Annotated in this window: 55 protein-coding genes and 1 tRNA gene (2 of these 56 running past the window's edge); 38 read left to right on the forward strand and 18 right to left on the reverse strand. The window is 68.2% G+C overall.

Going from position 1 to position 55,905, the window contains the following annotated elements; all coding sequences use genetic code 11:
- From PKE75_RS09285 to PKE75_RS09330, 10 genes are all read left to right on the forward strand, one after another.
- Positions 1–1,148, forward strand: partial view of a class II 3-deoxy-7-phosphoheptulonate synthase gene (locus PKE75_RS09285; RefSeq protein ID WP_271168427.1) — the 3' portion only. The gene continues 238 nt to the left of window position 1, outside the view; the window shows 1,148 of its 1,386 coding nt (coding positions 239–1,386); its start codon lies off the left edge, out of view; the stop codon is at positions 1,146–1,148.
- A 123-nt stretch (positions 1,149–1,271) separates the two neighbouring features.
- Positions 1,272–1,862 carry a hypothetical protein gene (locus tag PKE75_RS09290; protein WP_271168428.1) on the forward strand — a complete coding sequence of 197 codons (591 nt, stop codon included), beginning with the start codon at positions 1,272–1,274 and terminating at the stop codon, positions 1,860–1,862.
- A gap of 175 nt (positions 1,863–2,037) precedes the next feature.
- Complete coding sequence (locus tag PKE75_RS09295) at positions 2,038–3,378, forward strand: glutamate--tRNA ligase (RefSeq protein WP_271168429.1); 1,341 nt, start codon at positions 2,038–2,040, stop codon at positions 3,376–3,378.
- A gap of 134 nt (positions 3,379–3,512) precedes the next feature.
- Positions 3,513–5,336 (forward strand): glutamine--fructose-6-phosphate transaminase (isomerizing), encoded by a 1,824-nt coding sequence (glmS, locus tag PKE75_RS09300; protein ID WP_271168430.1) that lies wholly within the window; start codon positions 3,513–3,515, stop codon positions 5,334–5,336.
- Between the two features lie 375 nt (positions 5,337–5,711).
- The gene (locus PKE75_RS09305) at positions 5,712–6,191 is read left to right on the forward strand and encodes an Hsp20 family protein (RefSeq protein WP_271168431.1); all 480 of its coding nucleotides are present in this window, start codon (positions 5,712–5,714) and stop codon (positions 6,189–6,191) included.
- A gap of 41 nt (positions 6,192–6,232) precedes the next feature.
- Entirely contained in the window at positions 6,233–6,661 is a 429-nt protein-coding gene (locus PKE75_RS09310; RefSeq protein ID WP_271168432.1) for a hypothetical protein, read from the forward strand.
- Positions 6,662–6,947: 286 nt separating this feature from the next.
- Positions 6,948–7,304 (forward strand): hypothetical protein, encoded by a 357-nt coding sequence (locus PKE75_RS09315; protein ID WP_271168433.1) that lies wholly within the window; start codon positions 6,948–6,950, stop codon positions 7,302–7,304.
- A gap of 214 nt (positions 7,305–7,518) precedes the next feature.
- Complete coding sequence (locus PKE75_RS09320; RefSeq protein ID WP_271168434.1) at positions 7,519–7,908, forward strand: hypothetical protein; 390 nt, start codon at positions 7,519–7,521, stop codon at positions 7,906–7,908.
- A 112-nt stretch (positions 7,909–8,020) separates the two neighbouring features.
- Positions 8,021–10,198 (forward strand): TonB-dependent receptor, encoded by a 2,178-nt coding sequence (locus PKE75_RS09325; RefSeq protein WP_271168435.1) that lies wholly within the window; start codon positions 8,021–8,023, stop codon positions 10,196–10,198.
- A 14-nt stretch (positions 10,199–10,212) separates the two neighbouring features.
- Entirely contained in the window at positions 10,213–11,589 is a 1,377-nt protein-coding gene (locus PKE75_RS09330; RefSeq protein ID WP_271168436.1) for a PepSY-associated TM helix domain-containing protein, read from the forward strand.
- 22 nt (positions 11,590–11,611) lie between these two features.
- Here the strand turns inward: PKE75_RS09330 and PKE75_RS09335 are convergent, their stop codons facing one another.
- Entirely contained in the window at positions 11,612–11,974 is a 363-nt protein-coding gene (locus PKE75_RS09335) for a YbaN family protein (protein WP_271168437.1), read from the reverse strand.
- Between the two features lie 168 nt (positions 11,975–12,142).
- Between PKE75_RS09335 and PKE75_RS09340 the strand changes: the two genes are divergently transcribed.
- Both PKE75_RS09340 and PKE75_RS09345 read left to right on the forward strand, forming a co-directional pair.
- Entirely contained in the window at positions 12,143–12,886 is a 744-nt protein-coding gene (locus PKE75_RS09340) for a DUF502 domain-containing protein (RefSeq protein WP_271168438.1), read from the forward strand.
- A 102-nt stretch (positions 12,887–12,988) separates the two neighbouring features.
- Positions 12,989–13,171 (forward strand): hypothetical protein, encoded by a 183-nt coding sequence (locus tag PKE75_RS09345; protein WP_271168439.1) that lies wholly within the window; start codon positions 12,989–12,991, stop codon positions 13,169–13,171.
- Here PKE75_RS09345 and recG read toward each other — a convergent pair.
- On the reverse strand, positions 13,168–15,270 hold the full coding sequence (gene recG, locus PKE75_RS09350; protein WP_271168440.1) for an ATP-dependent DNA helicase RecG: 2,103 nt from the start codon (positions 15,268–15,270) through the stop codon (positions 13,168–13,170). The two genes, PKE75_RS09345 and recG, sit on opposite strands and share 4 nt — an antisense overlap.
- A 103-nt stretch (positions 15,271–15,373) precedes the next feature.
- Between recG and PKE75_RS09355 the strand changes: the two genes are divergently transcribed.
- The 3 genes from PKE75_RS09355 (at position 15,374) to PKE75_RS09365 (ending at position 19,808) form a co-directional block, all read left to right on the forward strand.
- Positions 15,374–15,676, forward strand: a complete 303-nt coding sequence (locus PKE75_RS09355) for an FAD assembly factor SdhE (RefSeq protein ID WP_271168441.1) — start codon at positions 15,374–15,376, stop codon at positions 15,674–15,676.
- Positions 15,677–15,793: 117 nt separating this feature from the next.
- A complete protein-coding gene (gene mfd, locus PKE75_RS09360) occupies positions 15,794–19,306 on the forward strand; it encodes a transcription-repair coupling factor (RefSeq protein WP_271168442.1) in 3,513 nt (1,170 codons plus the stop codon).
- A 4-nt stretch (positions 19,307–19,310) separates the two neighbouring features.
- Positions 19,311–19,808, forward strand: a complete 498-nt coding sequence (locus tag PKE75_RS09365) for a DUF6790 family protein (protein WP_271168443.1) — start codon at positions 19,311–19,313, stop codon at positions 19,806–19,808.
- Positions 19,809–19,815: 7 nt separating this feature from the next.
- Here PKE75_RS09365 and PKE75_RS09370 read toward each other — a convergent pair whose 3' ends face one another.
- The 3 genes from PKE75_RS09370 to PKE75_RS09380 form a co-directional block, all read right to left on the reverse strand.
- A complete protein-coding gene (locus PKE75_RS09370) occupies positions 19,816–20,478 on the reverse strand; it encodes a DsbA family oxidoreductase (RefSeq protein WP_271168444.1) in 663 nt (220 codons plus the stop codon).
- Between the two features lie 77 nt (positions 20,479–20,555).
- The gene (locus tag PKE75_RS09375; RefSeq protein WP_271168445.1) at positions 20,556–22,073 is read right to left on the reverse strand and encodes an AMP-binding protein; all 1,518 of its coding nucleotides are present in this window, start codon (positions 22,071–22,073) and stop codon (positions 20,556–20,558) included.
- A gap of 13 nt (positions 22,074–22,086) precedes the next feature.
- A complete protein-coding gene (locus PKE75_RS09380; protein ID WP_271168446.1) occupies positions 22,087–23,937 on the reverse strand; it encodes an extracellular solute-binding protein in 1,851 nt (616 codons plus the stop codon).
- Between the two features lie 278 nt (positions 23,938–24,215).
- On the opposite strand from PKE75_RS09380, the gene PKE75_RS09385 reads away from it, so the two are divergent.
- On the forward strand, positions 24,216–24,938 hold the full coding sequence (locus PKE75_RS09385; RefSeq protein ID WP_271168447.1) for an invasion associated locus B family protein: 723 nt from the start codon (positions 24,216–24,218) through the stop codon (positions 24,936–24,938).
- A 120-nt stretch (positions 24,939–25,058) separates the two neighbouring features.
- On the opposite strand, the gene hspQ is transcribed toward PKE75_RS09385, so the two are convergent.
- A complete protein-coding gene (gene hspQ, locus PKE75_RS09390; RefSeq protein WP_271168448.1) occupies positions 25,059–25,397 on the reverse strand; it encodes a heat shock protein HspQ in 339 nt (112 codons plus the stop codon).
- Between the two features lie 91 nt (positions 25,398–25,488).
- Positions 25,489–26,529 carry an HpcH/HpaI aldolase/citrate lyase family protein gene (locus PKE75_RS09395; RefSeq protein WP_271168449.1) on the reverse strand — a complete coding sequence of 347 codons (1,041 nt, stop codon included), beginning with the start codon at positions 26,527–26,529 and terminating at the stop codon, positions 25,489–25,491.
- A 164-nt stretch (positions 26,530–26,693) separates the two neighbouring features.
- Here PKE75_RS09395 and PKE75_RS09400 point away from each other — a divergent pair, with 164 nt between their 5' ends.
- Complete coding sequence (locus PKE75_RS09400) at positions 26,694–27,641, forward strand: AEC family transporter (protein ID WP_271168450.1); 948 nt, start codon at positions 26,694–26,696, stop codon at positions 27,639–27,641.
- 10 nt (positions 27,642–27,651) lie between these two features.
- Here the strand turns inward: PKE75_RS09400 and PKE75_RS09405 are convergent, their stop codons facing one another.
- On the reverse strand, positions 27,652–28,827 hold the full coding sequence (locus PKE75_RS09405) for a UbiH/UbiF family hydroxylase (RefSeq protein ID WP_271168451.1): 1,176 nt from the start codon (positions 28,825–28,827) through the stop codon (positions 27,652–27,654).
- A 182-nt stretch (positions 28,828–29,009) separates the two neighbouring features.
- Between PKE75_RS09405 and PKE75_RS09410 the strand changes: the two genes are divergently transcribed.
- The 7 genes from PKE75_RS09410 (at position 29,010) to PKE75_RS09440 (ending at position 36,909) form a co-directional block, all read left to right on the forward strand.
- The gene (locus PKE75_RS09410; protein ID WP_271168452.1) at positions 29,010–29,783 is read left to right on the forward strand and encodes a TerC family protein; all 774 of its coding nucleotides are present in this window, start codon (positions 29,010–29,012) and stop codon (positions 29,781–29,783) included.
- Positions 29,784–29,860: 77 nt separating this feature from the next.
- Positions 29,861–30,829, forward strand: coding sequence for a hypothetical protein (locus PKE75_RS09415; protein WP_271168453.1), 969 nt, complete (start codon positions 29,861–29,863; stop codon positions 30,827–30,829).
- A gap of 13 nt (positions 30,830–30,842) precedes the next feature.
- Entirely contained in the window at positions 30,843–31,817 is a 975-nt protein-coding gene (locus PKE75_RS09420) for a quinone oxidoreductase family protein (protein WP_271168454.1), read from the forward strand.
- 228 nt (positions 31,818–32,045) lie between these two features.
- Entirely contained in the window at positions 32,046–32,507 is a 462-nt protein-coding gene (locus PKE75_RS09425; protein ID WP_271168455.1) for a type II toxin-antitoxin system RatA family toxin, read from the forward strand.
- Positions 32,508–32,533: 26 nt separating this feature from the next.
- On the forward strand, positions 32,534–33,496 hold the full coding sequence (gene thiL / locus PKE75_RS09430) for a thiamine-phosphate kinase (protein ID WP_271168456.1): 963 nt from the start codon (positions 32,534–32,536) through the stop codon (positions 33,494–33,496).
- Between the two features lie 164 nt (positions 33,497–33,660).
- The gene (locus PKE75_RS09435) at positions 33,661–34,488 is read left to right on the forward strand and encodes a lytic murein transglycosylase (RefSeq protein WP_271168457.1); all 828 of its coding nucleotides are present in this window, start codon (positions 33,661–33,663) and stop codon (positions 34,486–34,488) included.
- A gap of 300 nt (positions 34,489–34,788) precedes the next feature.
- The gene (locus tag PKE75_RS09440; RefSeq protein WP_271168458.1) at positions 34,789–36,909 is read left to right on the forward strand and encodes a sodium-translocating pyrophosphatase; all 2,121 of its coding nucleotides are present in this window, start codon (positions 34,789–34,791) and stop codon (positions 36,907–36,909) included.
- 220 nt (positions 36,910–37,129) lie between these two features.
- Here PKE75_RS09440 and PKE75_RS09445 read toward each other — a convergent pair whose 3' ends face one another.
- Positions 37,130–37,630, reverse strand: coding sequence for a rhodanese-like domain-containing protein (locus tag PKE75_RS09445; RefSeq protein WP_271168459.1), 501 nt, complete (start codon positions 37,628–37,630; stop codon positions 37,130–37,132).
- A gap of 82 nt (positions 37,631–37,712) precedes the next feature.
- A complete protein-coding gene (gene panC, locus PKE75_RS09450; RefSeq protein ID WP_271168460.1) occupies positions 37,713–38,591 on the reverse strand; it encodes a pantoate--beta-alanine ligase in 879 nt (292 codons plus the stop codon).
- A 148-nt stretch (positions 38,592–38,739) separates the two neighbouring features.
- On the opposite strand from panC, the gene PKE75_RS17935 reads away from it, so the two are divergent.
- The gene (locus PKE75_RS17935) at positions 38,740–39,261 is read left to right on the forward strand and encodes a DnaJ domain-containing protein (protein ID WP_428979124.1); all 522 of its coding nucleotides are present in this window, start codon (positions 38,740–38,742) and stop codon (positions 39,259–39,261) included.
- A gap of 12 nt (positions 39,262–39,273) precedes the next feature.
- On the opposite strand, the gene PKE75_RS09460 is transcribed toward PKE75_RS17935, so the two are convergent.
- Positions 39,274–40,926, reverse strand: a complete 1,653-nt coding sequence (locus PKE75_RS09460; RefSeq protein ID WP_271168461.1) for a D-alanyl-D-alanine carboxypeptidase — start codon at positions 40,924–40,926, stop codon at positions 39,274–39,276.
- A gap of 271 nt (positions 40,927–41,197) precedes the next feature.
- On the opposite strand from PKE75_RS09460, the gene PKE75_RS09465 reads away from it, so the two are divergent.
- The 5 genes from PKE75_RS09465 to PKE75_RS09485 all read left to right on the forward strand — a co-directional run bounded on the left by PKE75_RS09465 (position 41,198) and on the right by PKE75_RS09485 (position 45,743).
- Positions 41,198–41,530, forward strand: a complete 333-nt coding sequence (locus tag PKE75_RS09465; protein ID WP_271168462.1) for a phasin family protein — start codon at positions 41,198–41,200, stop codon at positions 41,528–41,530.
- 305 nt (positions 41,531–41,835) lie between these two features.
- Positions 41,836–42,171: an ATP-dependent Clp protease adapter ClpS gene (gene clpS / locus PKE75_RS09470; protein ID WP_271168543.1), complete on the forward strand. Its 336-nt coding sequence runs from the start codon at positions 41,836–41,838 to the stop codon at positions 42,169–42,171.
- Between the two features lie 10 nt (positions 42,172–42,181).
- Positions 42,182–44,608 carry an ATP-dependent Clp protease ATP-binding subunit ClpA gene (gene clpA, locus PKE75_RS09475; protein WP_271168463.1) on the forward strand — a complete coding sequence of 809 codons (2,427 nt, stop codon included), beginning with the start codon at positions 42,182–42,184 and terminating at the stop codon, positions 44,606–44,608.
- 2 nt (positions 44,609–44,610) lie between these two features.
- Positions 44,611–45,405 carry an AzlC family ABC transporter permease gene (locus PKE75_RS09480; protein WP_271168464.1) on the forward strand — a complete coding sequence of 265 codons (795 nt, stop codon included), beginning with the start codon at positions 44,611–44,613 and terminating at the stop codon, positions 45,403–45,405.
- On the forward strand, positions 45,402–45,743 hold the full coding sequence (locus PKE75_RS09485) for an AzlD domain-containing protein (protein WP_271168465.1): 342 nt from the start codon (positions 45,402–45,404) through the stop codon (positions 45,741–45,743). Before PKE75_RS09480 ends, PKE75_RS09485 begins: the two co-directional genes overlap by 4 nt.
- Before the next feature lie 25 nt (positions 45,744–45,768).
- Here the strand turns inward: PKE75_RS09485 and PKE75_RS09490 are convergent, their stop codons facing one another.
- Both PKE75_RS09490 and PKE75_RS09495 read right to left on the reverse strand, forming a co-directional pair.
- A complete protein-coding gene (locus PKE75_RS09490; protein WP_271168544.1) occupies positions 45,769–46,194 on the reverse strand; it encodes an HIT family protein in 426 nt (141 codons plus the stop codon).
- 62 nt (positions 46,195–46,256) lie between these two features.
- A complete protein-coding gene (locus PKE75_RS09495) occupies positions 46,257–47,492 on the reverse strand; it encodes a GNAT family N-acetyltransferase (RefSeq protein WP_271168466.1) in 1,236 nt (411 codons plus the stop codon).
- Between the two features lie 179 nt (positions 47,493–47,671).
- Between PKE75_RS09495 and PKE75_RS09500 the strand changes: the two genes are divergently transcribed.
- Together PKE75_RS09500 and PKE75_RS09505 are read left to right on the forward strand one after the other, a co-directional pair.
- A complete protein-coding gene (locus PKE75_RS09500) occupies positions 47,672–48,202 on the forward strand; it encodes an SRPBCC family protein (protein WP_271168467.1) in 531 nt (176 codons plus the stop codon).
- Between the two features lie 7 nt (positions 48,203–48,209).
- Positions 48,210–49,148 (forward strand): YVTN family beta-propeller repeat protein, encoded by a 939-nt coding sequence (locus PKE75_RS09505; protein WP_271168468.1) that lies wholly within the window; start codon positions 48,210–48,212, stop codon positions 49,146–49,148.
- Here PKE75_RS09505 and PKE75_RS09510 read toward each other — a convergent pair.
- The 4 genes from PKE75_RS09510 to PKE75_RS09525 all read right to left on the reverse strand — a co-directional run bounded on the left by PKE75_RS09510 (position 49,129) and on the right by PKE75_RS09525 (position 50,299).
- Entirely contained in the window at positions 49,129–49,521 is a 393-nt protein-coding gene (locus PKE75_RS09510) for a response regulator (RefSeq protein ID WP_271168469.1), read from the reverse strand. The genes PKE75_RS09505 and PKE75_RS09510 overlap by 20 nt on opposite strands.
- A gap of 66 nt (positions 49,522–49,587) precedes the next feature.
- Positions 49,588–49,932: a hypothetical protein gene (locus PKE75_RS09515; RefSeq protein WP_271168470.1), complete on the reverse strand. Its 345-nt coding sequence runs from the start codon at positions 49,930–49,932 to the stop codon at positions 49,588–49,590.
- Between the two features lie 27 nt (positions 49,933–49,959).
- Positions 49,960–50,139 (reverse strand): hypothetical protein, encoded by a 180-nt coding sequence (locus tag PKE75_RS09520; protein ID WP_271168471.1) that lies wholly within the window; start codon positions 50,137–50,139, stop codon positions 49,960–49,962.
- An 82-nt stretch (positions 50,140–50,221) separates the two neighbouring features.
- A tRNA-Pro gene (locus tag PKE75_RS09525) sits at positions 50,222–50,299 on the reverse strand.
- A 182-nt stretch (positions 50,300–50,481) separates the two neighbouring features.
- Between PKE75_RS09525 and PKE75_RS09530 the strand changes: the two genes are divergently transcribed.
- From PKE75_RS09530 to PKE75_RS09540, 3 genes are all read left to right on the forward strand, one after another.
- Positions 50,482–51,504, forward strand: coding sequence for an SDR family oxidoreductase (locus tag PKE75_RS09530; RefSeq protein WP_271168472.1), 1,023 nt, complete (start codon positions 50,482–50,484; stop codon positions 51,502–51,504).
- A 57-nt stretch (positions 51,505–51,561) separates the two neighbouring features.
- On the forward strand, positions 51,562–52,401 hold the full coding sequence (locus tag PKE75_RS09535; RefSeq protein WP_271168473.1) for an aldo/keto reductase: 840 nt from the start codon (positions 51,562–51,564) through the stop codon (positions 52,399–52,401).
- A 116-nt stretch (positions 52,402–52,517) separates the two neighbouring features.
- Positions 52,518–52,817 carry a DUF6665 family protein gene (locus PKE75_RS09540; protein WP_271168474.1) on the forward strand — a complete coding sequence of 100 codons (300 nt, stop codon included), beginning with the start codon at positions 52,518–52,520 and terminating at the stop codon, positions 52,815–52,817.
- A gap of 150 nt (positions 52,818–52,967) precedes the next feature.
- Here the strand turns inward: PKE75_RS09540 and PKE75_RS09545 are convergent, their stop codons facing one another.
- Positions 52,968–53,144 carry a hypothetical protein gene (locus tag PKE75_RS09545; protein ID WP_271168475.1) on the reverse strand — a complete coding sequence of 59 codons (177 nt, stop codon included), beginning with the start codon at positions 53,142–53,144 and terminating at the stop codon, positions 52,968–52,970.
- A 498-nt stretch (positions 53,145–53,642) separates the two neighbouring features.
- Between PKE75_RS09545 and PKE75_RS09550 the strand changes: the two genes are divergently transcribed.
- From PKE75_RS09550 to cysW, 3 genes are all read left to right on the forward strand, one after another.
- On the forward strand, positions 53,643–54,671 hold the full coding sequence (locus PKE75_RS09550) for a sulfate ABC transporter substrate-binding protein (RefSeq protein WP_271168476.1): 1,029 nt from the start codon (positions 53,643–53,645) through the stop codon (positions 54,669–54,671).
- A 170-nt stretch (positions 54,672–54,841) separates the two neighbouring features.
- Positions 54,842–55,675, forward strand: coding sequence for a sulfate ABC transporter permease subunit CysT (cysT, locus tag PKE75_RS09555; protein WP_271168477.1), 834 nt, complete (start codon positions 54,842–54,844; stop codon positions 55,673–55,675).
- Positions 55,665–55,905: the beginning of a sulfate ABC transporter permease subunit CysW gene (gene cysW, locus PKE75_RS09560; RefSeq protein WP_271168478.1), read on the forward strand. It continues 614 nt past the right edge of the window; the window shows 241 of its 855 coding nt (coding positions 1–241); its start codon is at positions 55,665–55,667; the stop codon falls past the right edge of the window. Before cysT ends, cysW begins: the two co-directional genes overlap by 11 nt.

The following is a 55,905-nucleotide window of genomic DNA, read 5'->3' on the forward strand; positions in this document are numbered from 1 at the left end:
ACATCCGCGATTTCTTCCGCGTGCTGCTCCAGATGGCGGTGGTGCTGACTTACGCTGCGGCCTCGCCGGTGGTGAAGGTCGGCCGTATCGCCGGTCAGTTCGCGAAGCCCCGCTCGTCGCCGACCGAGGTGATCGACGGCGTCGAGCTGCCGATCTACCGCGGCGACATCGTCAACGGCACGGAGGCGACGCCGGCCGCGCGCATTCCCGACCCGCGGCGGCAGCTCGAGGCCTACCGCCAGTCGGCGGCGACGCTGAACCTGCTCAGGGCGTTCGCGAGCGGCGGCTACGCCAATCTCGACTTCGTGCATCAGTGGATGCTCGGTTTCGTCAAGGAGAGCCCGCAGTCCGGCCGCTACCGCGAGGTCGCCGACCGGATCGCGGACGCGCTCAACTTCATGCGCGCCTGCGGCATCGACCCGGAGTCGCATCCGGAGCTTCGTACGACCGACTTCTTCACCAGCCACGAAGCGCTGCTGCTCGGCTTCGAGCAGGCGCTGACCCGCGTCGATTCTACGACCGGCGACTGGTACGCGACCTCGGGCCACATGATCTGGATCGGCGACCGCACCCGCCAGCTCGACCACGCGCATGTCGAGTACGCGCGCGGCGTCAAGAACCCGATCGGCCTGAAGTGCGGGCCGTCGCTGAAGCCCGACGAACTGATGCGCCTGATCGACGTGCTTGACCCGGACAACGAGCCGGGCCGGCTGACGCTGATCGCGCGCTTCGGCGCCGACCGGGTGTTCGACCACCTGCCGGGCCTGACCCGCGCGGTGAAGGCGGAAGGCCGCAAGGTCGTCTGGTCCTGCGACCCGATGCACGGCAACACCATCAAGTCGGCGTCGGGATACAAGACCCGGCCGTTCGACCGCATCCTGCAGGAGGCCCGCGCCTTCTTCGAGGTGCACCGCGCCGAGGGGACCTACGCCGGCGGCATCCATGTCGAGATGACGGGCAACAACGTCACCGAATGCACCGGCGGCGCCAGGGCGATCTCCGACTCCGATCTCCGCGACCGCTATCACACGCATTGCGACCCGCGGCTGAACGCCGAGCAGGCGATCGAGCTCGCCTTCCTCGTCGCAGAAGAGCTCAAGAAGGAGCGCGTCGCCCGTGGTCCCCGGCAGGTGGTCGCGGCGGAGTGATCGGTATCTGAAGGTTTCCGTTCCGGCTTCGGCGCAGGGCGGGACGATCGCCACGCGTGACAGGTGAAACGTCGGCCGGTGGGCGGCGGCCGCGTTTCACCTGATCATGACGTGAGAGAACCGATGCGAAAGCCCCTGATACTGACTTCGATGCTCCTGGCGACCTGTGTGACCGGCGCCGGTTTCGCCATCGCCGGCGACCAGCCTCCGCCTCCGCCGATGGAGCACGGCGGCGCTTCCGGTCCGCAAGGCTGGGGCGGCCCCGACGGCCCCCGGCGCGGCCCTGGCGGCGATCGGCGGGGCGGCCCGATGAAACTCGCCGCCCGTCTCTCCGCGATGGAGACCCTGATCGGCATCCGCGCCGACCAGCTCGACGCCTGGCGCGCCTTCACCTCCGCCGCAGTCGATCTCGTCACGCCCCCGGCGCGCCCCGAGCCGATGAAGGATGGCGCCGACGGCCAGCCGAAGCCGCGCGAAGCGTTCGATCTCGCCGACCGGATGGCGGACCGCGCGATCGCGCGCGGCGAGAAGGCGAAGGCGCTCAAGGAAGCCGTCGCCGCCTTGCGCCAGAAGCTGACGCCCGAGCAGCTCGAACGGGTGAAGCTGGTCGAGCGTGAGATGCGCGGCCATTTCCATCGCGGACCGGGCGGCGGTTTCGGCCCAGGCGGTCCCGGAATGCGCGGTCCGCATCACGGGCCGGACGCCCCGCGCTGACCCCATTCGGTCTGCAAGCAGTTTGGAAGCCCCGCGAGAGCGGGGCTTCTTCGTCTCCGGCTCTCGATCGTCATTGCCGGTCGAGGGCGGCGGCGATAGACGAGCCTATGCATCGCTCAACTTTCATCGACCCGCGCCTTGCGCAGCCTGCGCCGTCTGTTCCGGGCGGCGACCTGTGAGCGTTTTCCGCTTCGCGCCGTCGCCGACCGGCTTCCTGCACCTCGGCAACGCCCGCACGCTGATGCTGAACGCGCTGCTCGCGCGAAAGAGCGGCGGCCGGATGATCCTGCGGCTCGACGACACCGACGTTGCGCGGGTGCGAGAGGAGTACGCCGAGGCCGTGCGCGATGACCTCGCCTGGCTCGGCGTCGCTGTCGACGCCGAATATCGCCAGTCGGAGCGCGCGGCGCTTTACAGCGCCGCCTTCGAGCGGCTGAGGGAGGCCGGCCGGCTCTATCCCGCCTATGAGACCGAGGAGGAGCTCGACCTCGGCCGGCGCCTTGCGCGGGCCTCCGGGCGGCCCCCCGTCTATGACCGGCGCGCGCTCACGCTGACCAAAGAGCGTCGCGCGGCGCTGGAGGCCCAGGGGCGGCGTCCGCACTGGCGCTTCCGCCTGTCCGACGGTCGTATCGGCTGGAAGGACGGCGTGCGCGGTCCGCAGGAGATCGACCTCGCGAGCCTGTCCGACCCGATCGTCGCCCGCGACGACGGCGGCTTCCTGTACGTCTTCACGAGCGTGGTCGACGACGCGGACCTTGGCGTGACCGACGTCGTGCGCGGCGAGGACCACGTCACCAACACCGCCGTCCAGCTCGATCTGTTCGCGGCGCTCGGCGCGCCGCCGCCCGCTTTCGCGCACCACAATCTGCTGACGACGGCCGATGGCGCCGGGCTTTCCAAGCGTGAGGGCAGCCTGTCGCTCGGCTCATTGCGGGAGCAGGGCGTCGAGGCGCTGGCGGTCGCCGCCTACGCCACGCTGATCGGATCTTCGGAGGCGGTGCGGCCGGTCGCGGATCTTGAGGAGCTCGCGGGCCTGATCGATCTCGGCAAGCTCTCGCGCTCGCCGGCGCGGGTCGATCCGGAGGAGCTCTCGGCGCTGTCGGCGAAGACCGTTCACGGGCTCGCCTATCACGCGGTCGCTCCGCGGCTCGAGGCGCTCGGGGTCGGGGGCGGCGCGGCGTTCTGGGAGACGGTGCGCGGCAATCTCGCAAGGCTCGACGAGGCCGCGGACTGGTGGCGGATCGCGACGGCGCCGCTCGGGACCGTCCCCGCGGCCCACGAAGACGCCGCGCTTCTCGCGGAGGCCGCTGCGTCGCTGCCGTCCGAACCGTGGGACGAGAGGACGTGGAAGACGTGGACCTCCGCGCTTTCATCCGCCACGGGCCGCAAGGGCCGCGGGCTGTTCGCGCCGCTCCGGCTCGCGCTGACCGGCGAGCCGCACGGCCCCGAACTCGCCCGCCTGCTGCCGTTCATCGGCCGAGCCCGGGCGCTGGAGAGGCTTCATAGGTCAACGTGACCGTCGCCCGTGTTCCCGGCCTTGAGCCGGACACGGGCGACGACTTTCCCGGCCACCGTCCGGCCTTCAGTCCCCGATAAGGCGTCTGTGCTAAGAGGCCTCTCCACGGACCCATATTCGGAGTCGAGACGCGTATGTGCGGCATCGTCGGAATTCTGGCGCGGGAGGCGGTCGCGCCGCAGCTTGTCGACGGGCTGAAGCGGCTCGAATATCGCGGCTATGACTCCGCAGGGATCGCCACGCTCGACGACGGCCGCATCGTGCGACGCCGCGCCGAAGGCAAGCTCCGCAACCTCGAGGCGAGGCTGCTCGCCGACCCTCTCGCGGGCCGCACCGGCATCGGCCACACCCGCTGGGCGACCCACGGCGCCCCGACCGAGGCGAACGCCCATCCGCACGCGACGGATCGCGTCGCGGTGGTCCACAACGGCATCATCGAGAACTTTCGCGAGCTCCGCGAGCAACTGACGGAGCAGGGCGCGGTCTTCACCAGCCAGACCGACACGGAGGTGGTCGCCCATCTCGCCTCCAGCGCGCTCGCAGCCGGAGCTACGCCGCAGCTCGCGGTGCACGAGACGATGAAGCGGCTGCGCGGCGCCTTCGCGCTCGCCTTTCTGTTCGAGGGACATGACGATCTGCTGATCGGCGCGCGCCGCGGCAGCCCGCTCGCGATCGGCCACGGCGACGGCGAGGTCTATCTCGGCTCCGACGCCGTCGCGCTCGCCCCCTTCACCGATGAGATCACCTATCTCGAGGACGGCGACTGGGTCGTCCTGACCCGCGAAACCGTCGAGATCTTCGACGAGGGCGGAGCGCCGGTCTCCCGGCCAGCGATCCGCTCCTCGGTAGCCTCCGTCATCGTCGACAAAGGCGCCCACCGCCATTTCATGGCGAAGGAGATCGCCGAGCAGCCGGAGGTCGTCGGCCACACGTTGGTGCGCTTCATCGACATGACGGCCGGACGCATTCGGCTGCCTGCCGGCGCCGACTTCGACTTCTCGGGCCTCGACCGCCTCGCGATCTCGGCCTGCGGCACCGCCTATTACGCCGGCCTCGTCGCACGCTACTGGTTCGAGAAATTCGCGCGGCTTCCCGTCGACATCGATATCGCCTCCGAATTCCGCTACCGCGAGCCGCCGCTGACGCCCGGCGGGCTTGCGCTGATGATCTCGCAGTCCGGCGAGACGGCCGATACGCTGGCGACGCTGCGCCACTGCCGGGCGCAGGGCATGACGATCGGCGCGGTCGTCAATGTGCCGACCTCGACCATCGCCCGTGAGGCGGACGTCGTGTTCCCGACGACCGCCGGCGTCGAGGTCGGCGTGGCCTCCACCAAGGCGTTCACCTGTCAGCTCGCGGTGCTCGCGGCGCTCGCCATCAAGGCCGGACGCGACCGCAGGGTCCTGTCGGAGCAGGACGAGGCGAAGCTCGTCGCCTCGCTGATCGAAATCCCCCGCCTGATGGCCGAGGCGCTCCATCTCGAGCCTGAAATCGAGAAGCTCGCGCCGAGCATCGCGAAGGCGAAGGACGTGCTCTATCTCGGCCGGGGCACCAGCTATCCGATCGCGCTCGAAGGCGCGCTGAAGCTGAAGGAAATCTCCTACATCCACGCCGAGGGTTACGCGGCGGGCGAGCTCAAGCACGGCCCGATCGCGCTCGTCGACGAGAACGTCCCGGTCGTCGTGCTCGCGCCCTTCGATGGGCTGTTCGAGAAGACCGCCTCCAACATGCAGGAGGTCGCGGCGCGTGGGGGCAGGATTGTCCTGATCACCGATAAAGAGGGCGAGGCCCACGCTGGCGAGACCTACGCCACTCTGGTGGTGCCGAACGCCTACGCCTTCGTCAGCCCGCTGATCTACGCCATCCCGATCCAGCTGCTCGCCTATCACACAGCGGTCTTCATGGGCACCGACGTCGACCAGCCGCGCAACCTCGCGAAGTCGGTGACCGTGGAATAGGTGTTCGGACGCCGGTTGAAGACGCCGCGAGGCGCGTCTTGCGTCGACCTTCCGGACTTCCGAGCCCCCTCACAGCAAGAGCTTCCCGATGCCGCGCTTTGGCTCGGCGGCGAGGAGAACCTAGCCGCCGGGCGGCGGCCTTCCGGCGGCGCGAAAGGCCGCCCGAACTCATCGACTTCTCGCCCCCATGGGCGATGGGAAGGACGACAGATCGACCCCGATCCCCCGCCCCGAATTTTCGTAGGCGGCCTCTTGAACGGGGCGGGAGGATTTCCAAATTTTTGGGCGCCGGTCGCCCAGAGGGACCGAGCGCAGACTGGCGTCGGGTTCGCCCACGCCGTTCGTACCCATGTTGCTCTACCGGAGGATGTGGCTATGAGCACTCTTATCGATTTTGCTCCTTTGTATCGCTCGACGGTTGGCTTTGATCGGGTGGCCAACCTGCTGGAAAACGCCGGCAGGCTGACGCCGGCCAACAACTGGCCGCCTTACGACATCGCCAAGACCGCCGAGGACCGTTACCGCATCGAGATAGCGGCGGCGGGTTTCGGCGTTGACGACATCTCGATAACCCAGCAGCAGAACCTGCTGGTCGTTGCGGGCTCCAAGTCGGAGTCCGTCGACGCCGAGTACCTCCACCGCGGCGTCGCAAGCCGGAGTTTCGAACGTCGCTTCGAGTTGGCGGATCATATCGAGGTGATCGACGCCCAGCTTGAGAACGGCCTGCTGCGGGTGGAGCTCAAGCGAGAGATTCCCGACGAGATGAAGCCGCGGAGAATTCCGATCGCGGCGGCTCGGTCGGGCGTTGGCCCGAACGAAACCAAGCAGATCGCCGCGCCCCCGAGAGCCGCCTGATCATCGAGGCTGCCCACTCGCGAGAACAGCGGAGCTTGGAGATGAGCACCAAGAACTGGAACGTCATTCAAGACCGGGCCGCCGACGGCTTGTCGGGCGACGGCTTCATTCACCTCTTTTGCCATCCTGAAGAGGTGCTCGCCCAACGCGGCATGACGGTCGATCAGAAGCGGGAGCTGCTCGCCTCCTGGGCGTCCGACCTGCACGCGGTCGAGGGCGCGCCGGCGATGCGTCAGCTCGAGAGCGGCGCGATCGTCAGGCTCGACGACGTCCTGGCGGCGTTGAGGGCGCTCGACCCCGCCGCGCCGCCTGCGCCTCGGCCGAGGCCTTGGGGAGGAAACCGTCGCCCGCTTCGCCTTTGGGGGACGCAGAAGAGGCGTCGCCACAGAAGCTGGACTGATGACGACGACGGCGGCGATCCTCCGCCAAGACCGGCGGCGGCCATGCGTGAGACGCTGCTCGCCGCGTGACGACGAGGCGAACGACAGGCTGACCATCGCGACTGGCGGCGGATGGATCCTGACGCTGGACGGGCTCGAAGAGCTCGCCGGGAACTGATCGTTAAATCGCAGGCGGCGGCCGCGGGAAAGCGGCCGTCGCCTTTTGCCGGAAAGGGGCGGCTGCTGCGCCTTCGCCCGACATACATGCGAGCGATGTGTTTCCTTCCGCTCTCCGCTCGTGCTATCGGCTGAACAGCGGCGAATGCGGGGCAGGATCGTGGCGGCACGGCGAAGCGGACGGCGGAGTTGGGGGGCGGTGCTCGCCGCCTATCTGCTCGTCGTCCAGGCCATGCTGACCGGCATGACGCTCGGCGCCCAGGGCGCTGAAGGCGCCGAGGCGTCCGGCGGGCTTTTCGCCCAGGTGATCTGCCACCCCTCCGGAGCGACGATCGAAGGCGCTCCGCAGCCGATCAAACATACCGGCCTGCCGACTTGCTGCTCCATCGGTTGCGTCATGTCCGGCGGTGGGATGGCGCCGCCTCCGACGGCGCTCTTTGCAGCCCCTGGGCGAACGGACGAGCCGGCGATGCTCGCCGCAGGCGCGGCCGAGATATCGGTCGCCGTCCTTGAACGAAGCCCACGCAGCACGCGCGCGCCTCCGCGGCTGGCTTGACCCCCATCACTCGCGCGCCGCGCGGATGACGGGGCGCCACAGTCGCCAGCCGTAGAATCCTCCGCATATGCGCCCGAGCGCGTGCGGATCCGCGTGGAGCCGTTCCCATGTCTCGATCCCTCCGCCGCCCGGCGCGCGCTATCGCGCGGCTGGCCGGCCCCGCCACACGCGCGAACTCCAACTGACCATGGGCGCCCGCGGGGAAAGCGTCGCGATGAGCGCCGGAGCGCGGCTTCGGCGAACGCTGCTCGTGTTCGTCGCGGCCTACGCAATGCTCGTCCATGCGCTCGTCATGGGAGCCGCGCCCGCGGTCGGAAACGAAGGGGCCGCCAGCCTTCTCAGTGAACTGCGCGTGCTCTGCTCGGGCGATGTCGTCACAGCGGATGAGCAGGACGGCGATCACCGCGAGCGGCCCCGGCCGGCGTGGAGCTGCGTCTTCTGCGCGTCCTGCCACGCATGCCTTCAGCCGGCGTCCTTGTTGCTCGTCGCCTCTCTCGACATCGCCGAACCGTCTCCGCCGGCAGGCGTGGATGTCGCGGAGGCGCCGCCTCCGACGCCGGCCCCGGACGACACCCGACCTCGAGACCCTCCCGCCTTCGTCTGATCGCCGGACCGGACCGCCAGAGGCGCGCTCCGGACGGTTCCGCCACGCCTTCGAATGGCGCGCCGGGTTCGGCTGCGCCCGTGACCGATCGAACGAAGAAGACCCTATGCCCATGAACTCCATGCTCAGGACCGCAGCGAGCGGCCCGATTCTCGTCGCGGCGACGCTCGCGGCCTCGCTCTCGTCAGCATTCGCCCAGCAGGCCGAGGACGCCGGCGCCGTCGCTCTCGAGGAAATCACCGTGCAGGGGGAGGGCGCCGGCGCCATCTCCCCTCTCGAGCGCAAGACCGAGGCTGCGAGCAGGCTTGGCCTCTCCGTCAAGGAGACCCCGGCGACCATCGACGTGATCACCCAGGATGAGATGCAGACCGAGGGGCTGCGCTCCCTGATCGAGGTCTACAACTCCGCCCCGGGCGTGGTCGCGGGGAACCTGCCCGGCGAGCCGGGCGTGACGGCGATGCGCGGCTTCTCCCGCGGCGCGGTCGGTTATTCGATCGACGGCTTCCGCGCGATCGATCCGCTGATCGCCTCCCGCAACTACGATTCCTACAGCTTCGACCGCATCGAGATCCTCAAGGGGCCGGCCTCCGTGGTGAGCGGCAGCGGGGCGCTCGCCGGCACAATCAACATCGTGACCCGCAAGCCTGAAATCGGGGTCGCCAAGGCGGACGGGCTGATCAGTTACGGCTCGTTCGACAGCGTTCGGGCCGGCGCCTCGTTCAACGCGCCGATTTCTCCGAACGCCGCGGCGAACGCCAGCGTGCTGTTCTCGCGCTCCAACGGCTATGTGAACGACACCGACAGCCGCAACGCGCAGGTCACCACGGGCTTCACGATCGAGCCGACCGACCGCCTGAAGATCTCGGCGGCGATCGACTATTTCGAGGACCATTACGGCACGCCCTATCAGGGGACGCCGCTGATCGCGCGCGAAGACGCGCGGAATCCGACCGGCGTGGTCTCCGCCGGCGACCTCGTGCTGGACAAATCGATCTGGAAGAAAAACTACAACGTCTCGGACGGCGTCATGAAATCCGACGCGCTCTGGGCGCGGACCACCGCCGAGTTCAAGCTCACCGACGCCTGGACCCTGAGGAACGCCTTCGGCGTCTACAACGCCAACCGCACCTGGGCGAACTCCGAGGACTTCACCTACAACGCCACGACCAAGAAGCTCGATCGCACCTCGACCTTCATCAGCCACGACCACCAGTCCTGGTCGAACCGCGCGAGCGCGGATTTCGACGGCGACGTCGCCGGGCGCCGCAACCGGTTCTCGGCAGGGGTCGAATATCTTTGGACCGACTTCGGCTCGAAGCGTCGCTTCGGAAGCGTGGACTCGGTGGATCCGTTCAATCCCGTGCGCGGGACGTTCTCCGACACGTCGGGCTCCAAGGGCCAGAACTTCGACAGCACGGTCAAGAACACCTCGCTGTTCGTGGAGGACGCGATCAACATCACGCCGGAGTGGATCGTCGTCGGCGGTCTGCGGCACGACTGGATCGACCTCGACCGGACGATCAACGATCTGAACGCCGGAACAACCACGCGCTTCGGAAACGACTACAGCGCGACCTCATGGCGGCTCGGCGCCGTCTATGACGTCGCGCCGGGGATCAGTCTGTTCGGGCAGTACACCACGGCGATCAGCCCGGCCTCGTCGCTGCTGCTGATCAACGAAATCCGCTCAAAGCTCGACCTCACGAAGGGCCGTTCGATCGAGGCCGGGGTCAAGACCTCGCTGTTCGACGGCCGCCTCACCGCGACGGCGTCGGTCTACGAGATCGAGCAGAAAGACATCATCCTGACCGATGCCGGCGGGGTGACCGCGCAGGGCGGCACGCAGCGCTCGCGCGGGCTCGAGTTCGACGTCTCGGCCGTGATCACCGAGCAGTGGCGCGTGAGCGCCAACGCTTCTTTCGTGAAGGCCGAGTTCGTTGAACTCCTCGAGAACGGGCTGAGCCGCAAGGGCAATCGTCCGCTCAACGTGCCGGCGCAGACCTTCAATCTGTGGACGACCTATCGCCTGGCAAGCGTCCCGCTCACCTTCGGCGCCGGTCTGCGGCACGTCGGCGACTTCTACACCGACAACGCCAACACGAAGCGCGTGAAGGGCCGCACCTTGCTCGACGCCTCGATCGCATACGACGTGCCGGCCGGCGGGACGATCACCCTGCGCGGCCGCAACCTGACCAACAAGTTCTATGCCGAGTGGTCGGGCTACAGCTCCACTCAGGTCTATGTGGGCGCGCCACGCAGCTTCGATCTGACGTACAGCGTCAAGTTCTGAGCGGGAGAGAAAGCATGAGCGTCGTCTCGAACCCAGCCGTCCACCGCGCGGTCTGGCGCTGGCATTTCTACGCCGGGCTGGTCGTGGCGCCGTTCATGCTGATCCTCAGCGTGACGGGCGCGATCTATCTCTTCAACGATGAGATCAACGACGTGCTTTACGCGCACGAGCGCATCGTTCCGGTCCATGAGACGTCCGAGCCGCTCAGCCGGATCGTCGCGGCCGCCGAGGCCCATGTTCCCGGCGGCAGGGCGACCCGCATCGACACGTGGTCCGCGTCCGACCGGAGCGCCCAGGTCTTCGTGACCCCGAAGGACGGCGCGCCGCTCCGGGTGTTCGTCGATCCGGGGACGGCGAAGGTCCTCGGCTCGTACGTGTACGAGCGCACGCTCGTCGGCTTCGCCGACCGCGCGCATGGCTCGCTGATGCTTGGCGTCGTCGGGGACGGGATCGTAGAGCTCGCCGCCTGCTGGGGCGTCGTGCTAATGGTGACCGGCCTCTTCCTGTGGTGGCCGCGCGGCGCCCGCGGCGTAGCCGACGCGCTCAAGCCCCGTCTTCGGGCGACCGGCCGCCCGTTCTGGAAGAGCCTCCATTCGGCGACGGGCGCGTGGACGGCTGTCCTCATCCTGTTCCTGATCCTCACGGGCCTCCCCTGGGCGAACGTCTGGGGGTCGCTGCTCAAGGGGGGAATCGAATTCGCCGGCGTGGGCTATCCGCAGAGCCACCGCGGACATGGCTCGACCCCCGTTCCGACGGTGAAACAGGCGATCGGCGAGGCGCCGTGGACCCTCGAGGACGCGCCGGCGCCGACCTCGGGCGAACACGCGGGCCACCACGCCGGCCATCAAAGCGCGGCTGGGGAGGCCGCGCCGATCGGGATCGACCGCGCGGCGGAGGTCCTCGCCGAGGCCGGGATGGCGCATCCCTACCGGCTGTCATTGCCAGAGGGCCCCACGGGGGTCTTCACCGCCTACACCTATCCGGACAAGCCGGAGGGACAGCGGACGATCTATGTCGATCAATATTCCGCACGCATCGTCGACGACGTCGGGTTCGGCGATTACGGCTGGGCGGCGAAAGCCGTGGAGCTCGGCGTGCAGCTCCACATGGGAAATTATTTCGGCCGCATGAACCAGGCGGTCATGCTGTTCGCCTGTTTCGGCGTCGCGGCCCTCTCCATCACCGGGCCGATCATGTGGTGGCGCAGACGGCCCAAGGGGCGACTCGGCGCGCCGAGGGCGATCGAACCCGCCCGCATGCGCAGCGTGGCGCTGATCACGCTGGGGCTCGGCGTCCTGTTCCCCCTTGCGGGCGCGTCCTTGCTTCTCGCGCTGGCGGCTGATCGATGGATCTGGCCGCTGTTCGCCCGGCCGGAGGCGGCGCGCGCGTGAGGCGGATGTCGTCGGACGCCAGTCAGTTCCGGCCGCGCGAGGGCCGGGTGCCGACGTAGAGCGCGCCGGCTGCGATCAGCGCGAGGCTTGCGCCGATCGCTATGGGCGGCGCCCCCGAGACGCTGACGATGACGACGGACAGCGCCATGCCGCCGAAGGCCAGCAGCTTGGCCCGGACCGGAATCGCGCCGTCGCGCCGCCATGCGACGACCGTCGGCCCAAGGCGAGGATGGTCGAGCAGCCAGCTCTCGAGCCGGGGCGAGCTGCGCGCGAAGCAGGCCGCCGCCATGATCAGGAACACCGTTCCCGGCATCACAGGGAGGATCAGACCGACGATCCCGACGCCGACGAGGACGACGCCGGCGGCGACCCAGAGAAGGCGCATAGGAGCGACGCCGCGCGCCGGTTCCTTCCCGCGACCATTCGTTGAGTCCCTCACGTCGGTTGCAGCCCCATATCGCCTCGCCGCATCTTCGCCCCAGATGATATGCGCTATCGTGCAATGCGGCGCCCGGTCGGCGCCGACTGCGATGATCGAGGGCGACCCGGCGCGATGAAGCAACCTCTCCAGGCCGCTCTTGGCCCTCTCGGCGAGCCCGGGCCCCCTCCCAAGCCGCGGGGAATGGCGCGGCTGCGCACCTATTTCCTCACCGGCCTCGTGGTCGCCGGTCCGGTCGCGATCACGATCTGGCTCACGATGTGGCTGATCAACCTCATCGACGGCTGGGTCAAGCCGTTGATTCCGCCGGCCTGGAACCCGAACAGCTATCTGCCCGTAGCGGTGCCCGGCGTCGGCGTGCTCGCCGCGGTCCTGGGGCTCACCATCCTCGGGTTCCTCGCGGCGAATCTCGTCGGCCGTTCGGTCGTCCAGACCGGCGAGCAGGTGCTCGATCGGATGCCGATCGTCCGCAGCCTCTACAAGGGCGTGAAGCAGATTTTCGAAACGGTGTTCAAGCAGGACGGCACGAGCTTCCGCCGCGTCGGCCTGATCGAGTGGCCGGGACCGGGCATGTGGTCGCTCTGCTTCATCACCGAACCCGCCCGCGGCGCGCTGGCCGCCGGCCTGCCGGGGCCGGGCCACATCTGCCTGTTCGTGCCGTGCACGCCGAATCCGACGACCGGCTATCTGGTGATGATGGAGGCCTCGAAGGTGACGGAAATCGGAGTCACCACCGACGAAGCGTTCAAGCTGATCATGTCGATGGGGATCATTCAGCCTCCCGAGATTGCGGCCGCGCCGGAGACGCCGCAGCTGCCGTCCGACGGTCGCCCCGCCTCGCCGGTAGCCGCGGAGTGAATTGAGCCATACTGCGGCGCAATGCGGTCATGCTGCATTGCGATACCTCCCGGTCTCGAACTTGCGAGAGGATGTTCGTGCATTCGAACAGGAGCGTGGCCAATGGGCGTGGCGGAACTCATCGTCGCGATCTGTCTGCAGGCGGAGCCGGGCGCCTGCCGTGTCTTCCACCGCAACAGTCCCTCGGCGCTCAACGGCTGTGCGCTGGTGGAGGAGGCTAGCGAAACCCTCGCGGTCGAGCCCGGCTGGTATCTCGCCCGCTGGAGCTGCCGCTGGCGTCGCTAACCCGCCCTCAGCAGCCGCACGGCCGCGTCGCGCTCGAACAGATGCAGCAGCAGGCGCAGCGCCTCGCCGCGCGGCGTCGAGAGGGTCGGGTCGCGGGACAGGATCAGCGCGGCGTCGGCGTGCGCCGTCCTGACCAACTCGCCATGCGCCTCGATCCGCGCCAGCCGGAAAACCGCGGCGCCGCTTTGCCTTGAGCCCAGAACCTCGCCTTCTCCGCGAAGCTCGAGGTCCTTCTCCGCGATGATGAAGCCGTCCTCCGTGTCGCGCAGCGTCTCGAGCCGCGCTCTGGCGGTCTCGCCGAGCGGACCCTTCCACAGCAGCAGGCAGGTCGATCGCCCGGCGCCTCGCCCGACGCGACCACGCAGCTGATGGAGCTGGGCGAGGCCGAAACGCTCGGCGTGCTCGATCACCATGATGGTCGCTTCCGGCACGTTGACGCCGACCTCGATCACTGTGGTCGCGACCAGCACCGGCGTTTCGCCCGAGACGAAACGCTCCACCGCGGCGTCCTTCTCCGCGCCCTTCATCCGGCCGTGGACCAGCCCGACCTTGCCGGGAAACGCTTCCTCCAGCGCTGCGAACCGATCCTCCGCCGCCGCCACGTCGAGCGTCTCCGACTGCTCGACCAAAGGGCAGACCCAGTAGACCCGCGCGCCGCTCGCCATCGCGCGGCCGATCGCGCCGATGGTCTCGTCGAGCCGGTCGAGGCTCACCAGGCGGGTGTCGATCGGCGCGCGTCCCGGCGGCTTTTCGTCGAGGGCGGAATGGTCCATGTCGCCGAAGGCCGTCAGCACCAGGGTGCGCGGGATCGGCGTCGCGGTCATCACCAGCACATCCACGGCGGCGCCCTTCGAGGCCAGCGCCAGCCGCTGGCGGACGCCGAACTTGTGCTGCTCATCGACGACGGCGAGCGCGAGGTCCCGGAAGACGACGTCGTCCTGAAACAGCGCGTGGGTGCCGACCAGAAGATCGATCTCACCGGCCGCCAGTCGCTGCAGCGCCGCAGTGCGCTCGCGGCCCTTCTCCCGGCCGGTCAGGATCGCGACGCGCATCCCCGCCGCTTCCGCCAGCGGCTCGAGCGTCGCGAGGTGCTGGCGGGCGAGGATCTCGGTGGGCGCCATGATCGCCGCCTGCCGGCCGGCCTCGACGACGGTCGCGGCGGCGAGCAGCGCGACCACGGTCTTGCCCGAGCCGACGTCTCCCTGCAGCAGGCGGAGCATGCGCGTCGGCGCGGCGAGGTCGGTTCGGATCGCCTCGACAGCGCGGGCTTGCGCGCCCGTCAGCGCGAAGGGCAGGGCGGCCCCTATCGCCCGTGACATACGCCCGTCGCCGACCGAGCTACGCCCGCTGCCGCGCCGCATATGTGCGCGCACCAGCTGCAGCGCGAGCTGGTTCGCCAGCAGCTCGTCATAGGCGAGGCGCGTGAGCGCAGGGCCTTCGGGCGCGACCTCCTGCGGCGTGTTCGGGCGATGCAGGGCGTTGAGGGAGGCGGCGAAACCCGCGAAGCCGCGCTGAGCCAGGAACGCCTCGTCCTGCCATTCCGGGAGCTCCGGCAGGCGGTCGAGCGCGGCGCGGGCGAGCTTCGCGATGAGGCCATGCGTCAGCCCCTCGACCAGCGGGTAGGTCGGCTCGACCGGCGGCAGCTTGGCGAGGCCCTCTGCGTCGAGGACGTGCGAGGGATGCACGATCTGGAACGAGCCGTCGAAGACCTCGGGCGCGCCTGACACCCAGCGCTTCTCGCCGACAGGAAGCAGCCGCTCGAGATAGGGGCCGTGGGCCTTGAAAAAGACCAGCGAGATCGCCCCGGTCTCGTCGGCCACGACGATCCTGTAGGGTCCGCGCGCGCTTCGGGGCGGCTGGTGACGCTCGACCTCGACCTCCACCGTCGCGATCTCCCCGGCGATGAGATCGGCGATCTTCGGCCGCGCCCGCCGGTCGATCGCGCCGGTCGGCGCGTGCAGCAGCAGGTCGATCACCCGCGGTTCGCCGCCGGTCGGCGAGGGGCCAAGCAGCCGGCCGAGCGCTTTCGCGACCTTCGGGCCGACGCCGGGCAGGGCGGTCGCTTCGGCGAACAGGGGATCGAGGCGGGAGTCGCGCATCGGCCTCTTTGGAGCGGAGGCCGCGCGCCAGCGCAAGAGCTGTGGCTGACATGCGCGCTCTGGGCTGGTACGGAACGGGCGAAATCCTGATATCAGCGGGCTCATGACCGGAACGACCAGAACCGCCGCGGGGCTCGACCCCGGCCGGCGCCGAGCGCTCTACCGCTCCTGGCGGCGGGGAACCCGCGAGATGGACCTGCTGATGGGCCGTTTCGCCGACGCCGAGATCGACAGCTTCGACGACGCCGAGTTCGCCGACTTCGAGGCGCTGATCGAGGCGCCCGACCGCGACCTGTTCGCGTGGATCGCCGAGAGGGAGCCCGTTCCCTCGAACTACGACACGGAAATCTTTCGTCGCCTCAAGGCGTTCCACGAGGCTTTTCCCACGACGGATCACATTGGCTGACGCGTCGTCGTGTCCCGCCTGGATACGGCCGAACGGATCCTTTCTGAACGCCCGCCGTGACCGTGTTTCGGCTCAAGGTCGGGATGGCGCCCCGGCGCTTCACATCGCAAGATCGACATGACCCTCAAGCTCGACGCCCTTCTCGACGACAAGCCCGCCACCGTCGGCAATGTGCCGGACGGCTTCGACGCGCTGATCGTCGGCGACCTCGCCCGCGCGCTGTCCGGCCGGCGCCATGACGCCGCGGGCGTGGTGCATATCGCGCGCGACGGCCAGCGGCTGGCGGCGGTCGAGCGCGCGCTCGCCTTCATGGCGCCGGACGTCGAGCGGCTGGTGTTTCCGGGCTGGGACTGCCAGCCCTATGACCGCGTCTCGCCGAACGCCGCGATCATCGCCCAGCGGACCACGACGCTCGCCCGGCTTGCGGTCTCCCGCGGCGGCGAGAAGCCGCGCGTGGTGCTGACCACGGTGAACGCTGCGCTCCAGAGGGTCGCGACGCCCCAGAACGTCGCGCGCCAGAGCTTTTCGGCCGCTCCCGGCAACGTCGTCGACCTCAAGCAGCTCACCGAATGGCTGGAGATCAACGGCTTCATGCGGTCCTCGACGGTGCGCGACTACGGCGAATACGCCGTGCGCGGCGGCATCGTCGACCTGTTTCCGGCCGGTCACGCCGAGCCGATCCGGCTCGACTTCTTCGGCGACACGCTTGAGTCCATTCGTCCGTTCGACCCGGAGACCCAGCGATCCACCGGCCAGCTTCGGGCGCTCGACCTCGTGCCGATGAGCGAGGTCCAGCTGACCTCCGACACCATTCGTCGCTTCCGCCAGTCCTACGCCGCGACCTTCGGCGCGCCGAACCGCGACGACCAGCTCTATGCGGCGGTGAGCGAGGGCCGGCGCTATCCCGGCATGGAGCACTGGCTGCCGCTGTTCCACGACGGGCTCGCCACCCTGTTCGACCACCTGCCTGACGCGCGCTACGTGCTCGATCCGCTGGCGGAGGACGCCGCCGGCGAGCGGCTGGCGCTGATCGCGGACTACTACGACGCCCGCGTCGAGAACCGGAAGCACGACAAGACCGGCGGCGCCTACAAGCCGTTGAAGCCGGACGCGCTCTACCTGTCGCCCGACGAATGGAGGGAGCGGCTCGGGTCGGCGTCGCCGATCCGGCTGAGCCCTTTCGGTCTGCCGGAGAACAAAGCCGCCCGCGTGATGGACGCCGGCGCCCGCGGCGGCCGGACCTTTGCGGCGGAGCGGGCGGACGAAGGCGCCAACGTGTTCGACGCCGTCGTCGCGCATATCCGCGTGACGCGGGAGGACGGCAAGCGCGTGCTCGTCGCCGCCTGGAGCGACGGCGCGCGCGATCGTCTCCAGACCGTGCTGAACGATCACGGCCTCGTCGCCACCCGGACCGTTCAGAGCTGGCGCGACGCCATGGCGGCGCCGGCTGAGGCCGTGACGCTCGGCGTGCTCGGGATCGAGCAGGGCTTCGAGACCGACGACGTCGCCGTCATCGCAGAGCAGGACATCCTCGGCGACAGGCTGGTGCGTGGAAAGGCCAAGCGTCGCCGCCCGCAGGATTATCTCACCGAAGCCGCCGGCCTCGCGCCGGGCGATCTCGTCGTTCATGTCGACCACGGCATCGGCCGCTTCGTCGGGCTCAAGACCATCGAGGCCGCCGGCGCGCCCCATGACTGCGTCGAGTTGCACTACGCCGACAAGGCGAAGCTTTTCCTCCCCGTCGAGAACATCGAGCTGCTGACACGCTACGGTTCGGAGGAGACCGAGGCGCAGCTCGACCGGCTCGGCGGCTCGGGCTGGCAGGGCCGGAAGGCGCGGCTGAAGAACCGCATCCGCGAGATGGCGGGCGAACTCATCAAGATCGCCGCCGCCCGGATGACGAAGGAGGCGCCGCGCGCGGTTCCTCCGGAGGGACTCTATGACGAGTTCGCCGCGCGCTTCCCCTATGACGAGACCGAGGACCAGCAGGCTGCGATCGACGCCGTGCTGGACGACCTTGCGGCTGGTCGCCCGATGGATCGGCTGATCTGCGGCGACGTCGGCTTCGGCAAGACCGAGGTCGCGCTGCGCGCCGCCTTCGTTATGGCGATGAGCGGCCGGCAGGTCGCGGTCGTGGTGCCGACCACCCTGCTCGCACGCCAGCACTACAGGACGTTCGCGGAGCGCTTCCGCGGGCTTCCGCTGAAGGTCGCCCAGGCCTCGCGCTTCGTCGGAACGAAGGAGACCAACGAGACCAAGAAGGGCCTCGCCAGCGGCGACGTCGACATCGTCGTCGGCACCCATGCGCTGCTCGGCAAGTCGATCGCCTTCAAGGACCTCGGCCTCGTCATCGTCGACGAGGAGCAGCACTTCGGCGTCGGCCACAAGGAGAAGATGAAGCAGCTGCGGGCCGAGGTGCACGTGCTCACCCTCTCCGCGACGCCGATCCCGCGCACGCTGCAGCTTGCGATGACGGGGGTGCGCGAGCTCTCGATGATCGCGACGCCGCCCGTCGACCGGCTCGCGGTGCGGAGCTTCATCGCGCCGTTCGACCCGTTGATCGTGCGTGAGGCGCTGCTGCGCGAGCGCTACCGCTCCGGCCAGTCGTTCTTCGTCTGCCCGCGCATCGAGGACATCGCGGACGCGCAGGCGTTCCTCGCGTCCGAGGTGCCGGAGGTGAAGGTCGCCGTCGCCCACGGGCAGATGGCGGCCGGCGACCTCGAGAAGGTGATGACGGACTTCTACGAGGGCCGCTTCGACGTGCTGCTGTCGACCGCGATCGTGGAGTCGGGCCTCGACATCCCGAACGCCAACACGCTCGTGGTCTACCGAGCCGACATGTTCGGCCTCGCCGCGCTCTATCAGCTCCGCGGCCGGGTGGGCCGCGCCAAGACCCGCGCCTACGCGCTGTTCACGGTGCCCGCCAACAAGACGCCGACCGCGAACGCCGAGCGCAGGCTCAAGGTGCTGCAGTCGCTCGAAGGTCTCGGCGCAGGCTTCCAGCTGGCGTCGCATGATCTCGACATCCGCGGCGCCGGCAATCTGCTCGGCGAGGAGCAGTCCGGGCACATCCGCGAGGTCGGCTACGAGCTCTATCAGCAGATGCTGGCCGACGCGGTCGAGTCGCTGAAGGAAGGCGGGGCCGAAGTCGTCTCCGACCAGTGGTCGCCCCAGATCACTCTCGGGGCGCCGGTGATGATCCCGGAGGACTACGTCGGCGACCTCGGCGTCCGCCTGTCTCTCTACCGCCGGCTCGCCGAGATCGACACCGACGAGGCGCTGGACTCGTTCGCCGCCGAACTCGCCGACCGCTTCGGCCCTCTGCCGAGCGAAGTGAAGCAGCTCCTGGAGATCGCCGCGATCAAGGCGCTCTGCCGCCGCGCCAACGTCGAGAAGATCGACGCCGGCCCGAAGGGCGTGGTGCTCGCCTTCCGCGACAACTCCTTCGCCAACCCCGACGGGCTGGTGCGGCACATCGCAATCGAGGAAGGCCCGAACGCCAAGGTCCGGCCGGACATGAAGATCGTTTTCCGCCGGGAATGGGCGACGGTCTCAGCCCGCCTCAAGGGCGCCGCCAAGCTGCTGCGCGATCTGGTGAAGATCGCCGAGGCGGTAAAGAAGGCGGCCTGACGCCATGGCGACCGAAGATTCCATCCGGTTCATCCTTACCCACATCCCGTCGCTGACGTTCTGCGCGGCTCTGCTGATCGCCTCCATCCACGACCGGACGACCCCGGCGGCTTCCCGCTATCTCTCCTGGATCCTGCTTCTGGCCGTCGGCGTGGACGGGCTCTGGGCCGGGCTCTTCCACGTGTTCGCGCCGGAAACCGCGGCCCGTTTCATCGGCTGGCAGGTGAGTCCGTTCCAGTATGAGGTCGGCGTCGCCGACATCGCGCTGGGGGCGGTGGCGGTGGCTTCGTTCTGGCGCCCGCTCGACTTCAAGGCTGCGGTCGTCGGCTACGCCGCGATCTTCTATGCGGGCGTCGCGATCGGCCATGTCAGGCAGATGATCGAGGCGGACGACTTCGCGCCGGGCAACGCCGGACTGTTGCTCGCACTGACCGTGCTGCGGGTCGCGGTCCTGGTCGGTCTTCTCGTCGCCGCGCGAAGAAGCGAGCGGAGCAGGGCGTAGCGGGGCGTTACTCCTCGACCTCGTCCTCGTCGCCCATCGCCCGGTCGATCGCTTCGAGCAGCACCTCCGGCGGGTGTGCGCCCATCACCACGAGCTTGCCCGCGAAGATGAAGCACGGCACGCCTTCGACCCCCATCGCGCGGGCCTGGGCGACCTCCTCACGGACCTCCTCGGCGTCTTCGTCGGTGTCCAGCCGGTCTCGCAGCGTCTCCCAGTCGAGACCGGTCTCCTCGGCGGCGCCTGCGATGACGTCGCGGTCGGAGATGTCCTCGCCATTGGTGAAATAGCCTTCGAACAGGCGCTCAATGAGCGCGCCCTGCGCGGTCGGCCCTTCCTCCGCCGCCCAGCGGATGGCGCGGTGGGCGTCGAGCGAGTTCGGCGCGCGCTCGATGTCGGCGAACAGCAACGCGACGCCCTCGTCACGACCGATCGCGGCCAATTGGTCATGGGTCGCGCGCACCCGCGCGACGTCGTCGAACTTGCTCTCGAGATACTCCGCGCGATCCAGCCCTTCCGGCGGGATCGATGGGTCGAGCTGGTAAGGGCGCCAGCGGATCGCAGCTTCGATGTCCGGGCGCGCCGCGAGCGCCGCCTCCAGCCGCCGTTTGCCGATCCAGCACCAGGGGCACACGGGATCCGCGAAGACGTCGATCTGGAGGGTCACGGACATCGGAATGCTGCCTGATTGAGAACGGTCAGGCGGCAGATATGGGCGCGTCGCGCGTCTGGCGAAACCCCGGACGCCCCTCAGGCCGTTCGGCGCGACGGTTCGGCGCGGACGATCGCCGGCGCGAGCGCCGGCCCGAAGCCGGCCGCTTCGAGGATGGTCGCCGCCTGTTCGGCGCTGAACGGCTTCGAGTCCTCGGAGAGCGTGAGCGCCAGGCGGGAGCCGAACAGCGCATCGTCCTCGATCTCGAGCCCGCCCGGCAATCCCGTCGCCATGGCGGCGGCGAGCGTCTCGGCGGAGGAGACCGCGAGGCCGCCGATCTGGGCCACGCCGCGTCGGCGCCCCCCGAGCGTGGCGCGCCCAGCGACGCGGTCGGCGATGCCGGCGAGCCCGGTTTCGATATAGCCGTCGGCCGCGAAGGGCAGGGCGGGAGCGCCCGGCGCCGCCGGGAACGCCGCCTGGGGACACGCGGGCCCGCGCACGAACAGCCGCCCGTCCTGCAGGACGCGGAGGTCGATCAGCGCGTCGAGCCCTTCGGGCGCGTGGCGGCCGAGCGGCAGCGCCGCATGGCGGTGCTCGGAGGGGCGGGCGGCGGCGAACACGCCGAGCTCCCCGATCATGATCGCGTCGACCACGATCGCGCCGTCAAGGTTGAACGACTTCGCCGCTCCGCCGCCGTCGGGCGCGCGCCAGACCGCAATCACGGCTTCCGGCGTCGTTTCGCCGAGGGCGCCGTCGGCGATGAGACGGTCAGCCGCCCGTCCCGGCAGCGCGATATGGGTCGCTCCGAGACCCTCCGCGGCGGCGGCGAAGGCGGCGGTCGTCGACGGCTGGTGGAAACACGCGACGGCCCCCGTGGTGAGCCACGGAGCGAGGCCAGTGGCGAGCCCGGCGAGCCCGCCGAGGTCCAGCGTCGAGAGCAACTTGCTGCGGTCTGTCAGCTGCGCTGCGAGGAGCGGCGTCAGGCAGGCGGCCACGAGGTCGTTGTGGCTCCGCGGCGCCGGGGCGCCGCCGGCCTCGAAGGTGATGATCGCGATATGATCGGCGGCGTCGTCCGGGCGTTCGGCCAATGGAGAACCGCCGGCTTCCAGAGTCAGCGCCTCGTCGAGCGGCGTCGCGCCGTCCGGAGATGCGTCGCCGAAGCTGCCGACGAAGCGCAGCGTATCCAGTCCGGCCGCAATCTCGCAGGCGATCTCGGCGAGCGCCGCGCCGCCGGCCTCGGTCGCCGCCACGACCGCGGCGGCGCCGACGGTCGCAAGCGCGCGCGCCGTCTCGCGGCGGCGCCATGCGATCGGCAGCATCGCCGGGATCAGCCCCGCGCGCCACAGCGCGAGGCAGGTGAGCGCTCCTTCGAACCGCGAGCCGAGCTGGACTCCGACCACGGCGTCCTCGCCGAGCCGCCAGTGGGAGAACACCTCCGCCAGCGCCGAGACCGCCCGGTCGACCTCCCGCCAGGCGCCGTCGAAGGGCAGGGCGGGATCGAACAACGCCGGTTCGTCCGGCCGTCGCCGGGCGTTAAGCGCAAGCACGTCGTCCAGCTTGGCGCCGCCGGCGACCGGGTTCGGCATCGGGTCATGGGCGAAAGGTTCGAGGCGCATCGTTGTTCCTCGGTCAGCCGGCGGACGATGGCGCGCGCCACCAGGTCTCGAGCGCGGGGCCATAGAGCGGCGTGGTCTCTGGCCGCTCGACCGTCTTCCAGCGCGCGATCCATTGCTCCTTCACGTGGAACAGCGGCACGACGTAGAACCCGGACAGCAGGACGCGGTCGAGCGCCCGGACCGCGGAGACGAAGTCGGGCCGTTCCCGGGCCACGAGCAGCGCCGCGATCATCGCGTCGACCGCCGGCTGCTTGACGCCCATGTAGTTGCGCTCGCCCGGCGTGTCGGCCGCGGCGACGCTCCAGTATTTCTTCTGCTCGGCGCCGGGCGAGAGCGACGAGACCCAGTTGTAGAGGATCATGTCGAAATCGTAGGTCTGCATCCGCCTGAAGGCCTGGATGGAGTCCGCGAGCCTCACCGTCGCGCGTATGCCGGCCCGCTCGAGTCCTCGGACGTAAGCGAGCGACAGCCGCTCCTGCTCCTTGGTCGAAACCATGATCTCGAAGCGCATCGGCTCGCCGTCCGCGTCGCGCCGAAGCTCGCCGTTCTTCGCCGACCAGCCCGCGGCGGAGAGCAGATCAAGCGCCTGACGAAGCTTCTCGCGGTCCCGGCCCGTGCCGTCAGTCCGGGAGGCGCTCCAGCGACCCTCCAGAATGTCGTCGCGCACGACGCCGGGGAAGGGGGCGAGCAACTCCCGCTCCCGCGCATCGGCCGGCCGGCCCTGCGAGGACAGCTCCGAGCCTTCGTAATAGCTCTGCGTCCGGAGCGTCGCGCTGGCGAACATGTTCCGGTCGACCCATTCATAGTCGAACAGGAATCCCAGCGCCTCGCGCACCCGAACGTCGGAGAACACCGGCTTTCGGGTGTTGAACACGAAGGCGTTCATGCCCCACGGCAGCCCCGACTTGAAGCTTTCGAGCAGGATGTCGCCGCGGCGCACCGCGGGCGTGTCGTAGCCGGAGGTCCAGCGCGTCGCGTCGCCCTCGGGCCGCACGTCGATCAGGCCCTTCTTGAAGGCCTCGAACATGGCGTTGCCGTCGCGGTAGTAGTCGTAGCGGATCTCGTCGAAATTGTTCAGGCCGCGGTTCACCGGCAGGCCCGCGGCCCAGTAGTCGGGGTCGCGCCTGAAGGTGACGGACCGGCCCGGCTCGACGGCGCTGATGACATAAGGCCCTGTGCCGACCAGCGGCTTGAAGGTGGTCTCCTCGAACGACGCGACGTCCGTCGCGTGCGCCGCGAGCACCGGCATCAGGCCGAGGATCATTGGAAGTTCGCGGTCCTCCGACCCCGAGAGGTCGAAGCGCACGGTGCGCTCATCCTCGACCGTCACGCCCTTCACCCGGCGGTAGTTCGACCGGAAGGTCGGGTGGCCATGATCGCGCAGCAGTTCGAACGTGAAGACCACGTCGTCCGGGGTCACCCGCTCGCCGTCCGAGAAACGCGCCCGCGGATCGAGATGGAAGACGATGAAGTCGCGCTCGTCGGGAAGTCCGACCGTCTCCGCGACAAGGCCATAAAGCGAGAACGGCTCGTCGTAACTGCGCGCCAGCAGGCTCTCATAGACAAAGCCCCGGAGCCCCTGCGCCTGCGCGCCCTTGTAGGCGTAGGGATTCAGTGTGTCGAAGCCGCCGAGCCAGCCATAAACGAGTCGGCCGCCTTTCGGCGCGTCGGCGCGGACGTAAGGCAGCTTGTCGAAGCCGGGTTTGAGCGCAGGCACGCCATGCATCGCGACGCCGTGAAGGAGGGGCAGGCCCTCCTCGGATGCGGCGGACTGGGGCAGGGCGAGGGCGAGCGCAAGCGCCGGGGCGGCGCGAAGGACGCCCCGCCTGTCGATCTCCGGTCCGTCAGGTCGCCAGGTCGCCATGGGCGCAAGCTCGCAAGCGAAGTTCACGATTCGCCATTCGTTTGGAAAAGGTTACCACAGCGACGCGGCCCGCCGTGGTCGGCCGGCGCGTCCCCGGCCGCCGGCGGCGTTTTCACGCTGCGGATTTCGTCACTCTGTCGCCGTAATTCCTCGACAGACAGCCGGTCTTCGCTTACGCACCGCCCGGCCCCTCGGAGACGAGTTTCGGTATCCGAACGGCGCTAAGCGTGGGGGGCGTGGCCAAACCGGTCGTCCCGACCGACAGGAAGGAACGTCGTATGGAATTGGGTAAGTTCGCGCGCCTCGCCGTGCTCTCCGTCGCACTTGGCGCTGTCGCAGGGCCCGCTTACGCTCAGGACAAGCCCGCCGCTCCCGCGCCGGACGCCGCCGCTCCGGCCGGTCCCGGCCCGATGCCGGCCACCCCGCCTGCGCCGCCGCAGCCGAACTGGGTGAAGATCTGCAACACCGATCCGACCGCGAAGAAGGAGGTCTGCCTGACCTCGCGCGACCTCCGCGCCGAGACCGGCCAGACCGTCGCCTCCATCGCGGTCCGCACGATTTCGGGCGAGCCCAAGAAGTTCCTGCTCGCCGCCGTCCCGCCTGGTCTGCTGCTGCAGCCGGGCGTCCGCGTCGCCGTCGACCAGAACGCGCCCGCCAACGGCAAGTACTCGATCTGCTTCCCGAACGCCTGCTACGCCGAGCTCGAGATCAGCGACGCCTTCTTTAAGAACCTGCAGAAGGGCACCAACCTCATCGTGCAGGCGATGAACCAGCAGGCCAAGACGCTGAACTTCCCGGTCAGCCTCGCCGGCTTCTCGAAGGCCTATGACGGTCCGGCCGCGGACCCGAAGGCGATCGAGGAGTACAAGAAGGAAATGAACGAGGGCATGAACCGGCTCGCCCAGGAACGCCGCGACAAGCTCCAGGGCCCGGCGTCCGCCTCTCCTCCGACCGACGGCGGCCCCGCGGTGGGCGACAAGGCTCCGGTCAAGGGCCAGTGATCGACGCGGTCCTAAAGGACTGAAAGCAAAACGCCCGGGCCAAGCCCGGGCGTTTTCGTTTGCGGGGTAGCGCTGACGCAGGGACGTCGATCGCCGCTGCGCCGGACGGCGTGTGAGGGGTCAGTTCATCATCGTGCGGCGATAGCGGTACGAGCCGTCGTCGGCGCGGTCGAACATGGCGTCGATCTGCGGATGGCGGACCGGCTCTCCGCTCGTGTCGCGCACGAGGTTCTGCTCGGAAACGTAGGCGACGTACTGCGAATCCGAGTTCTCGGCGAGCAGATGGTAGAATGGCTGGTCACGCTCCGGGCGCACCTCGCTCGGGATCGACTCCCACCAGTCCTCGGTGTTCGCGAAGGTCGGGTCGACGTCATAGACCACGCCGCGGAACGGGTGCAGCCGGTGGCGCACCACGTCTCCGATCGTGAATTTCGCGTCGCGGCGTCTCGGGGCGAACATGTCGCTTCGGTCCAGCTTTCCGGGACGCGGGAGATGATATGAGCCGCGGGCGCGCGTCAACAACCGAGCGGCCCCGGCCGGTTGCAAAGCGTCAGAGGCCGTAGCGCTCCGCAAGCTCCGGCTCGCGCTCGGCGATCTGCTTCGCGAGGTCGACGATCACGCGCGCCTGCTTCCACGTCGCGTCGTCCTGCATCTTGCCGTCGAGCATCACGGCGCCGGTGCCGTCCGGCATCGCGTCGACGATCCGCTTGGCGAACTTCACCTCCTCGACGTCCGGCGAGAACACCTGCTTGGCGATCGTCACCTGCGAAGGATGCAGCGTCCAGGCGCCGACGCAGCCGAGCAGGAAGGCGTTGCGGAACTGCGCCTCGCAGGCCGCCGAGTCCGAGAAGTCGCCGAACGGCCCGTAGAACGGCTTGATTCCGTTCGCCGCGCAGGCGTCGACCATCTTGGCGATCGTGTAGTGCCAGAGATCCTGCTGGTAGAAGGCGCGGGGCGCATCGCCCTCCTTGTCGGTGAGCACGCCGTAGCCGGGATGGCCGCCGCCGACGCGGGTGGTCTTCATGCGGCGCGAGGCGGCGAGATCGGCCGGCCCGAGGCTCATCCCGTGCATGCGTGGGCTGGACGAGGCGATCTCCTCGACGTTCATGACGCCCTGCGCGGTTTCGAGGATCGCGTGGATCATGATCGGCTTCTCGAGCTTGTGCCGCGCCTCGAGCTGGGCGAGCAGGCGGTCGAGATAGTGGACGTCCCACGAACCCTCGACCTTCGGCAGCATGATAACGTCGAGCTTGGCGCCGACCGCGCCGACGATCTCGATGACGTCGTCGAGCGCCCACGGGCTGTCGAGCGCGTTCATGCGGATCCAGAGGCCGGTCGCGCCGAAGTCCGTCGCCTTCGCCATCTCGATGAAGCCTGCGCGGGCCGCCTCCTTGGCGTCGGCCGGCACGGCGTCCTCAAGATTGCCGAGCACGACGTCGACCTGGGATGCGAGGTCGGCGGCGCGCAGGCGGATCTTCTCGACGTGCGGCGGCACGAAATGGATCATGCGCTCGACCCGGACCGGCGGCTCGCGGAACGGCTCCGGCGCGCCGAGCGCGAGCGGGCGGTAATAGGCGCTCGGGACGATCATGGGCGGAGCTCCGGCTGGACGGGGGAGGAGGGGCTATTTCGCGGGGCGCATGCTGCGGCGCAAGGCGTCTTTCGTCGCAATGCGGAGCCGCTGGGGGCGGGCCGGAATGGCGGGCATGCTGCGGCGTCGATTGACCGGAGAGGGCCGACGCTCTAGCGGGGCGCATGAGCGACGTCGCCGGTCTTGTCTTTCCCTTCTTCGGCCTGATCTTCCTGGGCTTCCTGTGCGGCCGGCTGGCCCGCGCGCACGAGGAAGGCCTCGCCTGGTTCAACGTCTACATCGTCTATGTCGCCGTCCCCGCGCTCTATTTCGTGCTGATCTCGCGCACCCCGTTCGAGGAGCTTGCAAATGTCGGCTTCGTCGCGGCGACGACCACGGCGACCTTCACGGCCTTCCTGATCTCGCTCGGCATCGGCCTTCTGGCGTCGCGTGGAAACCTAGCCGAAGCGACGATGCAGGGCGTCGCCGGGAGCTATTCGAACGTCGGCTATATGGGCCCGGGCCTGACGATGGCCGCGCTCGGTCCGGCCGCGGCGGCCCCGACCGCGCTGATCTTCGTGTTCGACTGCACGCTGCTGTTCACGCTGGTCCCGTTCCTGATGTCCGTCGCGGGTCCTCGCCATGACAGCCTCGGCGCCACCGCGCGTCTGGTCGTGCGCCGCGTCGCGCTGCATCCCTTCAACATCGCGACGGTGGTCGGCGGGATCGCGGCCTATTTCCACTGGCTGCCGCCGGCGCCCGTCATGCAGATGGTGACGCTGCTCAGCGGTTCGGCCGCGCCGTGCGCGCTGTTCGTGATGGGCGTGACGGTCGCCCTCCGCCCGCTCAAGCGCGTTCCGCCCGAACTCCCTGCGCTGCTCGCTGTGAAGCTGGTGCTTCATCCCGTGATCGTCTGGACGATCCTGCACCTCGTCGGCGGTTTCGATCCGCTCTGGGTCGCGACCGCCGTGCTGATGGCGTCGCTGCCGCCGGCGCTCAATGTGTTCGTGATCGCCAATCAGTACCGCGTCTATGTCGAGCGGGCGTCGAGCGTCGTTCTGGTCGGGACGGTGATCTCGGTCGTCACCGTGACCGGGCTGCTCGCGGCGATGGTCCACGGCCGCCTGTTCTAGGCGCGGCGCCTCAGAACGCCGGGCCGCCGGCCAGCCCCTCCCGCATCACGAAGCGCCGCAGCGGCCCGATCCGCGACAGCGCGGCGAGGCCGAAGCCGCGGGCGGCGTGGACGGGGGTCAGCGAGCTCAGCAGCGAGCGGTTGAGCAGGTCGGTCGCGGCTGCGCGCGAATAGACGTCGCCGACGCGCGAGCGGGCGTAGGCGCGCAGCGTCCGCCCGTCGCCGACGTCCCGCCGTTCGGCGAGCGCCGTGGCGATGGCTTTGGCGGCGCCAGCGGCGTCGCGGACGCCGAGGTTGAGCCCCTGCGCGCCGATCGGAGGCAGAACATGACCGGATTCGCCCACCAGCAGCGTGCGGGCCGCGGCGAAACGGGTCGCGACGCCCACCGTGATGGGGAAGGACCCGACGGCGCCCTCGAGCCGCATCGCTCCGAGCAGACGCCCGCTTTTCAGCGTCGCGGCTTCCGCCAGCGCCTCGGGGGAGAGCGCGAGGAGCGAGTCGGCGCGAGCCGGGGAGGCGACCCACACCACGCTCGACCGCTTTCCCGGCAGGGGCACCAGCGTGAACGGGCCTTCCTCCGCCTGGATCTCGGTCGAAACGCCGTCATGGTCGCGGTCGTGCGAGACGAAGAAGGCGAGCGCCGTCTGCGGCGCGCGGCGGCTCTTGAAGCCGATGCCGGCCGCCTCGCGGAGCAGCGAGCCGCGGCCGTCGGCCGCGACCGCCAGCGCGGCGTCCAGCGTCGCGCCGTCGTCGAGCGTCAGCGACACGCTGTCGGCGGCCGGGCTGCTCCGCCGAACCTCGGCCGTGACGATCCGGACGCCCGGCGTGTTCGCCAGCGCTTCGATCAGCGCCTTGGTCAAGGCCGCGTTCGCGACGTTCCAGCCGAAGGCCTCGACGCCGATCTCTCCGGCCTCGAAGGTGACCTCCGGCGCGCGGAACAGGCGCCTGCCGCCATCGATGATGCGAAGCTTGAGGAGCGGCGCCGCGCCGGGCCGCAGCACGTCCCACACCCCCGCATCGCGCAGGATCGCGACCGAGCCGTCGAGCAGCGCGGTGGTGCGCGTGTCAGGACGCGGCGCGGGAGCGATGAGGGTCGTCTGTGCGCCCGTCCGGGCGATCAGCAACGCCGCAAGCAGGCCGGCTGGGCCGCCTCCGACGACGGCGACGTCCTTGCGTGCGACGCTCATGATCCTCGTCCCGACCTATCCACGGGTTTGTGTGTAAGGCTGATCAGCGCCATCGGGAAGCGGGGAGGTCTCCTGGACCTGATGCGTTCGTGATCTCGCAGAGCCCCTCGCCGCCTTGTGATCGAACCGGGCGAAGCTATCTCGCAGTCGCAACAACGCGATCGACTGGAGACCGGGATACGATGCTTGAGGTTTTTTCGACACCGGAGGCGTGGGCCGCGCTCCTCACGCTGACGGCGATGGAGATCGTCCTCGGCATCGACAACGTCGTCTTCATTTCCGTGCTCGTGGCGAAGCTGCCGGAACATCAGGCGAAGCGCGCGCGTCAGGTCGGCCTGGGCCTCGCGCTCGTGTTCCGCATCGGCCTCCTCTTCATGCTGACCTGGCTGATCGGGCTGAAGGAGCCGGTGTTCAGCGCGCTCGGCCACGGCTTCTCGTGGCGCGACATCATCCTGATCGCCGGCGGCGGCTTCCTGATCGTCAAGGCGACGCTGGAGCTGCACAACTCGATCGAGGGCGAGGAGCACGGCTCAAAGGGCGCTGTTCAGAAGGCCTTCGCGATCATCATCGCGCAGATCATCGTGATCGACCTCGTGTTCTCAATCGACTCGATCATCACCGCGATTGGGATGGCCGAGTCGATAGAGGTCATGATCGCGGCCGTCATGATCGCCGTCGCGGTGATGTATCTGTCGTCCGGCCCGATCAGCGACTTCGTTTCGCGACACCCGACCACCAAGGTTCTGGCGCTCGCATTCCTCCTGCTGATCGGCATGGTGCTCGTGGCCGACGGCTTCGGCTTCCACGTGCCGAAGGGCTACATCTACTCCGCGATGGCGTTCGCCCTGCTGGTGGAGATCCTCAACGTCGTCGCGAAGGGCCGGAAGGCGAAGCTGGCCTCGATCGCAGGAGTCAGCGACGCGCCGACGCGGCCTGCGGATCGCACCGCGAGATGACGGCGGGCCGCTGAACGCGCTATTCAGCGAAGGTCGTCCCGGACATTGCGGGGCGGCCGGTCGGGAGACTTAAGAGCGTGCAAGTCATCAGGCGCAGCGTAACGGCCGTCATTCTCGCCGCGGCTCTCGTGCAAAGCGCGGCGGCGATCGCGGCCAGCGGGGAGCCGGGGACGGCCTGGGTCGAGAACCGCAGCACGCCGACCCAGTGCGCCGAATTCGACAACGTCTATTATACGATGACCGATCAGAACATCGGCCGCTTCCGGATCGACGTCTCCGCGCCGGTCTATCTCGCTGATCTCGCGGCAGACGACACCGGCCCGAACTTCGCCAACTGCGAGGCGATGAAGGAGGACCCCAAGAACCACTTCACGCCGAAGCAGATCACTCTCTATGACGACGGCCAGACCCGGATCGTGGGACACACCTACGCCGAGTCCTGGCGCGCCCGCGGGGCCGAGGTGATCGTGGGAGACACGGACGAGAGCGACTTGCACCTCGTCCAACTGTTCGAGAAGGTCGACGGCGCGTTCGTCGAGTATCTCGTGGTCTATCCCTTCGACGGCTACTGGCGCGCGAAGCCGATCCCGACGACCAAGTTCCCCAACGCCGCCTATGGAACCTCATTCCTCGTCGGCCCGGTCGAACAGCAGCATCGGCCGATCGTCGACATCTCGAAGCTCGAGATCGACCCGAAAACGAAGACTTTCCGGATGACTTTCGCCAAGGGCGGGACCGGCTCGCTCAAGGTCTTGGCCGCCGACCAGAAGCACATCCTGCTCGACGTGACGCTCGATGGCCTGTCCAAGGAGGAGCCGCCGCTTCCCTTCGCGGCGATCCGGTCCATGTTCGTGTCGCCGACCAATGCGGACACCGCGCGGGTGACGTGGCGGACCGATACCGGGCTCTACAATCAGCCGGTGATGGATTTCAAAGACGCCAACGCTTCCGAGGTCCGTTTCGACCGGATCGAGCTTTCCAAACACAACACCAGCGCGCCGGACGTGACCTTCAGCGGTTTCGCAAGTCCGCCCCCCGCGCGATAAGAGGCGACGACACATGGCCAAGGCGATCCGCGTCCATCAGACTGGCGGCGCAGAAGTTCTCACCTTTGAGGACGTCGAGATCGGTCAGCCCGGCAAAGGCGAGGCCGCGATCAAACAGACGGCGATCGGCGTCAACTTCATCGACGTTTACCACCGCACCGGTCTCTATCCGCAGCAGACGCCGTTTACGCTTGGCTCGGAAGGCGCAGGCGTCGTCACCGCAATCGGGGAGGGCGTGACCGACGTCGCGGTCGGCGATCGCGTCGCCTATGCCGGCGGCCCGCTCGGCGCCTATGCGACCGAACGGCTGATCCCGGCGGATAAGCTCGTGAAGATCCCGTCCGGCGTCTCCGACGAGACGGCGGCCGCCGCGATGCTCAAGGGCATGACGGCGCAATACCTGTTGCGGCGGACCTTCAAGGTCGGGCCGGAGCATGTCATCCTGTTCCACGCCGCCGCGGGCGGCGTCGGTCAGATCGCCTGCCAGTGGGCGGCGCATCTCGGCGCGACGGTCATCGGCACCGCCGGCGGCCCCGAGAAGGTCGCGCTCGCGAAGACCAAGGGGTGCGCCCACGTCATCGACTACAAGACCGAGAATTTCGTCGAACGGGTGCGGGAGATCACAGGCGGCAAGGGTTGCGACGTCGTCTATGACAGCGTCGGCAAGGACGCTTTCCCGGGCTCGCTCGACTGCCTCAAGCCGCGCGGCCTCTGGGCGAGTTTTGGCCAGTCGTCGGGCTCGGTCCCCGATTTCCCCATCGGTCTGCTCAGCCAGAAGGGCTCGCTCTACGCGACCCGCACCAGCCTGTTTCATTACACCTCCACCCGGCCGGAACTGCTGGCGACCGCGGCGGATCTGTTCGACGTCATTGCGTCGGGCGCCGTGACGGTCGACATCGGCCGCCGTTTTCCGCTCGCCGAGGCGGCCGAAGCCCACCGCGCGCTCGAAGGTCGCCGGACGACGGGCTCGACGATCCTGCTTCCGTAAGCTCTTGCGGGAGAACGCCGCCAACGACGAAGCCGTCGGGCGGACAAGGTGGCCGCGCGTCGACCTCCACGACGCCAGGTGAGCGTCATCTTCTGACGTAGACGCTCGCTCCCTCCCGCAAGCGGAGAGGGGCCGGCGGCGCGACGCCTCGTTTGCTGTCCGTCCGAAATTTCTCCCCCGCCATCCGCCCGGCTATACTTGCCGCGTTCCGCCTCGCATAAAAGCGCCATGCCGAGTTTCCGCACCACCCGCCGCGTTCCGCATACGGCCGACCAGATGTTCGATCTCGTCGCGGACGTCGAGAAGTACCCGCTGTTCCTGCCGCTCTGCGAGGCGCTCAGAATCAAGCGGCGCGAGGAGCGGAACCAGCTTCCGGCGCTCGTCGCCGACATGACGATCGCCTACAAGATTTTCCGCGAGACCTTCTCGAGCCGCGTCACGCTCGACCGTGACGCGCAGAAGATCCTTGTCGAATATCTCGACGGCCCGTTCAGCCATCTCGAGAACCGCTGGACCTTTCGTCCGCTCGAAGCCGGCGGCTGCGAGGTGCAGTTCTTCATCGAATGGGAGCTGAGGAGCCGTACGCTCTCGATGCTCGTCGGGTCGGTGTTCGAGCGCGTGTTCCGCCGCTACGCCGAGGCGTTCGAGCGCCGCGCCGACGACGTCTACGGCCGCCCGGCGCTCGCGTGACGGGCCGGCGGCCGGGCGAAGAGGGGTTGATCGCGCGCTTCTTCCGGCCGCTCGCGACTTCGCCGGGCGCCGCTCTCCTGCTCGACGACGTCGCGACGGTCCCGCATGTCGAGGGGCGCGAGCTCGTTGTCACGACCGACGCGATCGTCGCAGGCGTCCACTTCTTCCCCGACGATCCCGCGGACGCCATCGCCCGCAAGGCGCTGCGCGTGAACCTGTCCGATCTGGCGGCGAAGGGCGCCCGTCCGGCCGGCTACCTCGTGACGTTGGCGCTGCCCCGCGACTGGACGGTCGACTGGCTCGAAGGCTTCGTCGAGGGGCTCGCGGCCGACCAGGAGGAGTTCGGCGTCAGCCTGCTCGGCGGCGACACCGTGCGCACGCCTGGCCCCCTGTGGATTTCCGTCACCGCGCTCGGCTACGCGCCCGAGGGCCATGTGCCTCGGCGCAACGGCGCTGCGCCCGGCCAGCGGCTCTACGTCACCGGCACGATCGGCGACGCGGCGCTCGGCCTCCTGCTGCGGCAGGACGAAAGCCTCGCGCTGACCTGGGATCTGCGCCGCGCCGACAAGGAATGGCTGCTCGACCGCTATCTGCTGCCGGAGCCGCGGCTTTCGCTGGCCGGCGTCGTCAGCGCCTATGCGACGGCCTCGATGGACATCTCCGACGGCCTCGTCGGCGACGCGGGAAAGCTCGCTTCGGCGTCCCGCGTCGGCGCACTGATCGACGCGTCGCGGACGCCGCTGTCGCGGGCGGCTTCGCGCGCGGTCGCGGCCGACCGGGAGGCGCTCGCCGTCGCGCTGACCGGCGGCGACGACTACGAACTGCTGCTCGCGATCGATCCGGACGACGCCGACGCCTTCGAGAGCGACGCGGCCGCCGCGGGCGTGCCCGTCACCGACATAGGCGCGCTGGTCGAAGGCGGGGGAGTCTCGGTCGAGGCCAATGGGCGGCCGCTCGATCTCGGCGCCGGCTCGTTCGCCCATTTCTGAGCGAGGACGGGCTGTGTCCCGACCGCCACGCACGCATGGGAAGCGTTCGCGGAGCCAATTGAAACCGCGCCGCCCGCTGACCAGAATGCCTTCCGAATCCAGGGAGTGACGGCAAGCGTTCCTCCCGCCAGAAAACGCGGGCATCGAACCGCTCCGGAGACGACATGCGCATCGTGAAGACAATGCTGGCCGCCGCGCTGCTGACGGTCTCCGCCGGGGCGGCTTCGGCCGCGAGCTGCGGCAATGACGGCGCGGGCTTCAGCGCCTGGCTGCAGGATTTCAAGGCGCAGGCCCAGTCGAGCGGCGTGTCCGCACGCACGGTGGAGGCCGCTCTCGGCAATGTGTCCTACGACCGCGGCACCATCCAGCACGACCGGGCCGTGCGAAAGGCGTTCGGCGGGGGCGCCGGATCGCTCCTCAGCCGCGCCTCGTCGAGCAGGGCGGCGGCCGGAAAGGCGCGGATGCAGCGCTACGCGGCTGTGGTCCAGCGCACTGAAGCCCGGACCGGCGTTCCCGGTCCCGTCATCATGGCGATCTGGGGCCTCGAGACCGATTACGGCGCGGTGCAGGGCGGCAAGCCGATCTTCACCGGCCTCGCCACGCTCGCCTATGACTGCCGCCGCAGCGAGATGTTCACGAAGGAGCTGCTGGCGGCGCTGCAGATCGTCGACCGCGGCGACCTCAGCATCGGCGAGATGCGCGGCGCCGGCCATGGCGAACTCGGGCAGGCGCAGTTCCTGCCGAGCTCATACCTGAAATACGCCACCGACGGCGATGGCGACGGCCGCCGCGACCTCGTCCGCTCCGGGCCGGACGTGATCGCCTCGATCGGCACCTATCTGGCCGGCTACGGCTGGAGCCGGGGCGGCGGCTGGGAGCCGGGTTCGGCGAACTTCCGCGTGTTCAACGAATGGAACCGCTCGAGCGCCTATCAGGAGGCGATCGCGCTGCTCGCGACCAAGATCGCCGCAGGAACGTCGGCCACCCGCTGACGGCAGATCGCGAGCCGGCTCTCCCCGAGGCCGGTTCGCGGACCGCCGCCCAAATAGATTTATTCCAGTCTTAACGCCGCTGCCGCGCGCTTTCGCGTCGGGTCTACGAGCGGTCGCGCTGCTCTACTCAAAAAGACTTCTTTCAAAGCGCCTTAATCAATTGCGGAGGCCCTGGGCTTCTGGCAGCTTTCCGCCCCGCATGCTGAACGCGTGCGCGGGCTGGACTACGCCAACGAAGAGGACCTCGGCTTCGCCGGAACGGTCCCATGGCGAATGGAAACGCTGCAGGGGATAAGAACAATGGCGCTGACGCTGATAGTCCTCCTGGGACTTCTATCGATCGTATACGGGGTGTGGGCCACCCGATCCCTGATGGAGGCCGACGCCGGCACGCCCAGGATGCAGGAGATCGCGGCCGCGATCGCCGAGGGCGCGCAGGCCTATCTCAAGCGCCAGTACACGACCATCGGGGTCGTCGGCGTCGTGATCTTCGTGGCGGTTGCGTATTTCCTGTCGCTGCCGGTCGCCTTCGGCTTCCTGATCGGCGCGGTGTTGTCCGCCGCCGCCGGCTTCATCGGCATGAACGTCTCGGTGCGCGCCAACGTCCGCACCGCCCAGGCCGCCTCGCATTCGCTGGGCGCAGGCCTCGAGGTCGCGTTCAAGTCGGGCGCCGTGACCGGCATGCTGGTCGCGGGGCTCGCGCTGCTCGGCGTCGCGATCTACTACGCGATCCTGACCTCCGTCATGGGCCATGGCGCGGGCGACCGCGTGGTCGTCGACGCGCTGGTCGCGCTCGGCTTCGGCGCCTCGCTGATCTCGATCTTCGCCCGTCTGGGCGGCGGCATCTTCACCAAGGGCGCCGACGTCGGCGGCGACCTCGTCGGCAAGGTCGAAGCCGGGATTCCCGAGGACGACCCGCGCAATCCCGCGACGATCGCGGACAATGTCGGCGACAATGTCGGCGATTGCGCTGGCATGGCGGCCGACCTGTTCGAGACCTACGCCGTCACCGTCGTCGCCACCATGGTTCTGGCGTCGATCTTCTTCGCCGGAGATCCGGCCTTCGGCAACCTGATCCTCTATCCGCTCGGCATCTGCGCGGTCTGTATCGTGACCTCGATCGCAGGCACCTTCTTCGTCAAGCTGCCGGCCAGCAACTCGATCATGGGGGCGCTCTACCGCGGCTTCGGCGTATCCGCCGGGCTTTCGCTGATCGGCATCGCGCTCGCGACAGCGGTCCTCGTCGGCTTCAGCACGGAATACACCACGACGACCGGCGTCAGCTTCACCGGCTGGGATCTCTATCTCTGCGCGGTCACCGGCCTCGTGATCACCGGGCTGATCGTGGTGATCACCGAATACTACACCGGCACGGGTTATCGCCCGGTCCGTTCGATCGCGGCCGCGTCCGTCACCGGCCACGGCACCAATGTGATCCAGGGCCTCGCCGTCTCGCTCGAGGCGACGGCGCTGCCGGCGCTCGTCATCATCGCCGGCATCATCGTGACCTATTCGCTCGCGGGCCTGTTCGGCATCGCGATCGCCGTCACCGCCATGCTGGCGCTCGCCGGCTTTGTGGTCGCCCTCGACGCCTTCGGCCCGGTGACCGACAACGCCGGCGGCATCGCCGAGATGGCGGGCCTTCCCGCGGAAGTCCGCGTCGCGACGGATGCGCTCGACGCGGTCGGCAACACCACCAAGGCGGTCACCAAGGGCTACGCCATCGGTTCGGCGGGCTTGGGCGCGCTGGTGCTGTTCGCGGCCTACACCTCGGACCTCAACCATTTCATCGCGAACAGCGACCAGTACCCCTACTTCGCCGGGGTGAAGCTCGATTTCTCGTTGGTCAATCCCTACGTCGTCGTCGGCCTTCTGTTTGGCGGCATGCTGCCCTTCCTGTTCGCCGCGATGGGCATGACCGCCGTCGGCCGCGCCGCCGGCGCGATCGTCGAGGAGGTGCGCAGGCAGTTCCGCGAGAAGCCGGGCATCATGGAGGGCAGAGACCGGCCGGACTACGGCCGCGCCGTCGACATCCTGACGAAGGCCGCGATCAAGGAGATGATCGTGCCCTCGCTGCTGCCGGTGCTGTCGCCGCTCGTCGCCTACTTCGTGGTGCTCGCCGTCGCCGGCAAGAACGAGGCGTTCTCCGCGGTCGGCGCGATGCTGCTGGGCGTGATCGTCACCGGGCTGTTCGTCGCGCTGTCGATGACGTCCGGCGGCGGCGCCTGGGACAACGCGAAGAAGTACATCGAGGACGGCCACCATGGCGGCAAGGGCTCGGACGCCCACAAGGCCGCGGTGACTGGCGATACGGTCGGCGATCCCTACAAAGACACGGCCGGACCCGCTGTGAACCCGATGATCAAGATCACCAACATCGTCGCGCTGCTGCTGCTCGCGGTCCTGGCGCACGCCGGCTGATCGCGGGGAGGGCGCCTTACGCCCTGCTCAAGAAACCGACGCTCGAGGTCGCCCTCTCCCGCAGTGGAGAGCGTGACTTCGGGCGTCGCCCAGGGTTTGACAGAGGTCGGCGGGTGCAGGTTAGAGCCCGCCGCTGTCCTTCATCCGGCGGCCGGAGGCTTACGCCTCCATCCACCTTCTCCTCCAAGGGCAGGCGAAACGGACCACAGATCTTGCCGTGTTACGCGTGTTCGAAAGACTTCCTGAGCCGCGCGTATTTCGCGCGCGCCACCGAAAGCGCATACCGCATCGCGAATCCGAACGACGCTTTCAAAACCGGGAACGGGCTCTGCGGATGCCCGGCCACGCGTCCGCCAGCGTTGCGCCAGGCCTTCAGGCCGCCGCGCAACGCCAGCGCGCCATCGAGGCCGAGCGCGCGGGCCCGGCGGGCGGCGGCGAGCGGCGCGAACTTCGGGCCGCCATAGAAAATGAACACCTTGCCCGGCTCGAACAGGCGCGCGTGGAGCGGGCTCGTCGGGTCGATCAGGCCGGCGAACTCGCCCGGCGGGCAATGGAACGAGCCTTGGATCCAACCGGTCTCGTCCGCGCTTTCCCAATCGCTCAGGTCGACGAGCACCGCCTGCTTGCGCCGGTAGAGCGTGATCGCCTCGCGCGCTTCGATGACGACTACGGGACGCTTTCTCGCGCGCGTCGAACGCTGGGAGGCAGGAGCCGCGGTCATCGCCGCGATTCTCGGAAGAGCGGATGCTGTGAACGCCATCTGGCGGTCCCTCAAAGATGATCCGGTCGGCAGTCGCGCTGCTTCAACGTCGTGAGGCCACCACGGCCTGCGGTCGTAACGATTTGGTGACGCCCACATTGTCAATTAGGCGGACGTTGGAGAGTCGCGCCGCCACGAGCAGGCGCATGGGCCGATCTTCGCTCGCATCACTGGAAGCGAGCGTCTCTGCATCCCGAAGCTCAAGATAGTCAATAGCGAAGCCCGCGCGTTCTATTTGCAGGCGTGCAACGGCTATCGCCCGTTCAGGGTTCCCGCCGTCGCCGATTTCGGCGGCTGCGGCGTCGAGCGCGGCGTAAAGCGCTGCGGCCCTGGTTCGATCGGCTGGGGAGAAGTAGGCGTTCCGGGACGAGAGGGCGAGACCGCTCGTCTCGCGCACCGTTTCGCCGCCGACGATCTCGACGGGCAGTGAAAGGTCGCGCACCAGACGCCGGACGACAGCCAGCTGCTGGAAGTCCTTTTCTCCGAAGACCGCAATGTCGGGCGCGCATTGGATCAGGAGCTTGGTCACGACGGTCGCGACGCCCGCGAAGAAATGCGGCCGCGCGTCGCTCTCGAGCCCCGCGGCCGGACCGCCGACCGTGACGACGGTCGCTGCGCCCTCGGGGTACATCTCCGAAACCTGCGGCGCATAGAGCAGATCAGCCGCGTCCTGAAGCGCCGCGAGGTCGGAATCGAGGTTCCTCGGATAGGTCGCGAAATCCTCGTTCGGGGCGAACTGCGTCGGGTTCACGAAGATCGAGACCACCACCCGGTCGACCTCGCTCCGCGCTCTGGCGACGAGCGCGAGGTGACCGGCGTGGAGCGCGCCCATTGTCGGCACGAGCGCGATCCGCTCGCCCGCAGCCCTCCAGGACGAAAGCCGGGCGCGGAGCGCGCTCACGGTGGTGACGACGTCCGTCATCGTGCAGTTCTCTCTAACGCCGCTTGCCCTCGCGGCTTGACCAGCCTTGCGTTATCAGCATGGAACGCAGCGCGCCACGCGACCTTCGCCACGGTCTTCGAGCGCGCGCCCGGTTCATCAGGAATCGGGCGATAGGACAGGGCAATCAATGATCTGGATCGTGTTCGGGGCGCTCGCGCTGGCGACGATTCTCGCTGTCGGGCGCATCCTCGTGGACGCGGATCCCTCGCGTGCGCGCAAGCCCGCGCGAATCGTCAGCATGGCCTGCTGGGGCGTCGGCCTCGCGCTCACCTTCACCGGCAAGCCCCTTGTCGGGATGGCGCTGATGGGTCTCGGGGCGCTCGGGACGGGCGCGTTCGCGCGCCGGCCCGGACGATCAGGGTTCGGAGAACGAGACCGTGACCGCCGGTCGTCCTTCGGGGGTTCGAACGGCGAGGCGCACGGCGACGCGCGGGGCCGGGGAGGGCGCGCCCCAGGCCGAGCGGGCGTAATGACCGAAGAGGAGGCGTATCAGATCCTTGGCCTGCAGCCGGGGGCGGGCCCGGAGGAGATCGCTCGTGCGCATCGGTCGCTGATGAAGAAAGTCCATCCCGACCAGGGGGGGACGACCGACCTCGCGGCGCGGGTCAACGCCGCGAAGGATGTTCTCTCGGAGCGGCGCCATCGCTGAGCCCTCCCTGTCTCAGTTCTTGATTGCGAAGCAGCTCACCGAGCTGCGCTTGAGCGCCTTGCAGGCCGCGTCCGCGGACCGCTCGTTCAGGCCGGCGAACCGGGCGCGATAATAAGTCCGGTCGCCGCGCATGTAGGTCTCGGTGAATGGCTCGGCGCCGCTCAGGACCCGGCCGCCCTTGGCCTTGGCGTTGGACAAGAGCGCCTGCGCGCCGGCGGCCTCCGTCGTGGCGCCGATCTGGATCAGCCAGCCTTTGCGGATGGGCGCGGTCTCGGCGGCGGGGGCCGGCCGAGGGGCCGCCTCGACGTCGCGGGAGGCCACGCGGACGGGGCGTTGCTGCGCCGCAGGCTCCGGCGACACGAGGTCGGCCTCGTCCTGCGCTTCGGAGGCGGCTGAGGACGGCACGCTGCCCGTCACGGTCGGCTGACGTCCGACGACCCATCGCATGGACTGCGGGGTGACGGCGCCTTCCTCCGGATCGGGGATCGAGGCGGCGACCACCGGCTCAGCGGCGGCGGACACGGCGCGGGGGGCGGCCTTCGGCGTCGCCCCGGACGTGGCGACGGCAGGCGCCGGCTGGGGCGCGGGGGTCGGCATCGGCGGAATCGGATCGAGCGACGCGACGCGCTCGGGCGTCTGCACGACCTGCGAGGAGAGCGGCGTCGGAACGCTCGCCATCACCGCGGGCCGCGTCATGCGGGCCGGAGCGCCGCGGTCGCCGTTCTCCGCCACCAGCGGCGCGGTGCGGGAGCCCGGCTGCGCGCGCGGAAGGTTCAGCGCGATCAGTTCGCGCATATGGGCGTCCCGAGACGGGCCGGTGCGCCCGCCCATGACGACGGCGACGATGCTGCGCCCCTGGCTCTTCACCGAGGTCAGAAGGTTGAAGCCGGAGGCGTTGGTGTAGCCGGTCTTGATGCCGTCCACGCCCTCGACGCGGCCGAGCAGCTTGTTGTGGTTCGGCATGGCGCGTCCGGCGTAGGTGAAGACGCGCGTCCCGAAATAGCCGTAGTAGCGCGGGAAGCGGTCCTGGATCGCGCGGCCGAGGGTGACGAGGTCGCGCGCCGAGGTGACGTGGTTCGGGTTCGGCAGGCCAGACGCGTTGCGATAGACCGTCTTATACATCCCGAGCGCGCGCGCCTTGCGCGTCATGCGCTCGGCGAAGGCGGGCTCCGAGCCTTCCAGGTTCTCGGCGAAGGCGCAGGCGACGTCATTCGCCGACTTGGTGACGACCGCCTTGATGCCGTCCTCGACGCTGATGGTCTGGCCGGGCCGCAGGCCGAGCTTCGAGGGGGCCTGCGCCGCGCAGTGGCTCGTCATGGTGATGCGGCTTTGGAGGCCGAGGCGCGAACGCTCGAGATCCTCGAAAACCAGATAGAGCGTCATGACTTTAGTGACGGACGCGGGAAAGCGCGTCTCGTCGGCGTTCTGCTCGAACAGGACGCGGCCGGTCTTGGCGTCCACGACGAGCGCCGAATAGTTCGGCGCGCCAGTGAAGGTGGAGGCGGGCATAGGCCGAGCGACGTGCGAGGGCCGCTTCGGCGCCCGATGCTTCGAGCGCGCCTCGGCGCTGTCGATCGTCGCGAAGGTCGCGCCAGCCGCGACGCTCGCAATCGTAAGGCAGGACGCCAGACGCCCGCCCCAACTCGTCACGCAACCCATCATCATACCCGTATTCCCGTTCCGGCGACCGAACCGGCGCTCCCGGCGTATCCGGGACAGCGCAGTCAACGACTCTGACGAGACGCGGTTACGGAGCGGTTAAACGATCATCTGTTTGTGCGATGCAGAGCTCACGCTTGACATTATGTTGCACTGCACATATTTCGATTTTCAGACGCATGACGCGTCTGAAAGCGTTCAGTCGCTGGCTGTAGACGCTTTCGCCTAGGGGCAAAAAGCGCATTCCGCGAAGCTAACCACGCTAGAGGAAACAGACATGCCGGTGAATACGTTTGACGACGCTCAGAAGTTCGGTCGCGAGAACATGGACCTAACCCTCAAGAGCTTGGGCTCGGTGAGCAAGGGCTTGCAGGCGATCGCAGTCGAAGTGGCCGATTATTCGAAGAAGGCTTTCGAAGACAATTCGGCGCTGTTCGAGAAGATCGTCGGCGCGAAGAGCGTGGACAAGGCGATCGAAGTCCAGTCGCAGTTCGTGAAGTCGGCTTACGAAACCTATCTCGCTCGCATGACGAAAATCGGCGAGCTCTACGCCGACATGGCCAAAGAGAGCTACAAGCCGATCGAGAGCGCTTTCGCCAAGGCGAAGTGACGCTGGACGGAACGCCGCCGTCCGACGACGGCGACTGAAACGACAAGCCCGGCTTCGAGCCGGGCTTTTTTTTGTCCAGCGGCGTGCATACTTGGGTGATGCGAACGGCCTTTCCCCGGTCTGGCGCGTTCGAAAAACCGGGGCTAGGATCGACAGGTGATTTGGTGCGGCGCCGCGGAAGGCTCGCCACGTATAGACGGTGCGACGACGAGACGGCTGGAATGAGGGAGGCTAGGACCACGACTCCGAAACGTAATCTGCGCCGCCCGACGGGTCGGCGCAGCGTGGTCGCGCTCAGGGCCGGCATGAACGTCGCAGGTCCGCCGCGGCGTGTCGAAGACGCAGCGCCCGGCACGGTCGTGGTCACCAAGACGCGGACCAAGGTTAAGCGGCCGAGTCTGTACAGGGTGCTGATACTGAACGACGACTACACCCCAATGGAGTTCGTCGTGCATGTTCTGGAGCAGTTCTTTTCGAAAGACCGTGAAGCCGCGACGCGCATCATGCTGCACGTCCATAATCACGGCGCCGGGGAGTGCGGCGTCTACACGTATGAGGTCGCTGAAACCAAGGTGACGCAGGTGATGGATTTTGCTCGCAAGCACCAGCACCCCTTGCAATGCGTCATGGAGAAGAAGTGAGGTAATCCAATTGCCGTCATTCTCGCGCAGCCTCGAGCAGTCACTCCACCGCGCCCTGGCTTTCGCCAATGAGCGCCGCCACGAATACGCCACGCTCGAGCATCTGCTGCTTTCGCTGGTCGACGACCAGGACGCCGCGGCCGTCATGCGGGCCTGCAACGTCGATCTCGAGATCCTGCGGCGCAACCTCATCGAATATGTCGACACCGAGCTTGAGAACCTCGTGGGCGAGACCTCCGAGGACTCCAAGCCGACCGCCGGCTTCCAGCGCGTGATCCAGCGCGCCGTGATCCATGTCACGTCGTCCGGCCGCGAGGAGGTGACCGGCGCGAACGTGCTCGTCGCGATCTTCGCCGAGCGCGAGAGCCACGCCGCGTTCTTCCTGCAGGAGCAGGACATGACGCGCTACGACGCGGTCAACTACATCAGCCACGGCATCGCCAAGCGCCCGGGCCTGAGCGAGAGCCGCCCCGCGCGCGGCGGCGCCGAGGACGAGGCCGGCGCCACGACGGAGGAGACGACCGGCGGCAAGAAGAAGGCCGACGCCCTCGACGCTTACTGCGTCAACCTCAACAAGAAAGCGAGGGAAGGCCGCATCGATCCGCTGATCGGCCGCGACGCCGAGATCACGCGCACGATCCAGATTCTGTGCCGTCGGACCAAGAACAACCCGCTGTTCGTGGGCGATCCCGGCGTCGGCAAGACGGCGATCGCGGAGGGCCTCGCGCTCCGCATCGTGCGCGACGAGGTGCCGGAGGTTCTGCAGGACGCCACGGTGTTCTCGCTCGACATGGGGTCGCTGCTCGCCGGCACCCGCTATCGCGGCGACTTCGAGGAGCGGCTGAAGCAGGTCGTGAAGGAGCTCGAGGCGACGCCGGGCGCGATCCTGTTCATCGACGAGATCCACACCGTGATCGGCGCCGGCGCGACCTCGGGCGGGGCGATGGACGCCTCCAACCTGCTGAAGCCGGCGCTCGCCTCGGGCAATCTGCGCTGCGTTGGTTCGACGACCTACAAGGAATATCGCCAGCACTTCGAGAAGGATCGGGCGCTAGTCCGGCGCTTCCAGAAGATCGACGTCGCGGAGCCGTCGATTCCGGACACGATCGAGATCCTCAAGGGCCTCAAGCCCTATTACGAGAGCTATCATCAGGTCCGCTACACCAACGAGGCCATCAAGGCCGCGGTGGAGCTGTCGTCGCGCTACATCAACGACCGCAAGTTGCCGGACAAGGCGATCGACGTGATCGACGAGACCGGCGCAAGCCAGATGATCCTGCCGGAGAACAAGCGCCGGAAGACCATCGGCGTGAAGGAGATCGAGGCGACGATCGCCACGATGGCCCGCATCCCGCCGAAGTCCGTCTCGAAGGACGACGCGGAGGTGCTGCGCTCGCTCACCACGAACCTCAAGCGGGTGGTCTACGGCCAGGAGGCCGCTATCGAGGCGCTGTCCTCGACGATCAAGCTCGCCCGCGCGGGGCTTCGCGATCCGGAGAAGCCGATCGGCTGCTACCTGTTCTCGGGGCCGACCGGCGTCGGCAAGACCGAGGTCGCCCGGCAGCTGTCCTCGCTGCTCGGCGTCAAGCTGCTGCGCTTCGACATGTCGGAGTATATGGAGCGGCATACGGTCAGCCGCCTGATCGGCGCGCCTCCCGGTTATGTCGGCTTCGACCAGGGCGGCCTGCTGACGGACGGCATCGACCAGAATCCGCATTGCGTGCTGCTGCTCGACGAGATCGAGAAGGCTCACCCGGACCTGTTCAACATCCTGCTGCAGGTGATGGACCACGGGAAGCTGACCGACCACAACGGCAAGCAGGTCGATTTCCGCAACGTGATCCTGATCATGACGACCAATGCGGGCGCGTCCGATCTCGCCAAGGAGCCGATCGGCTTCAACCGCCCCAAGCGGTCGGGGGAGGATTCTGACGCGATCAACCGGCTGTTCGCGCCGGAGTTCCGCAACCGGCTCGATTCGGTCATCGCCTTCGGCAACCTGCCGATCGAGGTCGTCAGGCACATCGTCGAGAAGTTCGTCCTCCAGCTCGAGGCGCAGCTCGCTGATCGCAACATCACGATCGAGCTCACCGACGAGGCGCGGGACTGGCTGGCAGAGCGGGGCTACGACCCGCAGATGGGCGCGCGTCCGCTGGCCCGGCTCATTCAGGAGACGATCAAGACGCCGCTCGCGGACGAGGTTCTGTTCGGCAAGCTCAAGGGCGGCGGCGCCGTTCGCGTGCTGGTGGAGACCAAGGCCGACGGCGAAACCGGTCTCGCCTTCACCTTCCCCGAGGGGCCGGTGACGCCGAAGCCGGAGAAGATCGACAGCGGCTCCGATCCGAAGGATGGCGGCGATCGACCGAAGCGCCGTTCGCCTGAAGGTCCAAGGCGCGGCGCCGCCAAGACCCCGCCGCTCGTGCGCAGCGACGGCTGAATATGCGGTCTGCCCCCGAAGCCGGCGCCGCCGGCTCTTCGGGGGCCGAGGCGTTTTCCCCTGAAGAGCCGCCTGCGGACGAGTCGAGCGCCTCGTCCTGGTTCTGGCGGGGCGCGCGGGCCTCCCTCAGCACCCCGGGCTTCGTGCTGTTCGGAAGCTTCACCGGCTTCGGCGCGATGACGCATGACTTCGGCTGGCCTGTCTGGGCCGCCGCGCTCTCGACGCTGTTGATCTGGGCCGCGCCCGGCCAGTTGGTGCTGGCGGGCGCGCTCGCGAGCGGCGCCGGAATCGCGGCCTCCTCGCTCGCCGTGACGATTTCGGCCGTGCGGCTGCTGCCGATGGTCGTCGCCATCCTGCCCGTCCTGCGGACGCCCGAGACCCGCTTCGGGACCAGGCTGCTGGCCGCCCACTATGTCGCGGTCACGGCATGGTTCGAAGGCACGCGGCGGACACAAGCCATGCCGCGCACGGCGCGGATGCCGTATTTTCTGGGTCTCGCCAACGGGCTGGTCGCGGGCAGCACCATCGCGACCGTCGCGGGCCACGCCGCCGCCGCCAACTTGCCCGCGCCGCTGTCGATCGGGCTGCTGGGGCTGACGCCCGTCTACTTCCTGCTGTCGCTCGAGCGCGGAGCGGGCGGCATAGGGGAGCGGGTCGCGATCGTGCTGGGCCTCGTCATGGCGCCGGTCGTCTCGCAGATGTCGGCTAGCTTCGACCTATTGCTCACCGGCGGAATCGGCGGAACCGCGGCGTTCCTCGTCGACCGAGCCATCCGCCGCCGCCAGGCGGCGTCGTGAATCAGCACGACGCGTGGTTCATGCTGCTCGCGGTGCTCGCGGCGTTCGCCGCGAATGAGGTGTGGCGGGTGCTCGGCGCCGTGCTGTCGGCGCGGCTGGATGAGAACAGCGCCCTGTTCTCATGGGTCAAGATGGTCGCCACCGCCCTGGTCGCGGGCCTTGTCGCGAAACTCGTGCTGTCGCCCACCGGCGGCTTCGCGCTCGCGCCGCTCTGGCTCAGGCTGGGGTCGGTCGGCGTCGGGGTTGCGGTCTACGCCGCCGGGCGCCGCTCTCTGGCGCTCGGCGTCGGCGCGGCCGAAGTCGTGCTCATCGCCGGGATGGTGATGCTGGGGAGGTGAGGCCTCCTGGCCAGACGGGTGAGCGTCACTCCGCCAGAGCGGCTCGGATCTTCTCGGCGTGGGCGGCAAGCACTTCCTGCGTCTCCATCTGGCCGGTGTGCGGCCTGAGCGGCACGTCCGTCCAGCGCGGCAGCAGATGGACGTGGGTGTGGAACACGACCTGCCCGCCGGCGGATTCGTTGAACTGCTGGATGGTCATGCCCTCGGCGCCCAGGCCGGCCTTGACCGCGCGCGCCACTTTCTGAACCGCGACGAACAGCGGGCCAAGATCGGCGAGCTCCATCTCCAGCAGGTTCCGCGACGGCGCCTTCGGAATCACCAGCACGTGGCCGTCGGCGCGCGGCATCACGTCCATGAAGGCGAGCGCGGCGTCGTCCTCGTAGACCGTGTGGGCGGGCAGGTCGCCCCTGAGGATCTTGGCGAAGATGTTGTCGCTCTCGTAATCAGCCATCGCGATGCGGCTCCGTTCGTCGTGTTCGGCGGCGCCAGCTCTCGCGGAGCGGACGGCGGCGGTCAAGCGTCGTCTTCGACGCCTCGCCCGTCCCCGCGGCGGAAAGGCGTCAGGGCCTCGAGGTCGTCATTGGCGAGCGCGACATAGGCGCGCTCGCGCTTGAGGTAATCGGCGACCGCCCGGTTCAATGCGGGATCGGCGAAGGCGTGGGCCGAATAGGTCGTGACCGGCCGGTAGCCGCGAGCGAGCTTGTGCTCGCCCTGCGCGCCCGCTTCGACGCGGGCCAGGCCGCGCGTGATCGCCGCGTCGATCGCCTGATGGTAGCAGACCTCGAAATGCAGGAAGGGCCGCTCCTCGATGGCGCCCCAATAGCGACCGTAGAGCGCGTCGCCGCCGATGAAGTTGAGCGCGCCCGCGATCGGTCTGCCTCCGTGGTCCGCCATCACCAGCAGGATTCGCTCGGGCATCGCCTCGCCGACCAGGCTGAAGAAGCGGCGGTTGAGATAGGGCCGGCCCCATTTGCGAGAGCCCGTGTCCATGTAGAACTCGAAGAACGCGTCCCAGTCCGCCTCGCGGAGGTCTGAGCCTGTGACATGGCGGATCGTGACCCCATCCGCCACGGCCTCGCGCCGCTCGCGCTTCAACTGCTTGCGCTTGCGGGAGGCGAGGTCGGCGAGGAAGTCCTCGTAAGCGCCGTAGCCCTCATTGCTCCAGTGGAACTGCCGGTCGGTCCGCGCCAGAAAGCCCTGCCGCGTCAGCAGGGCCTGCTCGGCCTCGGTCGCGAAGGTGACGTGCGCCGACGAAACGCCGGTCTGCCGCATGACGGCGAGCAGGGCGGCGGCCAGGCCCCCTTGAGCCGTCTCGCGGTCCTGCTCGGGCGCGGCCAGAAGCCTCGGGCCGGTCGCAGGCGTGAAGGGCGCCGCGACCTGCAGCTTCGGATAATAGTCGCCGCCGGCGCGTTCATAGGCTTCGGCGAAACCATGGTCGAAGACATACTCGCCCTGGCTGTGGCTCTTGAGGTAGCACGGCGCCACGCCGGCGACCGCCCCGTCCTCGTCCTCCAGCACGATATGTCTCGGTCCCCAGCCCAGGCGCGGCGAGACCGAGCCGGACTTTTCCAGCGCGTTGAGGAAGCGCCAGTCGATGAAGGGGTTGTAGCGCGCAAGACCGCCGTCCGAGAGCGCGCAGGCGTTCCAGACATCGCGCTCGATGTCGTCGATCCGCTCGACGACGCGGGCGGTGAAGGATTTCTGAGCGTGCATCCGGGTTTCAGGCGTGTCGCGTCGCGGAAGGATCATCCGAAACTAGGCTCCGGCGCCCGACGATCCAGACGCCCGGGGGTGCGGCGAACGGCCAAGGTCACGGACCTTTATCCGGAGCGCCACGTTTGATCTTATGCGGCCCGGCCCGAGGGCCCAATGCGATCGACCGGCGCACCCACGCCGCGACGGCCGACGAGGTGGAGGATAAGCGACGCATGAAAATTCAACTTCTCTCGGCAGCCGCTGCGCTGATCGCGCTGACGGGCGTCGCCGACGCGCACGGGCCGACGCGGCAGAAGACGCAGCAACAGGTCGAGATCAACGCGACGCCGGACAAGGTCTGGAAGGTGGTCGGAAACTTTCAGGACGCAAGCTGGATCCCGATCGTCGAAAAGACCGAAGGGTCGGGCGGCAACGACAAGGACGCCACCCGCAAGCTGACGCTGAAGGGCGGCGCCACCGTCGAGGAGGTGCTCGACACCTACGACGCGTCGGGCTTCACCTACCACTACCGGATCACGAACGTCGACGTGAAGGTCCTGCCCGTCACCAATTACTCCTCCAAGATCACCGTGAAGGCCGACGGCGACAAGTCGACCGTGACGTGGTGGGGCGCCTTCTACCGCGGCTATCCGAACAACGATCCGCCGGCCGAGCTCAGCGATGAGGCCGCGATCAAGGCCGTCAACGACCTCTACAAGGCCGGCCTGGGGAACCTGAAGGACAAGGTCGAGAAGGGGAGCTGACGCACCCGTGCGCAGCGTCCTCGCAGCGCTTTGCCTCGTCGCCGCAGGGTCAGCCTGCGCCGACGAGGCGTTCATCACCAACCAGAGCGGCGACGACCTGACCGTGCTCGACCTCGCGACCGGTAAGGCGGTCGCGACGATTCCGATCGGGGGCAAGCCCGCTGGGATCGCGGTCTCGGCAGACGGCGCGCGCGCCTATGTGACCAGCCCCGAGGGCAAGAGCCTCGCGATCCTCGACGCCGCGGCCGGCAAAGTCCTGTCGCGCATTCCGCTCGAGGGCGGGCCGCTCGGCGTCGCGGTGCATCCCTCCGGCGCGCCGGTCTATGTCGCGGACTGGTATGGCGAGCGGATCTTCGCGATCGATCCCGCAAAGGGGGCGGTGACCGCTGAGATCGCCGTCGGCAAGTCGCCCTCCGGTCTTGCGCTGACGCCTGACGGTAAGACTCTGCTCTCGGCGGACCGTGAATCGGATGAGATTTCGATCGTCGACGTCGCCACGAACGAACGGGTGGCGACGGTCGCCGTCGGGAAGCATCCTTTCGGCGTGACGATCGACGCGAAGGGCGAGCGCGCCTACACGGCGAACGTTGAGTCGAACGACGTGTCCGTCATCGACATCGCGGCCAGAAAGGTCATAGCGACCGTCAAGGTCGGGGAGCGGCCCTATGTGGTCGGTCTCGCGGCCGGGCGCGCGTTCGTCTCCGATCAATACGCCGCGCAGATTTCCGTCTTCGACGTCGCCACGCTGGCGACGGTCGGCGAGATCGCGGTCGGCGATTATCCGGAAGGCGTTCAGGCTTCGCGCGACGGCAAGCGCGTCTACGTCGTCAACTGGTCGTCGAATACGGTGTCGGAGATCGACGCGACGACGCTGAAGGTCGTGCGCGAAATGGAGGTCGGAGACGGCCCGCGCTCGTTCGGCCTGTTCATCCGGCCGACGCCATGACGGAGCCGAGGCTTCGCCCTAGATCGCGAACCTGTTTTGCGAGCGTCATCGGGTCGAACGGCTTGGAGATCACCGCGACCACCCCGAGCGTCCTGAACCGTTCGGCTTCACGAGACTGGGTTTGCGCGGTGATGAAAACGACCGGGACGGCGGCCGAGGCCGGCTGGGCGCGGAGCAGCCCCAATGTAGCCGGCCCGTCGAGATCAGGCATCATGACGTCGAGCAGAATGATATCTGGCTTGAACGACTGGGCTTTCAGCACGGCTTCCGCGCCCGACGCGGCGGTCTCGACCACGGCGTCGCCGTCGAGTTCAAGAGACAGCCGGGCGACCTCTCGGATGTCCGGCTCGTCGTCGACGTATAGTACGCGCATTACCGACTCCTGCTCGTCAGCAACGAGGAGGAAGCGGCGCTGCGACGCGCGTTGCAAGTCCGATGATCAGCCGAACGCGCCCATCGCGCTCCACAGGATCGCGCCTGACATCAACGCCAGACCGATCATGTCGCCATTGAGCAGCTGCCGCTCGATTGCATTGTGGGGGGCAGTATTGAGCAACGAGTCATCGACAATATCGATGTCAGTCGAGCTGTAGTCTTCCTGGGATGAGGTCGAATCGAAGTCATCATTCAGATCCCCGGCGAAATTTGCTCCGGGAACGAACGAACGGGAAGCGGCTGCTTGCGCATTTTCAATAACATGAAACATTGCAGTCACCGCTTGTGTCGTGTCCAACCACACACACAACGCAGCGACGTCTGCCAGGTTCCGCCTGACAGACGTCATTCACGGATTTTTTACGTGGGGTTAATTTCAGCGCGCGGCGAGCGCGCCGTCATCCAGCAGATGTTCGAGCGCGCCGATCGCGATCTCGAGATCAGCGATCTTGCGAAGCGCCCCGTCCGACGGAAGGGTCTGCGCGCGGGCCGCCGCGGCGAACAGATCGATCTGCGCCGCCTTCATCCGATCGAGCAACGACTTGTAGTCTTCCATGTGCCGAGCCGTTCCCGTCGCTTAACGTCAATGCGCCGACGGGCGGGGCGGTCGCCCCGTCGTCGTCGGCAATAAAGAAAACTGGTCGGAGCGAGAGGATTTGAACCTCCGACCCCTAGTCCCCCAGACTAGTGCGCTAACCGGGCTGCGCCACGCTCCGATGCCCTTGCGGGCCGAGATCGTCTAGCGCTATGCGGCCTCGCGTGCAAGCGCTGCTGGCCAAACGATCATAATCGATGTGGGCGCAGGCGGAACGACACCGCTTCCCCATGTCTTCTACCGCCAGTGAATGGCCGCTCCCCCTTGCTGCCTGCCCTTCGGCCGCTCTGTCCTGGATTTAGAATGACGCAACATTTCTTCCCAGCTGGCGGCCGCGCGCCGGTCGTCGTGGTGACCGGCGCCACCGCCGGAGTCGGCCGAGCGATAGCGCTGCGGTTCGCGGAAGCGGGCTATTCGGTCGGGCTGATCGCACGCGACGCGCTGGCGCTCGAGGGCGCTCGCGCCGAGATCGAGAGCTTCGGCGTCGACGCCGTCGCCGTTTCCGCCGACGTCGCGAGCGCCGATCAGGTTTTCAGCGCCGCCGGCCGCATAGAAGGCGAACTCGGGCCGATAGCGATCTGGGTCAACAATGCGATGGTCACGGTTATCTCGCCCTTCGCCGCGGTGACTCCGGAGGAATACCGGCGCGTGACCGAGGTCACCTATCTCGGCGCGGTTCACGGCACGATGGCGGCCCTGAAGCACATGAAACCGCGGGACCGCGGACGCGTCATCCAGATCGGATCGGCGCTGGCCTATCGCGGCCTGCCGCTCCAGTCGGCCTATTGCGGCGCGAAGCACGCGATCCGCGGGTTCACGGAGAGCGTCAGATCCGAGCTGATCCACGACAGATCCAACGTCAGGCTGATGATGGTCGACCTGCCGGCGGTGAACACGCCGCAGTTCGACTGGGCCCGCACGCACATCCTGCGAACGCCCCGCCCGATGGGAAGGCCGGTCCAGCCCGAGGCGATAGCGGACGGCGTCTTCCGTGCGGCGCACGGCCGGGGACGGGACCACTGGATCGGATGGACGACGGCGCTGACGGTCCTTGGCAACGCGGCGTCGCCGGGCTTTCTCGATCGCTACCTCGCCAAGGCGGTCGAAGGTCAGCAGACGGCGATCCCGAAGACGCCCGACCGCCGCGACAATCTCGCGGCTCCAGTTTCCGGTCTCCACCGGACTCAGGGATCATTCAGTCGCGAGGCGAGCGCCAGAGCCCCGCTGCTTCCCGCTGAAGCCGTGCGGCTCGGCGTCGTGACGGCCGGCGCTCTTGCATGCGCTGCGATCGGGGCGCTGATCGGGGCGGCGATCAGAAGACGGTGAGGTCGCTTCCCAGCGGCGCCTGAAAGCGGTCGCGATCATGCGAGGAGACGATTTGTCATGCGACTTTCTACGTTTGGTCCCGCCGGAACCCCGGTCTCCGTCATCGGGCAGGGCACATGGCGACTTGACGAGAGCCGCCGCGCCGAGGCGCTCGAGGCGTTGCGGCGCGGCCTCGACGCAGGGATGACGCATGTCGACACCGCCGAGATGTATGGCGAGGCCGAACCGCTCGTCTGCGAGGCGATCGCGGGCCGGCGCGACGAGGTGTTTCTCGTGTCGAAGGTCCTGCCGTCCAACGCCTCGAAGGCCCGGACGATCGCAGCCTGCGAGCGCAGTCTCGCGCGGCTGAACACAGACCGGCTCGATTGCTATCTGTTGCATTGGCGGGGCGCGACGCCGCTCGCCGAGACGATCGAGGCGTTCGAGACGCTCGTCGCCGCAGGCAAAATCCTGTCCTGGGGCGTCAGCAATTTCGACGTCGACGACCTCGAGGACGCGCTCGCCATCGCCGGGGAAGGCCGCATCGCCTGCAATCAGGTGCTCTATCATCTGCAGGAACGGGCGATCGAACATGCGGTGGCGCCATGGTGCGAGGCGCAGGGCGTGACCGTGGTCGCCTACAGCCCGTTCGGCAGCGGTGATTTCCCCAGCGCCCGTACGGCTGCAGGGGGCGTGCTGGAGGAGATCGCCGCCGAGGTTGGCGCGACGGCGCGGCAGGTCGCGCTTGCGGCTCTGACTCGCCGCCCGTCGGTCGTGGCGATCCCGAAAGCGTCGAGCGTCGCGCACGCGCTCGATAACGCGGCCGCAGGCGATCTTCGGCTCAGCGACGCGCAGCTCGAGCGGATCGACCGGGCGTTTCCGCGCGGTCCGAAGCCCCGCCATCTGCCGATGATTTGACGCGCCGACGATCTGGGGGGCAGGGTGGCTCGGCCGCGCCTCGCGCGCTAACCTGTCGGGCGTTAATCCACACCGATCCCGTTCGTCGGCGGTCGCAGCCTCAGCCTTGACGACGCATGGTCATCCGGCCGCCTAAGCTCGACGTGCTGATTCTCTCGGCCGCGGACGATCTCGAAACGGAAATCCGCGCAGAGCGAGCCAGCGCCCTTGAACGGGCCGGCTCCAGGGCCGAGCGGGCGATGGCGGCGTTTCACGCCGCGGTCGGGGACAAGCGCGCCAGCCTGATCAAACCGGCCGCCGACGCTCTGCACGGCTACATGATCCAGCGCGAGCTCATGGGGTTCCGCGGCCATGCCGAGGTGCTGGAGCGGCTCGCCGTGCCGCGTCAGGTGATCGCGAAGATCGGGGTCCGCTGAAGCCGCCCGGAATTGCGGCGCCTGTGTCCATCTTGGAGTCAGGAGCCGATCGACGCCCGTGCGACGGGCACTCATACCCCCGCCAACGAGACCGTTGGCGGGGTTGGATTTTACTTGAGGCGGTCGGCCATCTGGTTCGGCGAATACCGATTAGTCGACAAGATCGATCACGGCGTCGGACAGGAACTGCGCGACCTTCTTACTCACGTCTTTCAGCGTATTCGCCGCCTTAACAAGTTCGATGGAGAGCATCGGCGTATCTCCTTCGGCAATCGGCGCCGATTGCCATGCAATACAGGCGCCAGCCAGCGGCAGCGGCAGCGCCATTGCCGTCAGCCGTAGTTGCGTTGATTGGCGAAACAACGGCGCGTTCGTGTCCGTGGTCTGTATCCTTCATGAGAGGGGCGACGCCCGGTCGGGCCAAAATCGCTGAACGCTCGATGAACGATCAGGCGGGCCGGCGTTCAGGCGCTTCGGCGCATCTACAAGCTACTTTCGAGATCACCCCACGCCGTAACAGGCGTCGGACCGGATACCGCCCCTCTTCGGTTCGAATCTCTCGAAAGGCACGCCCGGCCGATGGGGAGAGGCCGGGCTATTTTTTTGTCCATCGCCCGCGTCATCGTCGGTCGTACGTCCGGCTTTCGGGCGTCGTTGCGCCGACTAGTCAAGACACCTCAGGCCTGCACGGTAAGGAAGGTTTCCTGATACCCCGATTATTGTCGGACGCGCTATCAAAATATCAAATCCATAGAAATAAGTATTTGTTGTTGACACGGCCCGGCGGCCGTGGCGGATATCAGGCGTTCTTTTGGAGACCCGATCATGAACCGCCGCACCGCCACGCGCCTTTTCGCAGCGCTGGCCCTCTCAGCCCCGCTGGCGCTCGCCGCAGGCGTCGGAACCGCCGCCGCCCAGACGCGGCTCACCAACGTCTCCTACGACCCGACGCGTGAGCTCTACAAAGACTTCAACGCCGCCTTCGAGAAGACCTGGAAGGCCGAGACCGGGGAGGACATCCGCGTCCAGGCGAGCCATGGCGGCTCGGGCAAGCAGGCGCGCTCGGTGATCGACGGGCTCAACGCGGACGTCGTGACGCTGGCGCTCGCAGCCGACATCGACGCGATCGCCTCCGCGACCGGCAAGATCCCGGCGGACTGGCAGAAGCGCCTGCCGCACAACTCCTCGCCCTACACGTCGACGATCGTATTCCTGGTCAGGAAGGGCAACCCGAAAGGCATCAAGGACTGGGGCGACCTCGTGAAGGCCGACGTCCAGGTCATCACGCCGAACCCGAAGACCTCCGGCGGCGCGCGCTGGAACTATCTCGCCGCCTGGGCCTACGGCCTGCAGGCGAACGGCGGCGACGCCGCGAAGGCCAAGGCCTACGTTGCGGATCTCTTCAAACACGTTCCGGTGCTCGACAGCGGCGCGCGCGGCGCGACGACGACCTTCGCCCAGCGCGGCCTCGGCGACGTGCTGCTCGCCTGGGAGAACGAGGCTTTCCTCTCCGGCAAGGAGTTCGGAGAGGACAAATTCGACATCGTCTATCCCTCGATCTCGATCCTGGCGGAGCCGCCGGTCTCGATCGTCGACGGGAACGTCGACAAGAACGGCACCCGCAAGGCGGCCGAGGCCTATCTCAACCTGCTCTATTCGAAGGTGGGCCAGACGATCGCCGCGCGGAACTTCTACCGTCCGATCTCGCCCGAACTCGCCGAAAAGGAAGACGTCGCGCGCTTCAAGGAGCTGAAGCTCGTCACGATCGACGGCGAGTTCGGCGGCTGGAAGAAGGCGCAGGCCGAGCACTTCGCCGACGGCGGGACCTTCGACCAGATCTACAAGCCGCAGTAAATTCAGCCACGAAACAGGGCGCGGCCGGCGGACACGTCGGTCGCGCTTTTTTGCGCGGCTTCCGAAGAGAGATGTGCGTGCAAGCCTCGACAACGACCGCGGACGCTGGAATCGTCGCCCCGCCCGTGCAGGACGCGGGCGCCGCCGGTCAGGCGGTTCCGCGAGGCCGCATGAAAAGACAGCAGTTCCGGACGCCGAGCGCGTTGCCAGGGTTCGGCATGGCCTATGGCTTCGCCTGGGCCTATCTCGGCCTCGTCGTCCTCATTCCGCTTGCGGCCGTGGCGCTCTACGCCTCGTCGCTCGGGCCAGCGCGTTTCATGCAGATCGCGACCGAACCGCGGACGTTCGCCGCGCTGAAGGTTTCCTTCGGACTGTCGCTCCTGGCGGCCGCGTTGAACGCCGTGTTCGGCCTGCTGATCGCCTGGGCGCTGACGCGCTACCGCTTTCCCGGTCGCCGGCTGCTCGACGCGGCCGTCGATCTGCCGTTCGCGCTGCCCACCGCGGTCGCCGGCATCGCGCTCTCCGCGATCTACGCGCCGAACGGCTGGATCGGCGCGCTGCTGCCGTTCCGCGTCGCCTTCACGCCCCTCGGCATCTTCATCGCGCTGGTTTTCATCGGGCTGCCCTTCGTCGTGAGAACGCTGCAGCCGGTGATGGCCGACCTCGACCGCGAACTCGAGGAGGCGTCGGCGACGCTCGGGGCGACCCGCGCCGCCACCGTGTTCCGGGTCGTCCTGCCCACGCTGCTGCCGGCGTTGCTGACCGGCTTCGCGCTCGCCTTCGCCCGCGCCGTCGGCGAATACGGATCGGTGATCTTCATCGCAGGCAACATTCCTTACGTCTCGGAAATCGCCCCGCTGCTCATCATCATGCGGCTCGAGGAATTCGACTACGCCGGCGCGACCGCGATCGCGACGGTGATGCTGGCGCTCTCCTTCGCGCTGCTGTTCGCGGTGAATCTGCTCGAGTCATGGTCGCGCAGGAGGCTCGGCCATGCGCGCTGAGGTGATCGCGGATCCGACGTCGGAGAGCAGGCTCGCAAGGTTTGCGATCATCCTGCTGTCGGTCGCCTTCCTGGCCTTCTTCCTGATCCTGCCGCTCGGCGCCGTCTTCGTCGAGGCGCTTCGGAAGGGCCTCGAAACCTACTTCGAAAGCTTCAGCGATCCGGACACGATTTCCGCCATCGAGCTCACCGTGCTGGTCGCCGCGATCGCGGTGCCGCTCAACGTCGTGT

The sequence above is a fragment of the Hansschlegelia plantiphila genome, assembly GCF_027922265.1.
In the GTDB taxonomy this organism is placed as follows: Bacteria; Pseudomonadota; Alphaproteobacteria; order Rhizobiales; family Methylopilaceae; genus Methylopila; species Methylopila plantiphila.

Coding starts and splice junctions, on each gene's coding strand:
- PKE75_RS09290 (WP_271168428.1), top strand. CDS start 1,272: ATGCGAAAGCCCCTGATACTGACTTCGATGCTCCTGGCGACCTGTGTG.
- glmS (WP_271168430.1), top strand. CDS start 3,513: ATGTGCGGCATCGTCGGAATTCTGGCGCGGGAGGCGGTCGCGCCGCAG.
- PKE75_RS09305 (WP_271168431.1), top strand. CDS start 5,712: ATGAGCACTCTTATCGATTTTGCTCCTTTGTATCGCTCGACGGTTGGC.
- PKE75_RS09310 (WP_271168432.1), top strand. CDS start 6,233: ATGAGCACCAAGAACTGGAACGTCATTCAAGACCGGGCCGCCGACGGC.
- PKE75_RS09320 (WP_271168434.1), top strand. CDS start 7,519: ATGAGCGCCGGAGCGCGGCTTCGGCGAACGCTGCTCGTGTTCGTCGCG.
- PKE75_RS09325 (WP_271168435.1), top strand. CDS start 8,021: ATGAACTCCATGCTCAGGACCGCAGCGAGCGGCCCGATTCTCGTCGCG.
- PKE75_RS09330 (WP_271168436.1), top strand. CDS start 10,213: ATGAGCGTCGTCTCGAACCCAGCCGTCCACCGCGCGGTCTGGCGCTGG.
- PKE75_RS09335 (WP_271168437.1), bottom strand. CDS start 11,974: ATGCGCCTTCTCTGGGTCGCCGCCGGCGTCGTCCTCGTCGGCGTCGGG.
- PKE75_RS09340 (WP_271168438.1), top strand. CDS start 12,143: ATGAAGCAACCTCTCCAGGCCGCTCTTGGCCCTCTCGGCGAGCCCGGG.
- PKE75_RS09345 (WP_271168439.1), top strand. CDS start 12,989: ATGGGCGTGGCGGAACTCATCGTCGCGATCTGTCTGCAGGCGGAGCCG.
- recG (WP_271168440.1), bottom strand. CDS start 15,270: ATGCGCGACTCCCGCCTCGATCCCCTGTTCGCCGAAGCGACCGCCCTG.
- PKE75_RS09355 (WP_271168441.1), top strand. CDS start 15,374: ATGACCGGAACGACCAGAACCGCCGCGGGGCTCGACCCCGGCCGGCGC.
- mfd (WP_271168442.1), top strand. CDS start 15,794: ATGACCCTCAAGCTCGACGCCCTTCTCGACGACAAGCCCGCCACCGTC.
- PKE75_RS09365 (WP_271168443.1), top strand. CDS start 19,311: ATGGCGACCGAAGATTCCATCCGGTTCATCCTTACCCACATCCCGTCG.
- PKE75_RS09370 (WP_271168444.1), bottom strand. CDS start 20,478: ATGTCCGTGACCCTCCAGATCGACGTCTTCGCGGATCCCGTGTGCCCC.
- PKE75_RS09375 (WP_271168445.1), bottom strand. CDS start 22,073: ATGCGCCTCGAACCTTTCGCCCATGACCCGATGCCGAACCCGGTCGCC.
- PKE75_RS09380 (WP_271168446.1), bottom strand. CDS start 23,937: ATGGCGACCTGGCGACCTGACGGACCGGAGATCGACAGGCGGGGCGTC.
- PKE75_RS09385 (WP_271168447.1), top strand. CDS start 24,216: ATGGAATTGGGTAAGTTCGCGCGCCTCGCCGTGCTCTCCGTCGCACTT.
- hspQ (WP_271168448.1), bottom strand. CDS start 25,397: ATGTTCGCCCCGAGACGCCGCGACGCGAAATTCACGATCGGAGACGTG.
- PKE75_RS09395 (WP_271168449.1), bottom strand. CDS start 26,529: ATGATCGTCCCGAGCGCCTATTACCGCCCGCTCGCGCTCGGCGCGCCG.
- PKE75_RS09400 (WP_271168450.1), top strand. CDS start 26,694: ATGAGCGACGTCGCCGGTCTTGTCTTTCCCTTCTTCGGCCTGATCTTC.
- PKE75_RS09405 (WP_271168451.1), bottom strand. CDS start 28,827: ATGAGCGTCGCACGCAAGGACGTCGCCGTCGTCGGAGGCGGCCCAGCC.
- PKE75_RS09410 (WP_271168452.1), top strand. CDS start 29,010: ATGCTTGAGGTTTTTTCGACACCGGAGGCGTGGGCCGCGCTCCTCACG.
- PKE75_RS09420 (WP_271168454.1), top strand. CDS start 30,843: ATGGCCAAGGCGATCCGCGTCCATCAGACTGGCGGCGCAGAAGTTCTC.
- PKE75_RS09425 (WP_271168455.1), top strand. CDS start 32,046: ATGCCGAGTTTCCGCACCACCCGCCGCGTTCCGCATACGGCCGACCAG.
- PKE75_RS09435 (WP_271168457.1), top strand. CDS start 33,661: ATGCGCATCGTGAAGACAATGCTGGCCGCCGCGCTGCTGACGGTCTCC.
- PKE75_RS09440 (WP_271168458.1), top strand. CDS start 34,789: ATGGCGCTGACGCTGATAGTCCTCCTGGGACTTCTATCGATCGTATAC.
- PKE75_RS09445 (WP_271168459.1), bottom strand. CDS start 37,630: ATGACCGCGGCTCCTGCCTCCCAGCGTTCGACGCGCGCGAGAAAGCGT.
- panC (WP_271168460.1), bottom strand. CDS start 38,591: ATGACGGACGTCGTCACCACCGTGAGCGCGCTCCGCGCCCGGCTTTCG.
- PKE75_RS17935 (WP_428979124.1), top strand. CDS start 38,740: ATGATCTGGATCGTGTTCGGGGCGCTCGCGCTGGCGACGATTCTCGCT.
- PKE75_RS09460 (WP_271168461.1), bottom strand. CDS start 40,926: ATGATGATGGGTTGCGTGACGAGTTGGGGCGGGCGTCTGGCGTCCTGC.
- PKE75_RS09465 (WP_271168462.1), top strand. CDS start 41,198: ATGCCGGTGAATACGTTTGACGACGCTCAGAAGTTCGGTCGCGAGAAC.
- clpS (WP_271168543.1), top strand. CDS start 41,836: ATGAACGTCGCAGGTCCGCCGCGGCGTGTCGAAGACGCAGCGCCCGGC.
- PKE75_RS09480 (WP_271168464.1), top strand. CDS start 44,611: ATGCGGTCTGCCCCCGAAGCCGGCGCCGCCGGCTCTTCGGGGGCCGAG.
- PKE75_RS09490 (WP_271168544.1), bottom strand. CDS start 46,194: ATGGCTGATTACGAGAGCGACAACATCTTCGCCAAGATCCTCAGGGGC.
- PKE75_RS09495 (WP_271168466.1), bottom strand. CDS start 47,492: ATGATCCTTCCGCGACGCGACACGCCTGAAACCCGGATGCACGCTCAG.
- PKE75_RS09500 (WP_271168467.1), top strand. CDS start 47,672: ATGAAAATTCAACTTCTCTCGGCAGCCGCTGCGCTGATCGCGCTGACG.
- PKE75_RS09510 (WP_271168469.1), bottom strand. CDS start 49,521: ATGCGCGTACTATACGTCGACGACGAGCCGGACATCCGAGAGGTCGCC.
- PKE75_RS09515 (WP_271168470.1), bottom strand. CDS start 49,932: ATGACGTCTGTCAGGCGGAACCTGGCAGACGTCGCTGCGTTGTGTGTG.
- PKE75_RS09520 (WP_271168471.1), bottom strand. CDS start 50,139: ATGGAAGACTACAAGTCGTTGCTCGATCGGATGAAGGCGGCGCAGATC.
- PKE75_RS09530 (WP_271168472.1), top strand. CDS start 50,482: ATGACGCAACATTTCTTCCCAGCTGGCGGCCGCGCGCCGGTCGTCGTG.
- PKE75_RS09535 (WP_271168473.1), top strand. CDS start 51,562: ATGCGACTTTCTACGTTTGGTCCCGCCGGAACCCCGGTCTCCGTCATC.
- PKE75_RS09540 (WP_271168474.1), top strand. CDS start 52,518: ATGGTCATCCGGCCGCCTAAGCTCGACGTGCTGATTCTCTCGGCCGCG.
- PKE75_RS09545 (WP_271168475.1), bottom strand. CDS start 53,144: ATGGCGCTGCCGCTGCCGCTGGCTGGCGCCTGTATTGCATGGCAATCG.
- PKE75_RS09550 (WP_271168476.1), top strand. CDS start 53,643: ATGAACCGCCGCACCGCCACGCGCCTTTTCGCAGCGCTGGCCCTCTCA.
- cysT (WP_271168477.1), top strand. CDS start 54,842: ATGAAAAGACAGCAGTTCCGGACGCCGAGCGCGTTGCCAGGGTTCGGC.